General features: G+C 42.4%; 44 protein-coding genes, 1 tRNA gene and 1 pseudogene (1 of these 46 running past the window's edge). 12 read left to right on the top strand and 34 right to left on the bottom strand.

The window, feature by feature from the left end; translation table 11 throughout:
• Window positions 1-1,058 carry the 5' portion of a cytochrome-c peroxidase gene (locus ACQEXS_RS05915; protein WP_427013145.1) on the bottom strand. Its footprint begins 31 nt before the window's first position, so 1,058 of the gene's 1,089 nt are visible here — the first part of the coding sequence; it begins with the start codon at window positions 1,056-1,058; its stop codon lies beyond the left edge, outside the window.
• A gap of 361 nt (window positions 1,059-1,419) precedes the next feature.
• On the opposite strand from ACQEXS_RS05915, the gene ACQEXS_RS05910 reads away from it, so the two are divergent.
• From ACQEXS_RS05910 to ACQEXS_RS05890, 5 genes are all read left to right on the top strand, one after another.
• Window positions 1,420-3,705: a HEAT repeat domain-containing protein gene (locus tag ACQEXS_RS05910; RefSeq protein ID WP_427013144.1), complete on the top strand. Its 2,286-nt coding sequence runs from the start codon at window positions 1,420-1,422 to the stop codon at window positions 3,703-3,705.
• A gap of 140 nt (window positions 3,706-3,845) precedes the next feature.
• Window positions 3,846-6,344, top strand: a complete 2,499-nt coding sequence (locus ACQEXS_RS05905) for a PAS domain S-box protein (protein WP_427013143.1) — start codon at window positions 3,846-3,848, stop codon at window positions 6,342-6,344.
• An 18-nt stretch (window positions 6,345-6,362) separates the two neighbouring features.
• A complete protein-coding gene (locus ACQEXS_RS05900; RefSeq protein ID WP_427013142.1) occupies window positions 6,363-7,688 on the top strand; it encodes a sigma-54-dependent transcriptional regulator in 1,326 nt (441 codons plus the stop codon).
• Window positions 7,689-7,968: 280 nt separating this feature from the next.
• Window positions 7,969-8,841: a cation diffusion facilitator family transporter gene (locus ACQEXS_RS05895; RefSeq protein WP_427013141.1), complete on the top strand. Its 873-nt coding sequence runs from the start codon at window positions 7,969-7,971 to the stop codon at window positions 8,839-8,841.
• Between the two features lie 130 nt (window positions 8,842-8,971).
• The gene (locus ACQEXS_RS05890) at window positions 8,972-9,775 is read left to right on the top strand and encodes a substrate-binding periplasmic protein (RefSeq protein ID WP_427013140.1); all 804 of its coding nucleotides are present in this window, start codon (window positions 8,972-8,974) and stop codon (window positions 9,773-9,775) included.
• Window positions 9,776-9,908: 133 nt separating this feature from the next.
• Here the strand turns inward: ACQEXS_RS05890 and ACQEXS_RS05885 are convergent, their stop codons facing one another.
• The 3 genes from ACQEXS_RS05885 to ACQEXS_RS05875 all read right to left on the bottom strand — a co-directional run bounded on the left by ACQEXS_RS05885 (window position 9,909) and on the right by ACQEXS_RS05875 (window position 12,161).
• Window positions 9,909-10,496, bottom strand: a complete 588-nt coding sequence (locus ACQEXS_RS05885; RefSeq protein WP_367989573.1) for a LysE family translocator — start codon at window positions 10,494-10,496, stop codon at window positions 9,909-9,911.
• 2 nt (window positions 10,497-10,498) lie between these two features.
• On the bottom strand, window positions 10,499-11,272 hold the full coding sequence (locus ACQEXS_RS05880; protein ID WP_427013139.1) for a class I SAM-dependent methyltransferase: 774 nt from the start codon (window positions 11,270-11,272) through the stop codon (window positions 10,499-10,501).
• A gap of 61 nt (window positions 11,273-11,333) precedes the next feature.
• Entirely contained in the window at window positions 11,334-12,161 is an 828-nt protein-coding gene (locus ACQEXS_RS05875) for an AraC family ligand binding domain-containing protein (protein WP_427013138.1), read from the bottom strand.
• A 759-nt stretch (window positions 12,162-12,920) separates the two neighbouring features.
• Here ACQEXS_RS05875 and ACQEXS_RS05870 point away from each other — a divergent pair.
• From ACQEXS_RS05870 to ACQEXS_RS05860, 3 genes are all read left to right on the top strand, one after another.
• On the top strand, window positions 12,921-13,445 hold the full coding sequence (locus tag ACQEXS_RS05870) for a peptidase (protein WP_427013137.1): 525 nt from the start codon (window positions 12,921-12,923) through the stop codon (window positions 13,443-13,445).
• Window positions 13,446-13,459: 14 nt separating this feature from the next.
• A complete protein-coding gene (locus ACQEXS_RS05865) occupies window positions 13,460-14,098 on the top strand; it encodes a hypothetical protein (protein WP_427013136.1) in 639 nt (212 codons plus the stop codon).
• Window positions 14,099-14,249: 151 nt separating this feature from the next.
• Complete coding sequence (locus tag ACQEXS_RS05860; RefSeq protein WP_427013135.1) at window positions 14,250-16,184, top strand: UvrD-helicase domain-containing protein; 1,935 nt, start codon at window positions 14,250-14,252, stop codon at window positions 16,182-16,184.
• 133 nt (window positions 16,185-16,317) lie between these two features.
• On the opposite strand, the gene ACQEXS_RS05855 is transcribed toward ACQEXS_RS05860, so the two are convergent.
• Window positions 16,318-16,408, bottom strand: a tRNA-Ser gene (locus ACQEXS_RS05855).
• 303 nt (window positions 16,409-16,711) lie between these two features.
• On the opposite strand from ACQEXS_RS05855, the gene ACQEXS_RS05850 reads away from it, so the two are divergent.
• A complete protein-coding gene (locus ACQEXS_RS05850; RefSeq protein WP_427009778.1) occupies window positions 16,712-17,389 on the top strand; it encodes a MaoC family dehydratase in 678 nt (225 codons plus the stop codon).
• A gap of 43 nt (window positions 17,390-17,432) precedes the next feature.
• Here the strand turns inward: ACQEXS_RS05850 and ACQEXS_RS05845 are convergent, their stop codons facing one another.
• Window positions 17,433-18,248 (bottom strand): phosphate ABC transporter substrate-binding protein, encoded by an 816-nt coding sequence (locus ACQEXS_RS05845; protein ID WP_427013134.1) that lies wholly within the window; start codon window positions 18,246-18,248, stop codon window positions 17,433-17,435.
• 134 nt (window positions 18,249-18,382) lie between these two features.
• On the opposite strand from ACQEXS_RS05845, the gene ACQEXS_RS05840 reads away from it, so the two are divergent.
• On the top strand, window positions 18,383-18,724 hold the full coding sequence (locus tag ACQEXS_RS05840) for a DUF3024 domain-containing protein (RefSeq protein WP_367989569.1): 342 nt from the start codon (window positions 18,383-18,385) through the stop codon (window positions 18,722-18,724).
• Window positions 18,725-18,955: 231 nt separating this feature from the next.
• Here ACQEXS_RS05840 and ACQEXS_RS05835 read toward each other — a convergent pair whose 3' ends face one another.
• The 7 genes from ACQEXS_RS05835 to rnb form a co-directional block, all read right to left on the bottom strand.
• On the bottom strand, window positions 18,956-19,786 hold the full coding sequence (locus ACQEXS_RS05835; RefSeq protein ID WP_427013133.1) for a DUF6279 family lipoprotein: 831 nt from the start codon (window positions 19,784-19,786) through the stop codon (window positions 18,956-18,958).
• A gap of 112 nt (window positions 19,787-19,898) precedes the next feature.
• On the bottom strand, window positions 19,899-27,071 hold the full coding sequence (locus ACQEXS_RS05830) for a polysaccharide lyase family 8 super-sandwich domain-containing protein (RefSeq protein WP_427013132.1): 7,173 nt from the start codon (window positions 27,069-27,071) through the stop codon (window positions 19,899-19,901).
• A 259-nt stretch (window positions 27,072-27,330) separates the two neighbouring features.
• Window positions 27,331-28,464: a glycerate kinase gene (locus ACQEXS_RS05825; protein WP_427013131.1), complete on the bottom strand. Its 1,134-nt coding sequence runs from the start codon at window positions 28,462-28,464 to the stop codon at window positions 27,331-27,333.
• A 24-nt stretch (window positions 28,465-28,488) separates the two neighbouring features.
• Complete coding sequence (locus tag ACQEXS_RS05820) at window positions 28,489-29,841, bottom strand: GntP family permease (RefSeq protein ID WP_367989565.1); 1,353 nt, start codon at window positions 29,839-29,841, stop codon at window positions 28,489-28,491.
• Window positions 29,842-30,026: 185 nt separating this feature from the next.
• A complete protein-coding gene (locus ACQEXS_RS05815) occupies window positions 30,027-31,166 on the bottom strand; it encodes a sugar diacid recognition domain-containing protein (RefSeq protein WP_427013130.1) in 1,140 nt (379 codons plus the stop codon).
• A gap of 150 nt (window positions 31,167-31,316) precedes the next feature.
• Window positions 31,317-33,218, bottom strand: a complete 1,902-nt coding sequence (locus ACQEXS_RS05810; protein ID WP_427013129.1) for a hypothetical protein — start codon at window positions 33,216-33,218, stop codon at window positions 31,317-31,319.
• A 260-nt stretch (window positions 33,219-33,478) separates the two neighbouring features.
• Entirely contained in the window at window positions 33,479-35,482 is a 2,004-nt protein-coding gene (gene rnb / locus ACQEXS_RS05805) for an exoribonuclease II (protein ID WP_427013128.1), read from the bottom strand.
• A gap of 365 nt (window positions 35,483-35,847) precedes the next feature.
• On the opposite strand from rnb, the gene ACQEXS_RS05800 reads away from it, so the two are divergent.
• Window positions 35,848-37,758 carry a DEAD/DEAH box helicase gene (locus ACQEXS_RS05800; protein WP_427013127.1) on the top strand — a complete coding sequence of 637 codons (1,911 nt, stop codon included), beginning with the start codon at window positions 35,848-35,850 and terminating at the stop codon, window positions 37,756-37,758.
• 104 nt (window positions 37,759-37,862) lie between these two features.
• Here the strand turns inward: ACQEXS_RS05800 and ypfJ are convergent, their stop codons facing one another.
• The 11 genes from ypfJ to ACQEXS_RS05745 form a co-directional block, all read right to left on the bottom strand.
• Window positions 37,863-38,726: a KPN_02809 family neutral zinc metallopeptidase gene (ypfJ, locus tag ACQEXS_RS05795; protein WP_367989560.1), complete on the bottom strand. Its 864-nt coding sequence runs from the start codon at window positions 38,724-38,726 to the stop codon at window positions 37,863-37,865.
• Window positions 38,727-38,983: 257 nt separating this feature from the next.
• Window positions 38,984-39,178 (bottom strand): DUF6500 family protein, encoded by a 195-nt coding sequence (locus ACQEXS_RS05790; protein WP_374144853.1) that lies wholly within the window; start codon window positions 39,176-39,178, stop codon window positions 38,984-38,986.
• Window positions 39,179-39,329: 151 nt separating this feature from the next.
• Complete coding sequence (locus ACQEXS_RS05785) at window positions 39,330-39,758, bottom strand: hypothetical protein (protein ID WP_427013126.1); 429 nt, start codon at window positions 39,756-39,758, stop codon at window positions 39,330-39,332.
• A gap of 22 nt (window positions 39,759-39,780) precedes the next feature.
• Window positions 39,781-40,419, bottom strand: a complete 639-nt coding sequence (locus ACQEXS_RS05780; RefSeq protein WP_427013125.1) for a hypothetical protein — start codon at window positions 40,417-40,419, stop codon at window positions 39,781-39,783.
• A gap of 117 nt (window positions 40,420-40,536) precedes the next feature.
• Window positions 40,537-40,980, bottom strand: a complete 444-nt coding sequence (locus tag ACQEXS_RS05775; protein WP_427013124.1) for a GNAT family N-acetyltransferase — start codon at window positions 40,978-40,980, stop codon at window positions 40,537-40,539.
• Window positions 40,981-41,042: 62 nt separating this feature from the next.
• Window positions 41,043-41,372: a zinc ribbon domain-containing protein YjdM gene (locus ACQEXS_RS05770; protein ID WP_427009789.1), complete on the bottom strand. Its 330-nt coding sequence runs from the start codon at window positions 41,370-41,372 to the stop codon at window positions 41,043-41,045.
• 263 nt (window positions 41,373-41,635) lie between these two features.
• A complete protein-coding gene (locus tag ACQEXS_RS05765) occupies window positions 41,636-42,226 on the bottom strand; it encodes a GNAT family N-acetyltransferase (protein WP_427009790.1) in 591 nt (196 codons plus the stop codon).
• Between the two features lie 205 nt (window positions 42,227-42,431).
• Window positions 42,432-42,683: a DUF3297 family protein gene (locus ACQEXS_RS05760; protein WP_367989553.1), complete on the bottom strand. Its 252-nt coding sequence runs from the start codon at window positions 42,681-42,683 to the stop codon at window positions 42,432-42,434.
• A 111-nt stretch (window positions 42,684-42,794) separates the two neighbouring features.
• Complete coding sequence (locus ACQEXS_RS05755; RefSeq protein WP_427013123.1) at window positions 42,795-43,205, bottom strand: hypothetical protein; 411 nt, start codon at window positions 43,203-43,205, stop codon at window positions 42,795-42,797.
• Between the two features lie 93 nt (window positions 43,206-43,298).
• Window positions 43,299-44,087, bottom strand: coding sequence for a phosphotransferase (locus ACQEXS_RS05750; RefSeq protein ID WP_427013122.1), 789 nt, complete (start codon window positions 44,085-44,087; stop codon window positions 43,299-43,301).
• 157 nt (window positions 44,088-44,244) lie between these two features.
• A complete protein-coding gene (locus ACQEXS_RS05745; RefSeq protein WP_427013121.1) occupies window positions 44,245-44,688 on the bottom strand; it encodes a hypothetical protein in 444 nt (147 codons plus the stop codon).
• Window positions 44,689-45,255: 567 nt separating this feature from the next.
• Between ACQEXS_RS05745 and ACQEXS_RS05740 the strand changes: the two are divergent.
• Window positions 45,256-46,104 (top strand): annotated as a pseudogene (locus tag ACQEXS_RS05740) (IS5 family transposase).
• 167 nt (window positions 46,105-46,271) lie between these two features.
• On the opposite strand, the gene ACQEXS_RS05735 reads toward ACQEXS_RS05740, so the two are convergent.
• From ACQEXS_RS05735 to ACQEXS_RS05690, 10 genes are all read right to left on the bottom strand, one after another.
• Entirely contained in the window at window positions 46,272-46,670 is a 399-nt protein-coding gene (locus ACQEXS_RS05735; RefSeq protein WP_427013120.1) for a hypothetical protein, read from the bottom strand.
• 851 nt (window positions 46,671-47,521) lie between these two features.
• Window positions 47,522-47,866, bottom strand: a complete 345-nt coding sequence (locus tag ACQEXS_RS05730; RefSeq protein ID WP_427013119.1) for a hypothetical protein — start codon at window positions 47,864-47,866, stop codon at window positions 47,522-47,524.
• 146 nt (window positions 47,867-48,012) lie between these two features.
• Window positions 48,013-48,381, bottom strand: a complete 369-nt coding sequence (locus tag ACQEXS_RS05725) for a hypothetical protein (protein ID WP_427013118.1) — start codon at window positions 48,379-48,381, stop codon at window positions 48,013-48,015.
• A gap of 270 nt (window positions 48,382-48,651) precedes the next feature.
• A complete protein-coding gene (locus ACQEXS_RS05720) occupies window positions 48,652-48,867 on the bottom strand; it encodes a hypothetical protein (RefSeq protein WP_427013117.1) in 216 nt (71 codons plus the stop codon).
• Window positions 48,868-49,333: 466 nt separating this feature from the next.
• Window positions 49,334-49,888: a leucine-rich repeat domain-containing protein gene (locus tag ACQEXS_RS05715; RefSeq protein WP_427013116.1), complete on the bottom strand. Its 555-nt coding sequence runs from the start codon at window positions 49,886-49,888 to the stop codon at window positions 49,334-49,336.
• A gap of 107 nt (window positions 49,889-49,995) precedes the next feature.
• Window positions 49,996-50,640, bottom strand: coding sequence for a DUF2628 domain-containing protein (locus tag ACQEXS_RS05710; RefSeq protein WP_427013115.1), 645 nt, complete (start codon window positions 50,638-50,640; stop codon window positions 49,996-49,998).
• A gap of 802 nt (window positions 50,641-51,442) precedes the next feature.
• A complete protein-coding gene (locus ACQEXS_RS05705; protein ID WP_427013114.1) occupies window positions 51,443-51,844 on the bottom strand; it encodes a hypothetical protein in 402 nt (133 codons plus the stop codon).
• Between the two features lie 126 nt (window positions 51,845-51,970).
• Entirely contained in the window at window positions 51,971-55,177 is a 3,207-nt protein-coding gene (locus ACQEXS_RS05700; protein WP_427013113.1) for a T6SS effector BTH_I2691 family protein, read from the bottom strand.
• A gap of 45 nt (window positions 55,178-55,222) precedes the next feature.
• A complete protein-coding gene (locus ACQEXS_RS05695; RefSeq protein ID WP_427013112.1) occupies window positions 55,223-56,065 on the bottom strand; it encodes a DUF4123 domain-containing protein in 843 nt (280 codons plus the stop codon).
• A gap of 229 nt (window positions 56,066-56,294) precedes the next feature.
• Window positions 56,295-56,426 (bottom strand): helix-turn-helix domain-containing protein, encoded by a 132-nt coding sequence (locus tag ACQEXS_RS05690; RefSeq protein ID WP_427013111.1) that lies wholly within the window; start codon window positions 56,424-56,426, stop codon window positions 56,295-56,297.
• Window positions 56,427-57,671: the final 1,245 nt, after the last annotated feature.

Raw genomic sequence — 57,671 nt, 5'->3', positions numbered from 1 at the left:
AGCTTGTAGTCGTAATCGTTCGCCATCCAAACGTGTTTCTCGCTCGTCAGCGGTTCACTAGACAAAGATTTCAGGAAAGCCACCAACTGCGCTTGCTCTTTATCGCTGAGGTTCAATGGCTTAAGTCGAGCATCTTTATTACTATCTTGCCCACCACCAGCGCTATAAAATGCAACCACATCTTCAAGCGTCGCTAACATACCGTTGTGCATGTAAGGTGCTGTCTGGTTAAGCTCTCGCAATGTTGGCGTCATGAACTTACCCATGTCGGTTCCATCTGCCTTGTGCGTCTGAACGTGTGCACCGACGTCACGTTTAAGGTTCATGTAATTCTCATTTCCCATAAACATGTTGAAGGCAATGAAAGTTTGATGACGCATTGGGTCGCGGAAAATATCTAAGTTTTCAGGAACACCCGTGTTGTATGGCTTAGCATCAGTAAATAACGGGCCATTGTGACAAGAGGCACACCCCGCTTTGCCCTTGAATAAAGCAAAACCTTTTTTAGCCTCTGAACTGAGTTTGTTGTTATCAAAAGGTGTTGGGTTTGAAGTGAGTGTTTTCAGATACTCAGGAATGGCTTTGCGCACGGAACCATTTGATGGTTCACCATAACCGGCATCTTTGAACATTTTCACGTAGACTGGATCTTGCTTAAGACGCTCTTGCATCAATCGCATGTCCATATTCATCAACCAATCTTCCGTAATATTTTCACGCGTTACATCGTTAAGATTGGTCCCGATTCTTCCATCGTGGAACCACACTTTTTTGTAGGCTGTATTGATTAAAGTCGGTACGTTTCGAAAACCTTTGCTGCCCGTATAAGCAGGTGACAAGGCTTCCGGGTAAGAATATCCATTCTCGGGTTTATGACACGACGCGCAAGACAATGCGGTATTGCCAGAGAGTCGAGTATCAAAGAACAGGCGTTTTCCTAATTCTGCTTTTGCAGCATCGACTTTCAATTTCGGTAGAGGGCCAAACTTCGGCTCTCCCTGACTCCAAACTGAAAATGACACCGTTACGGTAGCAGCAAGGATCAGCATTTTTTTCATTGTTATGCTCCTTAGCTTCCAGCTAGTTGCTGCGCCATTCCAGTGTGTTATGTGCGCAGCGTTTTATATTCGCCACTACTGGTTGAGCATAAACCGTTCCAATTTCCCCCATTAAATTTTATTGTTTATAATCAAACAATTAAGAGCAATTTGAATCAGATCACATCGTATTTTTTTGAACGATTCGTTTAATTCACTCACATATAAGTGAACATATCGTTCAATCACTTCACGGCTTGCGTGCACCATCCATAAACCAAATTATGTAACCAACTGTTTTTAAGAGCTTTTTAACGGATAAACATTCAGGCATAAAACCTGCTAAACACCTTGTAAGCAAAAGAGAGAAAAGGATGTGGGCATGGACAAAACCATCACAAATCGAGGTGAGAATTTAGAAGCCGCTAAACAGTCAGCACAACAATTATTGATCGAGTTACTCCAACAAGGAGATGAAGCACAGCGCTGCTATGCGGCTGGCGTAGTAGCAGCAAACAAGATTAGCGCGACGGAGCCAGCTCTGAACGACTGTTTGTATCACCCCGACCCTGATGTCGTCATCGATGCGGCATCAGCACTTGCTCAGCTTCAAGGCGGTAACGTTGATTCACTGTGTGAAGTGGTGAAATATCACCCTGAAAGCGATGCTCGCATTGGCGCACTTCATGCTTTATCTCATCACTTAACGCTCAACCCTGTAGACAAATTGGTCCAGCAAATCGCTCAAGGACGGCTTGCGGATGATAAATGGGGGCTAAGCAGTGATTGGGACGATTGGTGGGATCTTCAGTTCGAAGCGGTCAGTATATTGGTTGAGCACCCAAGTCCTGCTTATCTCAAGCTGTTTCAGGAAGTGCTTGAACAAGACCCAGAGCCCGAACTAGAAAGCATATTATATCGGGGCATCGCTAAACTTGATGCCAGTTGGATTACTGATCGCCTACTCACAGCGCCGCTCACAGAAAGGCGCAAATTGCTTAAAGCCCTCAAATTTAGTGAAACTCAACTCGCAAAAGCATTTTTGTACAAACACCTCACGGATGACGACCCACTCTGTCGGCGCATTGCCATCGAGGCACTAACGAGCAAGCATGCTAGCGAATATTTTGGGGACATAGCCAAACGCCTTCAAGATACGGATGAGCAGGTGCAAAAAGCAGCAATAACCGGACTAGAACAACTGTCTCGGTATGACGAAATCGATAAAAGCCGATTATTAAGCTACTTGAAAACGGCGGCACCCGCCGCTCGAACACAACTGATTCAGTTGATGCACCAACAAAGTCTGGAAGAACAAGATTACCCGCTGATCATCGATATGCTTTGTGCCAATGAACCAAATGCTTTTGTGGCGTTTTTACAACAAGCTAATCCTGCTTTGCTCTCTTCCGCTCAGCAGCAACAACTTGTCTCCATTGCGGTTGAGTTACTTGAGAATGACCAGCTAGGAACCCACATACAAGCACCGCTTATACGTGCGTTAATTTCGTTAAACTCGCATATTGATGCTCTGTTGCCAGCACTTGAACAGCGGATTTTACGCTGCAAAGAGAACAGTGATGTACCTTTCTACGATACTTCAATTCGGCAAGCGTGCTTTGATCTAATAAGCCAGCTCTCACATCCAAACTGCCAGCACTTGATCAGAACCGCCATTTTTGGCCTGAGTGCTTACCCTGACACCATAGAAGTCAATGAAGCCGAAAAGGAAAACGAGCAAAACGAAGCGTTATTAGAAGCGTTGGCACAACACGATGTTCCCGCCCAATACCAAACTGAAAATACACCGTCTTCGACCATAGCGGCGATCACTCAAACCAACTTAGAAGCCAAATTAGATGTCCAACACCAACAAGACGATCAACAAACCAATATCGTTGAGATGGTGAATGAACTTGATGACGAACTGGCGTCCTTTGGTCAGGTGGTCAAAGAGCACTTTGACAGTGCAGACAACCTCAATTTAAATCGTAAGAAAATCGCCCGACTACCAGAATACGACAATAAAGTTCTCGCATTGCGTGCTTTAGGGCAAGCCTCTAACCCACAAGCGGTTGAGTGGTTAATTGAGGCCTTGTTAGGTGCCAATGACAGCGAGCTGCGTGAAATATTCCAATCCCTGACACATCAAAAGAAAGCACTTAACCCATCCAACCAAATTCATAATGCAATCGGCGCCGCAGCAACCACTATTTTCGGTGGTCACCCATTAACTCAGCAACATGCGTTGAAGTACCTCGCTTGTGTTCCAACATCCAAAGCCCTTCCGCTGCTACTCGAAGCGCTAAAAAGCTCAGATGAGCACGTTCGGCTTAGCGCTCTATTTACTGTGGAACAGCACCTTTCTAAATTGACGCTGCAATATAAGCCTGTGGTTAAAACCGCTATCTCAGTGCTACTAGATGACCCTGCGGGTGGCGTCCGTAAACAGGCGCTCAAACTCAGTTGTTTACTCAGGGAGCCAGATGAAAGCATTGAGTCGGTCATACTTCTTCCGATACACGATCAAGAATGTCACACCATCGCTTTTCAACACTTTAAAATGTTTCAGGCCCATGCCCTAAATTGGCTTACGCAACACTTGAATTCCCTATCGCCAGAGCAACAACCCAATGGCATTAAACTGATGGGTGCATTAATGACTTAGCTCAACGTAAGTGCTAGCTCCCATTCGTAACAAGGAATGCCCGTAAAAACGCGGGCATTCACACAAAAACATCAACCGTTAAAGACGCTTCAACACAACTTTTTTACCCTATAACTAACGCTCAATTTTTTAAGGTCTTCATGAGAAACATCCAACATAAGCCGACCAAGAAAGCCTTCTTCTCTGAATGGCTTCTCTGGGCAATTCCGGGGTACCTTGTTCTGGGAATCTGGATGAACCTACATTATCTGCTGAGCGTGGATAACGACAAACAGTATGCGCTTCACAACGAGCGGGTCATTGTTGGGCTAATTGAAGAGATGTTAGGGGAAACCTTAATTCGCATGTCTGCAGATGCAAAAAACCTTAGTTACGTTGCCAGCAATACTCTTTCTTCTCAAGTTGCCCCTTATGCCTCATTAAAAGCCTACTTTGTTCAGCTTAGCGTGAATAATCACAGTTATGATCAAATTCGCTTTCTCGATACTCAAGGTTTCGAACGGTTACGGGTCAACAATAACAATGGCGAAATCTCAGTCGTCCCAAGAGCTAAACTGCAAAATAAAGCTCACCGCTATTACTGGCAGTATTCAAACCGATTAAGTAAAGGAGAAGTTTATATCTCCCCCCTTGATCTCAACGTTGAAGAAGGTGAAATACAAAAACCAATTAAACCAACCATTCGAGTAGGAACTCCGGTTTTTGACGACCAAGGCAAACGACTCGGCGTGATCATTCTGAACTACAAAGGCAATCAGCTCATCAACAAACTTATTGCTGTCGCGCCAGAGTTCACTAACCACGTTTACCTCTACAACCCAGATGGTATCGCCGTCATTCATCCAACCGATGCCAAAGGCAGTAACTTTGCGGTTTCAAAAGACAAAAATATGCCCGAGGACGTGTTCGACTGGATAATTTCGCAAAAAGAAGGGCAACGCTTTTTAGGCATCAACTATTATACTTTTGCCCAAATTGAAGCGCCTAATAGCGGCAACTGGACCGTTGTTTCGGTGTTTCCTACCGAGCGCTTTAACCTTTCACGTATTGCGTTTCACAGCAACTACAGCTTGTTCTATTGTCTTCTATTTGTCTTAGTCAGTGTGGCGGCCTTTATTTTCAGCCGCTATCGCGTTCAAACTCGCTTTCTCCACCAGCAACAGCGTTATGAGCAGCAGTTTCGTCATACACTTGAGAATATCCAGTTAGCTGCGGTGAGCATCAACCGAGAAGGCATCATCACTTTCTGCAATGACTTTTTCCTGAGTATGGTGGGCTATCGCTCAGAGCAAGTTATTGGCCACCCTTGGGTCGAGCGGTTTATTCCCAAAGAATTACAAGTTCAAGCTCAAGAAGCCTTAGATGAAGCCATTCGCCAACAAACCCATCAGCCACATAGTGAAAGTGTAGTGCTAAGCCAAACAGGGGAAATCCACTTAGTTTCTTGGACATCCACCTTTACGGAATCAAACAACCAAGAAGTTTCCCTAACACTGCTTGGAGAAGATGTGACCGAACAGAAGATGGCACAAGATCAGCTTCAACGCTTAAGCCACGCCGTTGAACGAAGTCAGAACTCCGTGATGATCACTGACCTGACTGGACGCATTGTGTATGTTAATCCGGTGTTTTGTGAACTTACCGGATATCAACGTGAAGACGTTTTAGGGCAAACACCACGGTTTCTACAATCGGGAGAAATGGACAGTTCTGAGTACCAAAATTTGTGGCAAACCCTTGAGGAAGGGCAAGAGTGGCGTGGCGAGTTTCATAACCGCAAAAAGAACGGTGAACTCTTCTGGGAACGTGCACGTATTTCCCCGGTAAAAGACGTCGATGGTCGAACGCTGTATTACGTAGCGGTGAAACAGGATATCAGCGAAGAAAAGAGGCTCGCACAAGAAGTTGAAACACAAACGCGCGAACGTATTCATCATGAAAAACTGGCCGCCGTTGGTAAAGTCGTCAGTATGATTGCGCATGATCTGCGTAACCCACTCAGCTCGATAAAAATGGTGCTACAGCTCCAAGCCAGAACGCAAAAAAATGAGATGTTTGATATCTCCCTTGAGCAGGTGCGCTATATGGAAGCCATCTTAGAAGAGCTGCTGGCTTATTCTCGCCCTGATCAATGCAAACCAGAGTGGATAGATTTAAACAAGCTGCTTGAAACACTCGCCGCCAGTCAGCAAAAGCTTAGTAAACAAAACAACGTTAATATTACCTTGAGCCTACAACCTAATTTACCCACGCTTTACGCCGACCCAACTAAACTGCGTCAAGCGTTACAAAACCTGCTGCTCAATGCCATGCAAGCGGCACAACAAGAGACAACAGAGCCACCACAAGTGGTGATCTGTTCAAATATCATGATCACAGATTCCGAGACTCAACTGCTGATAGATATTGAAAATAACGGCCACTCCATTGATCCTTGTCTTGTAGACAAAGTATTCGAACCTTTCTTTACCACTAAAGCGAAAGGCACAGGATTAGGGCTGGCGATTGTGCAGCGTATCATTGATGCTCACAAAGGGCAGATTCAACTGATACCTTTACCTCAAGGGACACAGGCACGGATACGCATTCCCGCCTCCCCTTCAAATACAACACCCCTGCCGGCAACGGCTAATACGTAATACAGGAAGTCTTTGACCATGAGTAAGCTGTTAATTGTCGATGACGACACTGGAATTAGCCGAATGTTACAGCTGCACTATTCCGAGCAGCACGACGTTAAAACCGCCCACTGCGTTGATGATGGTGTATCCATTGCGCGAGATTTCTGCCCAGACGTGATCATCTTAGATATCCGCATGGAAGGAAAATCTGGCATCGAAGGAATTGCAGAGTTCAAAGCCATTTCATCGAGCGTTCGCATTATTATGATCACCGCCTTCCATGATATGGATAGCACCATTACGGCAATGCAAAAAGGTGCGGATGAGTACATCCACAAACCCATTGATATCGATGAATTGGATAAGGCCGTTGCTACCGCCATAGAGTATCGCGCTTCTACGCATCAAGACGCCCTGACAATTCCAGACACGTATGGCCATTCGATGGTAGGTTCTTCCCATACGATGAAAGAGATATACAAAACCATCGGCCGTGTTGCCCTTACGAATGCTTCCGTCATGATCACTGGTGAGTCTGGCACAGGTAAAGAAATGGTCGCTCGGGCTATTCATAACGCTGGACGTCCCTCAGGCTCCCCTTTCGTAGCACTTAACTGCGCTGCACTGGTAGAAAACCTACTGGAGTCTGAGATGTTCGGGCATAAAAAAGGCGCATTTACTGGAGCTATCTCCGAACAAGCAGGTAAATTTGAGCTGGCCAATCAAGGCACACTGTTTCTTGATGAAGTAGGTGAACTCTCGCCTCAAATCCAAGCCAAGTTGCTAAGGGTACTGCAAGAGAAAGAATTTACGCCACTTGGCGGCAAACAGCCCGTACGTACCTCTGCACGCATTATTTCCGCAACGAACATCGATTTTGAACAAGCCATCAATGATAAACAGTTCAGAGAAGACCTGTTTTATCGCTTACAAGTTGTCAAAATACATATCCCGCCATTGAGAGAACGCCCTGAAGACTTACATGATTTGATCCCCGCCCTGCTCGCTCGTGCGAACAAAGAACTTGGAACAAAAGTGACCAAAGTAGCGCTGGATGCAATGGATACCCTCTGTCGTTATCCTTGGCCCGGGAACGTACGTGAGTTGGAAAATACGCTGACAAAAGCCGTTGCATTGTGCCCGGGAGACATCCTCACAGCGGATCTATTTGAGGAACTCAAAACGGATTTAATCACTCAAGAAGACAGCAATACCTCAGCCAATCTAAGCTTGCAAGATATCGAGTACCACCATGTTCTCAAGGTATTAGAGTCCGTCAACGGTCATAAAGGAAAAGCTTGTGAAATCCTCAAGATCAGCCGCCCTCGACTGCAACGAATCCTTGAAAAAAGTGAACTTTAACTAGGGCCTGTTGATCTTTCGCGGTTAAATTTTGTTCGAACTCTATGCCTTTTAATCGCGACGCAAGGTGTGACGCCTGCTCATTCTAAGCAAATACCTTGCAACAAAGAGTAAAAGGCATAGAAACGAACCCCTTGGGCAGCATTTGGTAGACGTTGCGGCATTCCAATTTATTTACATCTTCTTACATACAAGCTATTTACCTTTGAGTTAACTCCAATGTTTATAATCCAGTTATGAAAACCGATTGGGTGATAACGAGTCCATAAGGAGCAATCTCATGAGCCACGTCCATGCACACAATGAAAATACGAGCACAACCAAGTTGATTGGTGCCGTGTTCATTAATGTTTTACTCACCATTGTTCAAGTGGTTGCGGGGGTTTTATCAGGTAGCCTATCTTTGCTGGCAGATGCCTTGCACAACTTAAGCGATGCAGGAGCCATCGTCGTCGCAATTATTGCCAAAGTGATCGGCAACAAACCTGCCAATAAGAAAATGCCTTACGGCTACAAACGAGCAGAAATGATCGGTGTATTAATCAACAGTTCCACGTTGATCATTGTTGGCATCTACCTTGTTGTTGAAGCTATAAATAAATACTTTAACCCAACCCCCATTAATGGGTGGATCGTATTTGGCGTCGCCGGATTTGCGTTAGTTATCGATATCATTACCGCTTACATCACCTACACCTCTGGGGCAAAAGAGAGCATGAACATCAAAGCGGCGTTCATTCATAATGTATCAGATGCTTTAGCATCGCTTGTCGTGATTGCCGCCGGGTTACTCATCGTTTTTTATCAGCTCTATATTGTTGATATTATTGCGACATTACTTATCTCGATTTACGTCATTTATCATGGTTTAGTCTTATTGCGTGACAGTGTTCGAGTGTTGATGCAAGCCGCACCAAAACACATCGATATTGATGACGTGATCAACACCATATCTGAGCAAAATGATGTTGAACGTGTAGACAGTGTGAGGGTGTGGCAATCAAACGAACACAATAACTACTTAGATGCGAAAATCGTCATCTCCAACCTTGAATTTGACCTTGTCCGAACTGAAGTCAAACAAGCACTTCACTACAAATACGGCATAGAAGATAGTGTTATTGAACTCATTCATGTGGATTCAACAAGCTAACCCAACCAATCTAAATAGCAATGTCTTACATGGCATTGCTGTTTTCATAAATTAAAAAGAATATTATATTTTGCTCATCATGGTTCTATGACAGCTAGACTTTATAAACACGCCATAGCTGGAGCTGATTTTGAATAAATCCATTTTATTTGTTGCAACCCTAACGTTACTCTTTGCATCGTCAGCATTTAGCTGCGAATTAAAAATGGGGTTTAGAACAACAGAACGCCTCCCCCTTATTGCCAAAGCGCCACTGAATGATGGGCTCTATTACGACCTTTATAGCCAAGCGGCTCAGCAGATTGGATGCCAACTGACGGTGGTAAGAAGCCCAAAGAAAAGACTCTTAAAGATGCTTCAAGATGGGGAAATCGATATTTACCCCGGCTTTATATTTAATATGGAACGAGCTGATTACGTTCTCTTTTTGGAAAGTGGTTTGCCCGGCGGGGAAATAGGCATATCTCGCAATGACCTTAAAGAAATCACAAACAAGCATCAACTCAGTGGCTTAACGTTAGTTCAGTCTCTCGGCGCACCAGACTTTGCTTCTGGCGTAGAAAACATTAGCTACTACACTAAAGCGGAGCTATCCATACCTGAAGCAATAGAACTTATTAGGAAAAAACGAGGGGATTTTTATATCTACCCTAGAGGGACACTGCTTTACTACCTAAAATTACATAACGCGAAAGACATCAAAGTACATCTCAATTGTTGTGGAGGTGCTACACCTCTTTATTTAGCATTTTCTAAGAAGTCGAAACATTTAAATGAAGGTATCAATCCACGCTTTGTTCCCGATGAACCATTAAGCGCTTCGAACTGGCCAACTCAACCTTTAAAAGGCACGGTTGCTTACCAGTTCCAACAACAGTTGCTATTAATGAAAGAAAGTGGCGAAACCATAGAACTGTATAATCAGTATTATTAACAACGGAATCACCAACTGATATTACGGAAACTAAAAAGACCGTTGACATCTAAAACGCTTTTAAACAAAACAGGTCTGGATCTTTTGAACACGCTGTAGACCCCGAATGGCTGTTTGAGGTCTACGAGTAAATTTAATGCACCAATAAACCAGCAAGGCCAAGCAGAATAAAGCATAATCCCGTTAAGCGATTTATGAGAATGATATGTTTCTTTAAGAGCAGCGACACTTTTTCTACAGACAATGAAAGTAAAACATGGATCATCAACGTAATAACTATCAATTCAAGCGTAAGAAGGCTAGCCTGAATAATAAAGCTATGATTGTTATCGATAAATATTGGAAATAATCCACCGAAGAAAATCAATGTCTTAGGGTTGAGCAACGATATTAACACGCCATTTTTGTATGTGTATGTACTATCTTCAATCATGGCTTCGCTACGAGAATAATAGATGGCCTTTCCACCCAAATACAAAATGTAGCTACTGCAAACCCAAGTCATTAGCCGATAGTAATGCTCATTAGTATTGATAATGGTAAACAACCATGAGTTCGACAAAATGGAGGCGATCATTAATCCCGTCGAAATACCCATAATCACAGGTATTGTGCGTTTTAAGTCTTGAATAATGCTATTACTCACCACAGCCAACATCCCCGGCCCGGGGGATGCTGCTGAAGCGATACAGATAGCAATAAATGCTATTTGAGTTTCCATATCTATGCTTTTGTTGTGGTCATTACTGTCATGGGCCAATTTAACGCCCAACCTGAAGGAGTTCGCTTGATACCTAAAAGTCTCTCAGCATCATCTAAGCTATGTTGTTGAGAAAATTCTGGCTTATTGGAATGAAGCAAGGAGAGAAACTTACCAATATCTTCCCTTTCTTGAAAATGCCACTGCAACGCAAGTTCGGAAAAACTTGGCTCTTTCCAACCTGTATTCAAACAAAGACTCTTCGCATAAGCTCGGCTTAAAAAGCTAACTTCGTGTCCTGTAGTACAAGAAATAGCCACATGCTCATCAAAATAATCTGACAATTTTGTACCACTAAAGATATCACAAATGACTAACCTAGTTTTGGCAGTCGAGTATTCAGCTAAATGGGACAAAACTGCTTCTTTACTTTTCACGTGGTGAAACGCTCCTCGAGACCAAATCGCATCAAGTTCAATATCACTGGGTAGATCTATATTTTCCGCTGGTTTCTGTATCACATGTATATTAGAAGCAGCCCGATCATAGATAGGTTGAAGCTGTTCAGGAGAAGGGTCTACAACAAACAAGCTGCCATCTGAACCAATCGCATCTGCGATATCAAATGAAAAAAAACCGCTACCAGCCCCAATTTCCAGTATAAATTCCCCTTTTTTAGGACAAAGAAAATCATACATCATAAGTTTGTCTTCATCCCAACAGCTTGGAAACTGGCTCAAAGCAAGCTTATAAGAGCGCGAACGCTCAGTTGAAAATTCAATGTCTTGTAATTCCATTTTTATGCTCCATTCACTGACGTTTTATATAACCCAGTCAATCTAGAGCGATATTTTTCATCTATCTTGTAAAAAATTGACGTTGATACATTGATGGAGTTACACCCATTGCGCTAACAAAAGCCTTATGGAAATGACTCTGGTCGTGAAAACCGCAACATAAAGCGACATCAATAGGTTTTATGCCCTGTTTTAGCATCATTTGAGAGTTACTTATTCGCTGTTGAATTTGGAATTGGTGAGGAGTCGAACCAAAATACCGTTTAAATTCATGTATCAAATGGTATTTATTAACTCCTGATAAAGCAGACAAATCATCCAACGATACTTTCTTTGTATAGTGGTCCGCTAAAAAATCTCTGACTCGTTGTATATTAGATTTCGCATCGGCTTCTTTTATTGGGGATAAGTTTACACTGCCATATCGCATAATCATTTTTACTAAAATCAACTCCAGATATATTTCAATTTCAAGCTGTTCTGTATGACTATTCATTTTTGAAAATAGCATCTGCATATAACTCTGAAAGCGAGAGTCTATGATCACACTATCTTTGAATGTAGGTAATCCATTTCGAGAGTAAATTTCGTAATAAATATTGCTAATATGTTCTTCTGTTGGATATATCGCTTTGTAGCGCCAACCTTGCCACTGACCTTTATTCCCTGTATGAATTTCATCAGGGCTAATCACTGAAATTGCCCCAACTCCAGCAGTATGTGTTTTTCCTTTGTGGAAAAACTGTTTAACTCCTTTTTCTACTAACGATATCACGTACTCACTGTGAGCATGTTTGCCAAATGATGTCTCTATGAATTGAGCATCAATTACATCGATACCATCAAAAGCAGTATGGTTTTTAATGTGGTAAAACTCGTTTTGAAGCACTGTAGAAACCTTTACATCCTTGTAAAAAATTGCCAATGTATTCTTTCAATACTTACCAAGTATGTGAAAAATATATAATATTTTCAAATATGGATTGTCAATTTTAGCTCTAAGGATTAACTCTTATATGCTTCTAAAGAGATTGAAGTTTTATTTCTACATCCAGTGCTTATTTGCGAGCTAAAATGGAGTTAGCTCCCCAAGGATCCTTCTTTCTCGTTGAGAATGATTTGATCACAAACCAGAGCAAACCGATAAAATTGGCTCTCATTCAGAATTCTTAACTAGATAGACAATAAGTAAAAGACGTATTAAAGATCCAAACCGACAAAAGCCCGCTGATTTCTCAGCGGGCTTTTCGAACGTGGCGGGAAGATAGGGATTTGAAAGCTATCTACACTAAAACCTATAAAAATTAAAGCCTTTGACTCAATGGAGATTTTTCCATCAAAACTAGAAAAATCTAAGTTACAATAATGCTTCACATTATATGATGCGCTATCAGGTATCATCTACAAATCTGATTGAAATGTTTGTGAAATTGCAACTTCCTCTTGGATATTGCAAGTGGTATCGAAAGTATTTCATTTTCATAGACCAAACCAGTTATTTTAGGTTGATGTAAGCATTTATTGACTTTTATCTTTACGACAAATAACTTCTATTAAGCACAATTATATTATTGATTTATATCAAAATTAATGTTCATTTAATCCATAGAATGCACTGAATTTTTTACAACTAAACTATTTGGTGCATATGAAAGCTAAATTACTAGCAACACTTTGTCTAATCCTTTCATTGTCTCTAACAGGATGTGCGAATATTCAGCATTATGAGAATATCAGCGTAAACCAAAACGTAAGTCTACAGACCTCTATCGGTGGTAGCGTGTTCCGCTTACAGAAGGCTAAAGATCTCCCTAACGCTTTCGGTGGTGCTGATATTTATGGCGGCAAAGTTAATACAGGTTATTCTGATTTAAGATTCATGGGTATGTCTGACAATAATGAAGTGGTTTTTCGATTCACAGATGTTGTCGTTGAAAGCAATGAGACAACGATGTCTCGCTATGGCTCGGATCGTACTTACATGACTGCTGACGCTTGGGGAAACGTATCAGCGACTACATACCGTAAGCAAGATGCTCAATCGACTCAACTACCACCAAATACAGTTGAGTTTAAAGTACCTATGACGACGAAGTCCTTCCCTATTGGTGGTTACAATATCGTGATTGAGCAAGCGACAAGTTACAGTCTGCAATACGTAGTAACTAAGTAAGGCTGATTGAATTAATGTTTAAGAAAATCATATTAGCGACTGCCTTACTTGTTATTTCCGGCTGTGCAAATGTTGGGCAGCCTGAAAAGATGCGTTCTAATGCGACTTTGGAGTGGGCAGACGGTCTCACTGAGCGTGCACTAGTCTCTGGCTCAAAGCGCTCTATTACTGTGCCATTTGGAGATCAAGTATTTGTTTTCCTCATCGATGAGCAAAGTATTGGTAAAGACTGCCTAGTTTACAGCTATAAACACGTTAGTGGTGGTGTAGCACAAGCAGATATCTGCTTTGGTAGTGAAATGACTCTATTTTTAAATGGTCAGGTGCTTAATAGTGGTAACATTTATCTAGATAACGGACAGACTTTTACTGAGGTTGCTCAGACTCGTGAATACGCTGCGAAATTAAAAGTTCAAGAACAGTTAAAACAAGAACAGGATGAGAAGCAAAAGGAACAAGCTGCGAAAGCTCTAGAGCAAGACTTAAAAGCTAAAGAGTTAGAGTTATTCATCATTGAGCAACAAAAAAAGCGTGTAATTGCTGAGACGAAGGCAATTGAAACTCATAGTGATAAAACTGACGAAAAAATTGATGCTACAAATGACCTAATCCGAAGTGTTGGAAAAGGTATTGAAAATCAAGGTGTTAAATAGTTAATAAAAGTTAACGAGTAGAGCCTCATCAAAAGATGAGGCTCAAAAATTTAAATCGAATTAATTTGTACGATTAGAATTTTATATTCTATTTCAATAGCACTAATCTAATGCATGTCCCATCTAACCAAGCATTAATGCGGAAATCTGTATGGCTAAGATCTATCCTTCCTGGAGTAATATTGAAAGACTAACTGTTAAACCAACTAAAGGTGAACTGTATCTCCTGAAAAAAATAGATGAAAGTCTTGATGAATCATATGAGGTGTTTTTTAACGCATTTCTTGATGGAGACAGACCTGACATAGTTATCGTAAAAAGAGATTATGGGGCTATTATTATAGAGGTTAAAGATTGGTCAATTAATAACTATATAGTAACAAAGGATAACAAGTGGTTAATCAAAGATAGCGTCATTCGCTCACCTCAAACACAAGTTTTCAGATACAAACAGAATATGTTTGAGCTGCACCTCCCTATTTTAGGTTTAAAAGAACTAGTAAATAGAAACTTTTATAATGTAATTGGTACGTATGTATATTTTAACTGCGCAAGCAAGTTAGAGATTAAGGAGCTATACCAAACTCCAGAAAATGAAGTAAGAATGGAGTTGAATTTATTAAATAATTCCATAAAGAATCGAGAGATAAAACATTTCGAGTATGATAAAAAACAAAAATATTTAAGTAATAAGATAAAACAAATCTCTCGTGATGCTTACATCTCTTATGGTAAAGATAATATTAATGATCTTGTATCTAAAATAAAGAGAATGAGGAAGAACAATCTTTTTACGAATGACATATATCTTGACTTCATCCGTAGGCTATCTCCTCCTACTCACATTTTAGATCAAGGTTTACCTATAGTATTTGATAGAAAGCAAGAATCTTTAATTAATAGCGTATCTGAAAAACGTAAGGTAAAAGGGGTGGCAGGTTGTGGAAAAACTTCAATTCTCGCAAAACGAGCGATAAGTGCCTTTGAACGGCATGGTAGTGAAGTTTTAATTCTCACATACAACATTACTTTGAGGCATTACATTCGCGATAAGATTTCGCAGATTCAATGCAAAGGAGCAGGTAATCAGTTTGAAATCATGCATTACCATGGTTTTATCAATAATAAACTAAATGAGTATGGTTTAGATGTAGCTCCGTTGTTAGAAAAATACCAAGGCACAGATAAAGAGAAGCTTGAAAAACTGTATAAGGATCGAAACTTATTTGAGTCTCTACCTATAACTGAAAAATATAAAACAATATTTATTGATGAGGTTCAAGATTATGAACCAGATTGGATAAAGATTATTCGAGATTGTTTCCTTGAACCTAATGGTGAAATGATTTTATTTGGTGATCAATCTCAAAATATTTATGAGCGTGATGATAATAAAAGAGAGTCAGCGTTAGTACAAGGCTTCGGACGTTGGTTTAAGTTGAGTAAATCGTATCGATCAGAAATTGATACACCTTTAATTCAGATGTTCAAAAGCTTTCAGGAGGAGTTTCTGGTAAGTAAATATAGTGATAGTGATGTATTTGAATCGAATTATATCCAAGGAAGTATGAACTTTGACTTACTAGCATATGAATCTTATGGTTCGAGTATTAATACAGAGGATGTTATTGACTTGATCAACTCCTATGTAAAAGAGAAGAGTATAAATCCAAATGATATAGCAATAATATGTTCTAAGATTGAACCTCTTATTGCCATCGAAAAGAAAATACGAGGTATTGAAAAAACTAAAATTATGTTTGAGGATGAAGATGATTTAAGGCAGATAGAACATATTACAGGAAAGGAACGAGTCAATAGAATAGAAAAAATCAGACGAAGGAAGAAATGCTTTTTCATGCAGAACTCTGGCGTTATAAAAATGTCTACTACCCATAGTTTCAAGGGGTTGGAGTCAGATACAGTATTTTGCATTTTGTTAAATGATGATCACGAAGAAATGGTATATACAGGTATAACTAGAGCAAGGAAAAATTTAGTTATTTTTGATTGCTCTGATAGTAGATACAAAGAGTTTTTCAGTAGTAATGTAATCAGGACAATAGGGTCAGGTCTTGTCTTTTGACCGCAACTAAACCCAAGTATCTCAAAAATTCAGTATTACGATGGAATAACTGAGAATCTTTCAATCCCTTTTCAAATTTTAGAGTGTCCGTACACGAAAAAGCCCGCTGATTTATCAGCGGGCTTTTCGAATGTGGCGGAGAGATAGGGATTTGAACCCTAGATACGCTATTAACGTATGCCGGTTTTCAAGACCGGTGCTTTCAACCACTCAGCCATCTCTCCGTTGCGGGGCGCATATTAGATTCTGGCACGACTCTTGTAAAGTACTAATTTGCTATCTAATGTTTAAGTGGTGACAAACTAAGCGAACGCCTTTTTAAGGCCAATTGGCTCGAATAGAAAGCGTTGAAGTAAAGACTCTATTAATAGAGGTTCTAATAAAATAGTGTTTTATTGCTAACTTGCTGTTTTAAAATGAAAAAGTAAAGTTGAGGAAACAAGTGTACGCCCGAAAGTCGTTGCACACTAGTGTGAAGTACTTCAAAATTACTAAGTTACCGCATCAATAGTTATTCTGAGGTGGAGATGAAAGTCGCGGATCTTTTTAAGCATAGAAGTGAATCATTGTCTAAACATCACTCTGAGTTTATGCAGTGGATGTCCCCTACAGTACGTGAGTACTGGGGTGAGCTCGTGAACAAAACTCACAGCCGTCAGCTATTAACTAAGCTTCGAGATTTTCAGCAACCTGCGGTTAACGATGAAGCAGCTGCACCTGCTCCTATTGTGATGAAGCCAGAAGCGCAACGACTTCATAGCCAACTGGTGCACCAGCTGGGTGACGTTATTCATGTCGGTGAATGGCTTGATGTATCACAAGAGCGTATCGATCAATTCGCACGTGTGACGGAAGACATGCAGTGGATCCATACCGATCCAGAACGTGCAGCGACTGAATCCCCTTTTAAAACCACAATCGCGCATGGTTTTTTAACGCTGGCTCTTCTGCCGAAACTGACAGACAGCGTTGATCCAGACAACAACATGTTCCCGACGGCTAAAATGGTCGTTAATATTGGCTTAAACCAAGTACGTTTCCCGTACCCAGTAAAAGCAGGAAATCGTGTTCGTGCTGTAAGTACGCTTTCTAAAGTTACGCCAATCAAAAAAGGTTTGGAAATAGAGCGCGAAATTAAAGTTGAGATCGAAGGCGTAAGACGCCCAGGGGCTGTCGTGGTTTCAGTGATTCAACTGCACTTTTAATCCCATATTGAAAAAGGAGCCTATTGGCTCCTTTTTTGTATTACTATTTCACCGCAATATACCCGTATTCCTCAATCAACGCTTTTGCCTTTTCACTCCCTAGAAAACTCACAAACATTTTTGTGTTCTTATCTAGTGTTCCATCTAAATAGAACACGAGGAAAGGACGAGAAAGCTGATAGCTGCCATTGGCTATCGTCTTCGCGTTAGCATCCACACCTTCAAATTGAATCGCTTTGACTGAATGGTCCACTGAGCCTGTCGAGATGAAACCAATTGCTTGCTTATTATGGTTGATTAACGTTTTCATCATGCTATTGCTATTCACCACAAGGTTATTCGGGCTGATCGCCGACACTTGTCTGTCTTTCACGACTTTCACCAGCCCTAGCAAACTCTCAAAGCTGTATCGGGTACCGGAAGAGGCTTCTCGCGTGACCACGGCAATTTTTTGGTCCGTTCCACCAAGTTGTTTCCAATTGGTGATCTTTCCTCGATAAATATCGTAAAGCTGCTCTCTCGTTAGATTCTGAATTGGGTTAAGCGGGTTTACCACGACAGCCAAACCATCGTATGCCAATGGCTGTACTTTTAGCGTTTCTTCTTGCTCTCTTTCTGTGAGCACTCTGGAGCTCATCCCCAACTCTGCAACACCCTTTTTCACCATGGCTATGCCTGCCGTAGAGCCAATTCCTTGCACGGCAATGTATGTTTCAGGATGGGAAAGATTAAATTGTTCAGCTAAAACATCCATGACACGTGCAACTGATGTAGAGCCGGTGATATTTATCTCATTGGCCCATGCCGTTACTGGCATCAATACAAATGAAAACAGCACCATCAACGTGGCTCGAAACATAATTTTCTCCATAACCAGATATTTGATTGCGCTCATCATATGTCTATCAGATGACAATTTTGTGAAATGCTATACAGACTTGCATATTTCTAATACATAATAATAGTAATGCGTGTTGATAAGATGGATGAATTATGAGCCTTGTGAGTTTGTTACAAAAGCAAGTAGAAAGCCGAGCGCAACTGGTTTGCCAAACTCGTAATCGCAGCCTGCCTGTTGAGTTGGGTAAATCCAGCTATGAAATCATCGAAGAAGGTGTCGTGTTCATCAAGCAGCACTACCTACTTGACTCATCGCATTGTGATTATATGAGCCCCGTCGCCAAAGTGGTGTGGGATCAACACTCTAACTTGTGGCAACTCTATGTTACCGATGACGGGGAAAAATGGCGCCCCTACCCTTACCTCTCTCAAAGCAACGACCTGACTGCAATCATGCGTGAGATCGATAAAGACCCTAAAGCGCTATTTTGGTGATTTGTCGTTATTTATGAGCCTAACCACCAGAAAAAAGACACAACCATTAGAGATGCAAACAAAATTGTTTGTGTAATGATGTAGATATATTCCAATAAGCCTTCTTTTTTATTTCCCATGTTTTGTACTCCTAAATAAAGCTTATTACGTAGCTTAAATACTGCGAAAGGATGTACGTAGTTAAAACTTATTATTATGTTTTAATTTCATGTATACAAAATTTATATATCTTTAATTTAGACTTTTGGCTCTCTCTTTCCATTTTTGTAACTCGGAACGGAAGTGGTCAATTTGTGCATCCGTCATATGATTGATTATCGTGACAGCGTAACGATGATTCATCATGCGGTTGTGCATTATTTTTGCTTCCAGCGGTTGTGAATACAATATTTCAGGCGTCAAAAGGAGTTGATTGAAGGACGGCATAAAGGTATCTGGCTGATAACGAGTGGCAAATAAGCGCTTTAATTCAACGCGAATTAAAGTCTGGTGCGCTATCCAGTCGAATGTTGTGATATTTAACTCAGTGACCCATTCTTTGGCAATTCGTTTTTGCTCTGAGCGAAGATCACCAATCCAGTTTTCAAATGACTCCGACACTCGCTCAAAATAACGGTCGCGAATTTCATCTTCACTCGAATTTTGGTATTTCTTTTTAAACTTACTATGTCGAACACGGATGCCGTTCATCAGCTCTTCTACTTGCTCATCATCTAACTGGGTTAACAATGTATGAATCTCTGGTATTAGCCTTTCCACCAATCGATCAATGTGTTGTTGGATTTGAGCTTCTTGCTGCTTAAACTCTTCAACCGTTAGTGTTCGTGGATCCATTTCGATGAGCGCATCCAGTTGCTGAATATAACGAGGTATCTCTTCACTTCGATGCCAAGCGGTCAAAACGTCAACTCTTTCAGAAACCCAATGTTCTTGCTCTTTGGTCAAGTCAACATAGTCTTCGATATAATCAATCACAACCCAGTCGATATGGTTGTATAGAAACCTCGAACTGCATCCAACCGCTGTTAACAACACCAGCGTTATGACTCCCCAAATCCTCATGTTGCAACTCCTTGCCACACTGCCGCTAAAGAAAGGATAGCAAGTTCAATGCCACAAAAAAATAAGCCGGATAAACCGGCTTATTTAACGTACGCATACTGCGTTTTAATCATTACTGAGATATTACGAAGTGATAGGTACTGCCTCCAAGTTGCTCAGTCGAAACCACAAAGAAACCATCTTGCCATTTGACTCGACTCTGCTCATCGCTACTGATGGTTGCACCAGAGAATTGAGGGAATTTCACCGCAACTGACCCGGCATCTCGTGTAGGTTGAGAAATCCAAACATGAAGTTTTCCATTTTGCTCCCGAGTAAGCAGCGACACTTTGCCTCGGCTTACTACCTCTGGAGTTGTCACTTCTTCACTCACCCACACATTCGCAGCATACAAACCTAGTGTCGATTCTTTTACCGCGTGGATTTGCGCATTCTGGTGCAATATCGTCACATCAGAATCATTGGCGTAAGCTTGCGTTTGAGCGGCACTGCTTTGTGGTAATAGCACGTAAGCGTAATGGTTGTTTTCCACGCTATGTTGAATGGTACTGAGCAACCGCCAGCCTGTCACTTGGGTATCATCCATCTTGTTGCTATTGACGATAAATGGGTCTGCCCAATCTCCAGTTTGCTGGCTTCGCTCCACACTCACCGACTGAACATACGGAAGAACAATACCCAGTTGACTCCCCTCGGTATTACCTTCGATGTGAATAGTACGCTCAGGAGCAACACCATCTTGCAAAGATACACCATCGACAGTCACCACGTTGTTACCTTGCGGGTTTAGTTTTCGACCATCAATACCCGTGACGGTTTGATTGACACGCTCCCCTTGAATATCAGACCCAATGGCAATTATTTCATCATCAAACATAAACCAAGATTTCTTCGCTTTTAAGCTGTTATCCCAGTTATAGAAGTCCATGCCAAAGGTGCCAAACTCTTGGTTTGATGTGCCACCGACCCAACGCAATGCGGTTTTTCGACCACCCTTATACGCTGCACGACGCCCATCACTACCGGTTAATACTCGCGTATCGGATGTGGTACCAGCTAAGCGTGTCATGTCCATCAAAGGCCAGTGATTATAGTGCTGAGCTAAATCGGCATCATACAGGTAGGTCATTCCGTCACCGGTATACCAACCACGTGCATTCTCGCCACGACTGCCTGTTTCATAGTTACCTGTTCGGTAAGAGTGTCCTGCAATACCAAACACATAGTTACCTTTACGGTGAATCACACGATCCATGTTATAGAACAAGAAGTTACCTTCCAGCTCACCACGAGGCGTTAAGGCATCATCTGCCAATATCTCATTGATAATCGGCAAGTACACCAAGTCTGTTGCAATCGCGTAAGCACTCTGCATTCGATTGTGTTGTAGGTGCTGCTTTAACATCGCGCCAAGACGCTGCTTTTCTGCCCCTTCAATTGCTGGATACAACCTTAATAGTGAACGTAAGATGCCCGCACCTTCACCGCTTGCCTGTGCCCATCCACGAGCAATGGCACGGCCATTCATCATGTCTAGCATTTGCCCTTTAAATAACAAAGGCTCATAGGCTTTATTAACTAAGGTTGAAATTTTCAACAGCTCCGTCGGAAGTAGATCTGAGCCTTGCAATGCAAAAAGCACTTTGCTCACACCAGACAACAACACACCGCCATACGTTCCAGTATAAGGAATGTCGATATGCTGTAAAAAGCTTCCGTCACGGTAGAAACCATCACCACGTGTGACTTCTTTCAAGACAACTGGCAATGATGCCAGTGCAAGATTGACTTCATCTTCACGATAATCCAATAACCCACGAATAAGGTTGATCAGTACCGTATCAGCTCGGTTGCCGCCCGTATTACTAAACTGTCTTCCTCTGCTGCCTTCACTGCCATATTGATAACGAGGATCAGGCAACATATAGCGAGAGACTTCAATGGCTTGTTGCATCAAAGACGCAGGTAACTGTTCACGCATCAAAACGAGGATATCGTTTAAGAACGCTGGCGCACCAATTTCCCACTCATGCCAGTTGCCAAGATGTGTCATTCCAATCGTGAAATGCTTAGTTAGCATCACGTCTAACGCATCATTTAACGCTTGCTTAAGCTCTACATTGTCTTTCAACTCACCCGGCATATGGTAAGCGATCGCCATGTATTTTAACCTACGGAAGGTTTCTTTGATCTTACGTCCATCACGTGCACCAGCAAGCGGTTGGTCACTCCATATTGCCTCATTCCATTCGCTTTTCGGCGCCATGGATTCAAATGCCTTTTTGCCGGCAAGCACATGTTTATCAATGATCGCCTGAGCATTAGGATCACTTGCTAGCGTATCACTACCGACTAGATGGGTTTGCCAGTTTTGTAAGGCATTGTCATAGGTAGCTAGAGTTGTTGCATCCATAAAGCCAGATGCTTTGTTCGTCATCACCAAATGTGCAGCATTCGCACCACCAGCAGCCTCTTTGGTTGCAAAGCTGAAGTAGGCAATTTGATCACTGCTGTTTGGATTTCGAAGTAATAGATCAAGTGTTTGCTTGCCGGTATTCGCATTCACTAAGTCTGTCACATCAAGATCTAACCAACGTTCAACACCTGTCGTATCTTTGTTGATCGTATGCGTTACAACAGCCGTTCCTGACGTACTTGCGCCTGTCATATCTGGAAGGCTATTCCAGTTCAGAGCATTCTCATCCCAGTCAAAACCTTGTAGTTCGACGGCTTGTACACCAGCAGAGTCCAACGTTTTGAGGTCAGCGACATTGGCATATACCCTGAGTTTGGCGGCGGTAACCGTTGCTCCCGCAAGCTGAGAGATATCAAAGCGTAGTACAGAACGTCGGTCAAACTTGCCCGGGCCATTCTTTACTGTCATATATCCCGATGAACCAAAGTTCGTGCTCGCATTTTCGCCACCTTCGACACGTGCATCTTGCATCACCGTCAACTGTAACTGTGAAGCAAGCGCTTTCTCGGCTTCAGCTTTTGCTGTTGAGTCAACGGCACCATCATTGCCTGAGTTGCCAGTATCGGTGCTACCATTTGTTGTATCACCATTGTCAGATACTGAATCCGAACCTGAACTGCTGTCAGTATCGGTATTGCTGCTACCTGAATCTCCAGTATTTGACGCATCACCTTGTACCCCTTGCAAAACAAGTTGCGGGCCTTTGTCACCATACTCTTTGGTTGCAAAACTAATGAAGTTTGCGCCTTGATTTGCCCCTAAATCGGCTAACTCAATCACGATATTGTCTGGTGTAGTGGCTGCGTTAATCACATCTGCGATATCCAGCTCAATCCATGTGCTCTTATCTGTATCAGAAACAACGGTTGCACTGGATTGCGCCAACATCGAAAGTTGCGGATACGTGTTGTATGTGAGATCGGCTTCTGACCACGCTTCACCTTCAACTAAGCGAGCGACAATTAAACGGTCAACACCTTCTGTTTTCACACCACGAACATATAAACGTAATTTGGCGTTTTCGACTTTGTTGCGGCCAATTTCACTAAGATCAAATCGAAGTAGAATACGACGGTCATAAACACCACTGCCGTTCTTGAGCTGCATGTAACCGCTGCCACCATACGTAGATGACGCTGAGCTCCCCCCTTGAACAAAAACATCTTCTTGTGGCGCAAGCGTTAAGCCTGCTTTTAGTTTTTCCGCACCTTGAGCTGTGTTTTGATCAACAATTGTTGCACCGTTAAAGATAGCAACCGCTGCTTCATCGTTTAATGCTGTGACATCTTGACCCTGACTAAAGATAAACTGAACGCTATTACCCATTTGGTCGGCCGTTCCCGGAGTGATCATGCGTTGTGTCGCTGTTTGACCATCACGAGTCACCGTGAGGTTGACCACACTATACGCATCTCCTGGCGTCGACGCCGTCACAACCAGATCAGAACCTGAGTTATCAAGCAATATTACGCTTGGTTTATCAACGGTCACACTGTATTGCGGTGAAACTTCCAACGTACCCGCTTGATAGAACACGGCACTCACCATGTTTAAGCCACTATGCTCAACCGCTTGAATGGTATTGGTGTTTTGAACCACACGTACAGGTAAGTTTTGTTGATATTGCGCGGTTTGCTCTGCTGTTCTTCCCGGAGCAATAATGTACTCATAAGAGGCATTTTGTGGCTTAACTCCGTGAGGAATCGACAGCGTAAATACCTCTTTGCTAATCACCTCATCGGAGGTACCACGTTTGATGACAGACCAACTACCTTGTTGTGCTTTGTTCGACAGCTGACGCTCGCCAGAACCTAAAAAGACATAGCCCACTCCATCATGGTGAACCCAATTGCTGCTGTTTACATCATGATCACCCGCACTCAGAATTTGCTGGCCATCACCAACGGTCACTTCACCATTCAGTAACGTTTGGTTTAGCGTGGTATTCACCGTTTCACTGTGCGTCGAACTGATACCAGCGCCTAATGCAACGATTTCGTCATTGAAACTAAACCATGCTTTTTTCGCTTTGGTATTACCGCCCCCTTCTGTGAGTGGTGTGCGCTTACCTCGTTCAAGTTTCCAATCAGATTCAATGCGCTCTAAGTGGGTCACATCCATGTCCATGTCCATGGTTGTAATACCGACCTTACCGTTACTTAAGCCACCAACAAAGCTGACAGATTGCATGATTTCTCCCCAGTAAGCAGGTGCTGCAATATACTCAGGTGACGTCACTCCCGGGATTTTACCCCAATCCCATACTGGGAAGATGTTGTAATACTCTTTACCACTTTGCATCAAAAACGTGGAGCCAAAACCAAGCCAATAACCGAGTAAGTTCTCTCCGTTACCATTTTCAGTTGGCTTCAAACGCTTGGAGTTCATTTTAATGCCGAAGGTAAAATCTTCAGTCGCTTTAACCGAGTAATCACTGCGCCAAAAATGCTTAAAGCCGTCAATTCCTGCTGCTCCGCCATCATAAACATGGGCTTTGTACGCCATTGCTTCTTCAGCGCGGTCTGGACTGAGCATTGCGACCATATCCATGTTAGTGAGCGATTTAGGTGTATTGACTGCACCACTTAACTCAGACAGCTCTGCTTTCGGACGCGTGATTCCACGACCAGAAACGTTATAGTCCAATTGACCGAATCGGCCCATCCAACGCATACCATCCAAAAGTAAACCCGCTAGCATATCGACTTTGTGCTGTTCAAACTTCCATTGCAGATCATGAACATGATACGCCCAACGCAGCACTGGATTTAGAAAGACTTCACCATAACCTCCGGTATACAGTTGAGTACCATGTTGTTGGAACGACCAGTCGTGCTGTATCCCCTCTTCTACCGTGATCTCAATGGTGTTCTCAATGTCTTTCAGTGCAAGCCCAACCATCGAGGCATCTTCACTCAATAAACCTCGGTACAACACCCCAAGAGCAATGTCTGTACGGTTTGCGCCTGTTAGTGCAAAAGATGGCTGAGAGCCAATGTCTTGCGGCAGGATTTGAATAACTTCTTGTTGAATATTACTTGGTAGCGCATCACCCAACTGAAGAGCTACAGGGCCTAAGAACTTCGGTTTCCCGATGTGTTCCCACCACCAATGCGCGCTTGGCTTCACAGCAAACCAGTGCTCTAATGCTTTGACCGTCGCACTTTCATAGACTGCTAACCCTGTTTTCGCGTATGCAGCCGCAACAGTTCTCAGCTTCTTAAGGTGAATTTCTGCTGGCCATCCACTTCGGCTGGTTGAAGCATAATCAATACCCGGCCAGCTACCATCCTCTTGTTGAGTGGCAACAAACTCATTGGCGCGAGCTTCAATCGTCGAGCCGGACTTACCCACTCGTTTCTCTTCTTGCGCAACAAAATCCGGCACGATTCTCTGCTGTAATTTTTCAAAATCCGTTAGCGGTACTGAGACATCAGGTTTGCTTGGTTTATCGATAACAACTGGTGGCAATTCTACATTATGCTGTTGTTGAATCGCTTGATGCTGCTCTTTAACCTGATCCGTTGTCTTATCCGCAACCGAGATTAGTTTTTCCGCTTTCTCAAGCTTTGCGTTTAGCGGAGCCACCGTCGCATTAAATTCTTGATTTAATGCACTCATTGATACTTTTACTGCTTCAATCTGTTGGGTTATTTGTTGCTTTTCTTCCTCACTGGCAGCATCGGATAGTTGCTGCTCTAAATGGCTTAGTTCATTTTCCGATTTAAGTAGCGTGATTTGATGTTCCGTTTCCAGGATCTGTTTTTCTTGGCGAGCAGCTTCTTGCTTTTCTTCTGCTTTTTGCTTTAGCAGTTGAGCACCTTTTATTTGGGTGTCCAACTCCTCTGTCAGTAGGTCAAGCACAATCTGGTTTTGATTGCTTGCATCATGTGGCTGTTGATCGGCTTTATCACCAATGCCATCACCATCCGAATCTTGAGTTTCTGAAGCATCTAATGGCAACGCGTCTTCTGTATCAACAACGCCATCACCGTCATCATCATCATCGAATCCATCACTAATGCCATCGCCATCCGTGTCTCGTAATGTAATCAGCTCAGTTAACAGTTCCGTGTCTGTCAGTACCTCTTCATTCGATGCGACGGAATTCAACTCAATCGCATTGTAATCCACAGCAATACCCGCATTTTCCTGCTGCTCAACGAAACTATTCATCGCATTTGCAACCGAAGTTAACGCTTGATTCGCTTTGGTTAACTCTTGATGAGTAGGAGCTTGTTCTAGATCAGACAACACAACGGCAAAACTGCGAGCAAAAGCGTGGAGTTGTATTTGCTCATCTTCTACATAATCTTGCAGCAAAGCATCAACATTTGGCATGTTGACCATTTCTGCAACCGCTGTTTGGGCTTCTGCTAGAGAAAGGTTTTCAGCACGTTGTTTACTATGAATGAGATGAGTAAGCGGCGTGATGTTCTTTACGCCTGCCGGCGCTGTCATTAAGTAAGATTTACGAACAACCTCCCCATGGTCTTCGTCCACCGTTTGATGTTTGATCACACGAGTAATGAGTGGATACTCTTCTGGGTCTCCTGCAATATCACTCACATCAAGCAGTGCAACCCCTCCTTCACCTGAGGTCGCATGAGGTTCACCTTCATTAAGCTGGAAATCTTGATTAAGATCCAACCATACTGTGGCCCCTCTAAGATAACCATCAATGGCTTTTGCCTGATAAGTTCTTGTTTCTACAGGGTCTTGCTCTGTTGTGCCAGTTGTATGGTCATCATGACACCCAACGGCGACAATGACAGAAGCCGCTAACAGAGATAATTTTGTTCTATTCAAAACAAACCGCCTTATATTGAAATTTATATTTAATATTTTTAAAACTTCGTTTCACAATAAGGCAAATTAAGACTACTCAATTTGTATGTAAAGTAGCCTCGTTTTATAAATTTATAAATGTCTCACTATCTATACACGACAATGATGAAAGTAAGATTTATTTCACAATTATGTTGAGCCCAAAAAAGCAAACCTAAGATACAGCCATAAAAAAAGCCAGCGACAACGCTGGCAATAAACAGGAAAGAAAACGATAAATTTAATGTGTTAGCGACCAAAGCCGTGCAACATTCTCCGCTAAATCAGCAAGATTAAAATCGGACTCTTTCATGGCATCTTGCAAAGACATCGCTCTTGGTACTGCGGCGAACACGGCGTCAATGCCACATTGATAAACCGCTTGATAGCCATGCCCTGTACACCCTGCAAGTGCGATCACCGGGATGTCATACAGCTTTGCGACCTGAGCAACTCCCATTGGGGTTTTACCATGAACAGTCTGTGAATCGATGCGCCCTTCACCGGTGAATACAATATCTGCATCCTTAACAATCTCTTTAAGGTTGACCGTCTCAAGCACAATCTCGATACCTGGCTTCAAAATAGCATTGGTATATCCAAGTAGAGCAGCCCCCATGCCACCAGCAGCACCAGCTCCGCGTCTAGAAAGCACATCTTGCCCCGTCACTTGCTCAGTTAACATACCAAAATTGTGTAATGCTTGGTCCAGCAACGCGATATCTTGCTCAGACGCACCTTTTTGTGGGCCAAAGATTGCTGAAGCGCCTTTCTCACCGCACAACGGGTTGTCTACATCACAAGCCACCAAGATTTCACATTGCGTTAAACGTGCGTCTAATCGAGATACATCGATCTGTGTTAATTCAGTGAGTCCACCGCCGGTGGGCATGATCGGCTGACCATCTGCCTTAAGAAATTGAGCACCTAATGCAGAAAGCATCCCCACGCCTGCGTCGTTTGTTGCACTGCCACCTAAACCGATAATGAATCGGCTAATGCCTTGTTCAAGAGCATGTAGGATGAGTTCACCCGTGCCATAACTGGTGGTTAACTTTGGGTCACGCTGCTCTGCTGGAACATGGTGTAACCCACTGGCTGCTGCCATTTCAATAACCGCAGTGCGGTCATCGCCCAAAATACCGTAAAATGCCTCAACTACGTTGTGTTGTGGTCCCGTCACTTTGACCTCAACAATACGACCATTGGTTGCATCAACCAACGACTGCACCGTACCTTCACCGCCATCTGCAACGGGAACAGAGACAAATTTTGCCTCAGTCCACTCTCTGGCAAGGCCTGCCTGAATGGCATCACATACTTGTTTCGCTGTCAGGCTTTCTTTAAATGAATCTGGGGCGATAACCACTTTCATATCACACTCCTGCTGTTATGGTTGTTATAGAAGTACTAGGCTAAGAATATATACCAGTGTCATTGCCGTGACACCCTGCACTAACGTTGCCATGGTTTGAGCACGGTACGCCAAACCCACTTTCATGCGGCTAAATTGAGACACTACCCAGAAGAAGCTATCGTTCGCATGAGAGACCGTCATTGCACCAGCACCAATTGCCATCACGGTCAGTACTCGTCCCATCTCTGAGTCCAAGCCTAGTTGACCGAGCAATGGAGCCACTAATGCCGAAGTAGTCACCAGCGCAACCGTTGACGATCCTTGAGCTGATTTCAAAGCAGCAGCAACAATGAATGGCATAAAGATACCGACACCGAGCGCCGACAATGTTGTACCTAAATACTCACCAAGTGGTGTTGCTTTGAGTACTGCACCGAATGCGCCACCGGCACCAGTGATCAATAGAATTGGCGCCGCAGCAGTAATACCTTGGCTAATGCGTTCGCCGAACTCTTCAATCTTCTTCTCTGATTTCAATAAACGAACTGACAAGAACAGGCCGATAACCAAGGCGGTCAGCGGTTGGCCTAAGAACGTCAGAACATCAAATACAAAGCCCTCACCTAGTGGGTGACTTGGGAACTTAGCAATCGAACCAAAACAGATCAAAATGATTGGCACAAAGATTGGGGCAAATGCTTGGCTTGCTGTTGGCAGCTCACCGTATGAAGCTTTGAGCGCTTTCCAATCTTGTTTCACTTCATCGAGCTCTTCATCACCATCAGGCTCAACATCTTTAAAACGGTTTGCCCACAGCATACCGGCAATCGCGGCCACACCAGCAACAAAGATACCGACACCAATCACTAAACCTAGATTTGACTCCAGCCCTAAGTTACCTGCTGCGGCAATTGGACCCGGCGTTGGCGGCACAAAAGTGTGAGTGGCGTATAGACCGGTCGCTAAGGCAACACTCATCGCTACGCTAGAAGTTTTAAGACGTTTCGCCAACGACTCTTTTAAAGAGTTAAGAATAACAAAGCCCGAATCACAGAACACAGGAACGGAAACAATGTAACCAATAATACTCATGGTCAACGTTGGAAAACGGTCACCAAGTACTTTAATCACGGTATCTGCCATGGTAATGGCTGCGCCGCTTTTCTCAAGTATCACCCCAATGATGGTACCTAAGACAATGACCAGACCAATGTAACCGAGAATGCCACCAAAGCCAGATGCTATGGTTTTGGCAATGCTATCGGCGGGCAAGCCATACGCAAATGCAGCCAAAAATGCCGCCATGATCAACGCGAGGAAGGGATGTAATTTAAATTTGGTGGTAGCGAGTACGATAAACGCAATCACCGCCAATAGGATTAGTATAAGACTCATAAAAACTCCATTTAGTCACTATGCCTTTTCGTTGTATTTACCCTCTTTCCAACATGGCTGGATAGAGAAGATAAAGAGGCTTTGTAGGGTAGAGTCTATTATCCGCATCAAGCTGGTTTATTCCTTTGGGCAATACAACAAATATTTTTATCAATTAGATAACATTTTTGTGCACTCGCACAATTCTAATTCAATTTTGAGATCTGTGACGCAATATAGAGTTCGGCTAAACCTATAAATTCCGTGGTTGACAACCCGGTAATTTCAGTGATTTTGTCCAAACGGTATCTCAACGTATTCCTATGAATAAACAAAGAGTTAGAACATTCAGATAAGTTCCCATTGCATTGAAAGAACACATCAAGGGTTTTCATTAATTGTCCAGAGCGGTCGTTTTCTCGTAACTTACGGATAGACAAACACATTTGTTCACCTTGCCAATAGTCATTGAGTGGAGCAAGCAATACTGGCAACCGCAGCTCTTCGTATAAATGCTTAACTTGTTCAGGGTTTCGCTGTCTGCCAATAAGTAGTACTTGCTTTGCGCTTTGATAGGAACGATATAACTCCGTGGGTGAGGTAAAGAGTTGGCCAAGGGCAATATCAAACCCATCAATATTGTGTTCTGATAAACGAGAAAGCAGCTTATCAATACGCACACTTTCTTGTTCGCTTTGCCACGCTTCCCCTTGGCGACAAGGTTTTAGGACTACGATTTCTGTCATGGATGAAATCGCCACTAAGTTGTCACGCTGAGGGTATTCAAGCAAATCGACCACTTTGCGAATACTTTGTAGGCTTTTGGGTGTCTGACCTTCCCTGAATTGGATCACGACAGCAACGCGAGGCTGAGAAAGATCGATAGACAATTTAGCGGCCCAGTGACTTAACTCTTGTGCTGACAGCTCATTATTGATCCACGCAGTGATGAATTCTTCTCTGTGCCGCCGATCCCACTGCAACTGTTCAACCAATGCTGCTTGGTCAATGATCATTTCCGCAGACATTTTAACTAAGTTGGCAAAGTCTCGGATCTCATCAGGCTCACCTGTGATGCCTACGATACCCACCACTTGTTGGTTGCTGTGCAGTAGCATATTAATGCCCGGCTTGACCCCTTTTAAGCTCTCGCAGCTCTGTTTGGTCAGTTCAATGGAATCTCCATGCTTTAGTGCGAGGATCGCGCCATCATGCACTTGCCCTAAGCGAGCGGGTTCTCCTGTCCCTATGATGATCCCAGCGTGGTTCATTACATTGATATTGTAGCCAATGATTGCCATCGTACGATCGACAATTTGCTGCGCCAATTGATTGTCCAGTATCACGTTTACTCTCCTGCGTTCCATCTGCGTTATAGGCGCAGTCACGCACAGAGTCGAGCGCGCTGTGTTGTTATTAGCTTCCAGTCACAAAAAAGCCCTTCCAGTAGGAAGGGCAAAGAATCATCCGCTCGCTATTCGATGATTCAAAACCGATTAATAGGCCTCTACATTCAGTAACGCACCATCGTCGGTGGCAGTTTCAAACGTCACTTTCAATCCAATGTCTGGAAGAACGAAATACTCCCCAACAGAAAGAGGCGCATCTTGAATGGTTGTTGTGAGTGGTTTGGTGTCAACGATGTAACTCGTTATCGTTGACCCACTAGATTTAGCCATTCGAACAATCAACCCATTGATGTATGGATCGTCTTCACTCCACTGTTCAAACTGGTTTTGAAGCTTTCTATATTCGACAAAAATCGAGCTGCCATCCTTGCGTAACAGCCGATACCCTTGTACCAAACCATCTCCCCACAGCGACGATAAATAGTATCGCCCGGGCTTAGTAATCCGTGGAAGCTCTGTTGAAAGATCTAACCACCCGGTATGCGCATGGTAAGTGATAGGAAATAAATGCACTCCTCCCCCATTCAGTGTATTGGAGGGATCTTTCTGATTTTTTTCCTCACATTGCTCATCAAGAATGATACCGCCCGCATCTCGTGAGCAAGATTCTAGAGAGCGAGCATGAAATCCCCCTAGGTTATGACCAAACTCGTGGTTCCAGAGCTGCATCTTGTGACCAGACGCATTAGCAATGGTCCATTTTCCGGGCGTTGCAGCTAATCCACTCCATGAACACTTTACTTTCTGAGTATTCACGAAGTAATAATCAAAGTCGTTTAGATCAACAAGGTTCTTCACCGCATCTTTTGCCAGCCCAACAACACTGCTGGTACACACATCAGGCTTTGGCCCCACATCAATGTTAGGAATGAACGTGCCAACAAGGTTTAAGCGGCCGTGAGACGCAATAGTGACACCTCTTGCAAGTGAATTGGCATCAGGCTCCTGACTTAACACCGTTTCCTTAACGCTTGCGGCATATGCTTCACTACTTGGCCCATTTTCAGAATAGTAGGTATCAATAAGCAGTATTTTCTTTGTGCCTAACACGCGTCTTTGTCGAAAATCAGCAAACTCGATATTAGGAATCAACCACGTTGTTCTGTCTGACGCATCGAGGACGTTTTTCACTACGATGTTGTCATTTTCAAGCATCAACCGGTTATATTTATTATCCCCACCTAAACGAGACGTGTAGTAGTGAGACAGCTCAGTGGTATTATCAAACTGATTCAACGATGGAGTTTGCCATAAACGGAAGCCAGTTAAGTCGCCACTTCCGCTGGCAATACAGTTAAGGAAAAACGGAGGGCCGTTTTTGCCTTTCTTCGCTAAACACGTTTTGTCCGCACCAGACTCAAGCAAAAACACATTCTCAATGTAGTACTTTGATGAACTGTCTTTAAACCGCCATTGCTGTTTGGGATTACTGATATCACACACCTCAACACGCACTTGATCTAAAGATTCGCTAAGTGTTAAACAGCGCTCATCGTTTTCACCTAGCTTAATTAAAGACACACCCTCATTGAGCATTGATTTTTCGATAACATTGAGCTGTTTACTTACAACAAGTTCGCCATAGGAAAATTCAATTGTCTGAGCCCCCACTTTTTCCCAAGGGATGACAAGCACGTCTCCTGATGGAATACCTTGGACAGGGATACCATCAATTTTAATTTTCAGATTCTGATAATCGATACTTTTTGAGGAATGACTAGCACGTGCCGATACAAGAGATGCTCGCACTTCAATGACTTCCCCTTGTAACAACGAAACATCGAGGATTTCTATCTGCAGCGCTTCTTTTGGGGGTTCTGAAGTGCCAGCCTCAGTTTCTTCTGTATCGTCGTTATCTTTTATGTCATCTGATATCTTTGGTGGCGAAGAAGTATCACTCAAAACTAGGCCTTGAGGCTTACATCCAGCAATAACAATGAGTAATACAGCCACTGAAAGCACGAAAGTCTTGGGCTTATCTATGTTCATAAATGGGTAGTCACCTGTTTACTGATGACAAACCAATCTATATAAATCTCTGTTTTTTAGTAGTTAATTTTACTTAAATTACCTTAGCTAAAATTAGCCATTGAAAAATTCCCCTAGCAAATAAACAGCATTAGGCATTAGTAATGTCTACAAGATGACTTAAGCGGGTCATATTTCGCTTTCACAATGCATTGAACAATAGGGATAAAAAAAGCCAGTAATGCTTTCATTACTGGCTTTGTTTTTAAACTATGGCTTATTTATGCTGCCGCGTTTTCTTTAGAGTCCGTAGGTTGAGGCTCAGAGAAAACCTGTGTTGGCTTAGCCACCAAACTCCGAGTTTCTTGGTTCACTTCAATAAGAACCACCTCTAGCGTGTCGCCCAATCGATAAACCAACTCTTTATCAATCGAAATCGTTCCGCTTTCACCATTCGATTCGATACGTTCTTTGTTATCAACAATCACAGAACTTGGAATAAACGCTGCCGCGCCGTTCTCCACTAAACGAACACGAGCCCCCGCGCGTGAAATATCGAAAATCTCACCTGTAAACTTCGTTTCTTTCGCTGGCGCATCCGCTAACGTGCGCGCATACAACCAATCGCCTATATTACGTTCGGCAATTTTGTGATGTTTACGGTGGATAGCGAGCTCTTCACCCACCGACTCATCAGCAGTCTGAACAGGCTCTTTACCTAAGATATGTGCCTTCAGCATACGGTGGTTGATCATGTCGCCGTATTTACGAATTGGTGATGTCCATGTCGCGTATAACTCTAAGCCCATAGCGTAATGCGGCAGCGGCTGATTACCAATTTCGCTGTATGCTTGCGCTTTACGAATACGGTTATCTAAATAAGATGTTTCTTGACTCGCTAACCAACGACGAAGCGCAGCAAAGCCGTCAAGAGTCGCAACGGATTCAGCAGTGAATGGCAAATCACCTTCTGGGTTCACAAGTGCTACTACATCTTCAATCTTTTCAGGTTTGAACCCTGCATGGGTATTAAACACACCAGAGTTAAAGCTCGCTTGAAGTGTTTTACCCGCACAAATATTGGCGGTGATCATCGACTCTTCCACCAAACGGTTTGCACTGCGGCGCATGTCTGCATGAATCGCAACCACATCATTGTCTTCACTAAGTTCGAATCGATAATCAGGACGATCTGGGAATACCACGGCATGTGTTTCACGCCAGTTTGCTCGAGCTAGGGAAAATTCATACAAGTCACGAACAATTTCGCCAATCGCTTCACTTGGTTCCCAGTTTTCTGATTTGCCATTTTCTAACCAATCAGAAACGTGATCATATACCAAGCGCGCATGAGATTTGATTTTCGCAGCGAAGAATTTTATGTCATCACCAATCACACCATCTTTATCGACGTTCACTGTGCAACATAGCGCAGGACGGACTTCGTTCTCCATCAACGAACATAACTCATCAGCAAGATCGCGCGGCAGCATTGGAATGTTGCGTCCAGGAAGGTAAATGGTAAAACCACGTTCTCTCGCAACCTTATCCATATCACTGTCCGGAGTGATGTATGCCGTTGGGTCAGCGATAGCAATCGTCAGGTCAAAACTACCGTCATCTAGCTTCTTCGCATACAGCGCATCATCCATATCTTTGGTCGATTCGCCATCGATAGTGACAAAAGGAACGTGCGTCATATCAACGCGCTCTAGCTCCACATCATCTATTAGCGCCCAGTTATCGATGCCAGCAGGCTCACTGTTTGGCAAGTCGTTCTCAGCTAACGTTACCCACCAAGGTGCAATTTTGTCGTCTGCATCGGTAATTTTTTCCGAGATCTCAACAAAGAAACCATTGTCACCTTTCAATGGATGACGAGTTAAATTGGCAACGACCCAATCACCTTCAGCAAAGTCATCCGTTTTAAGCCCTTTCGTTACTTTGGCTTTTAGCGATAACTTTTTCAGTAGCGGATGATCTGGCACAACATTCAACTTGCCTTTAAATAATTTGATGCGACCAATAAAACGCGTCATGCTTTGCTCTAAAAGCTCTTGAGGTTCCGCCACTTCACGTTCATTTTCGGTTCTGATGATCGCCACGACTTTATCGCCATGAATGCATTTTTTCATGTACGGTGGCGGAATGAAGAAACTGGTTTTATTGTCGACTTCTAAGAAACCAAAGCCTTTTTCAGTCGCTTTGATTGTCCCTTCTTTTTTAGGAAGGTTTTCTTGAATCTGTTGCTTTAGCTGAGCGAGTAACGGGTTATCTTGAAACATCTTTAATCGTCTAACATCAATAATTGGCCACACTATAACACCACGACTCGGATTTGCTAATTAAAACGGCACTCCAAACGAGCAATTTTTGGCCTTTCCGGACAGGGCTTTTTCCTTTGTAAAACGCTTCATGGCGGGAATTTCGCCACTTTTACCAGTTATGAGAAAAATATGTGATGAATTTCAATTTTTTCTGGCTTTTTTTATGCTTTTAGGGAATAATCCGCCCCCTTATTTACGTCCCTAGCGGCTTGATGCGATTTACGACTTATCCGCATCTGAACGGAATCAGCTCTTTTCTGGATTGGTATTGGAATTGGTAGAGCTCGTGGGACCTTTGTTGACATATATATAGTAGGATCCCAATGACAGATTCTGTAATTCAGTTTAGCGATTTAGCGCTGAACGACTCTATCCTTTCTGCTCTTGACGGAATGGGTTTTGTTTCCCCAACTCCGATCCAAGCAGCAGCAATCCCACACCTAATGGAAGGTTCTGATGCGTTAGGTAAAGCGCAAACGGGTACTGGTAAAACTGCCGCATTCTCTTTGCCTTTGCTCAACAAGCTTGACCTGGCACAACGTAAACCACAAGCAATTGTTCTAGCACCAACTCGTGAGCTTGCTATTCAGGTAGCAGCAGAAATGAAGAACCTAGGTCAAAACATCTCTGGCCTGAAAGTGCTTGAGATTTACGGTGGTACATCAATCGTTGATCAAATGCGTGCACTTAAAAATGGTGCTCACATTGTGGTAGGTACACCAGGCCGTGTTCAAGACCTTATCAACCGTGATCGTCTACACCTAGACGAAGTACACACATTCGTTTTAGATGAAGCGGATGAAATGTTGAACATGGGCTTCGTTGATGACGTAACGGCGATCATGGAGCACGCTCCTTCTTCTGCGCAACGTGTACTATTCTCTGCAACAATGCCTCCAATGTTGAAAAACATTGTTGAGCGCTTCTTGCGTGATCCAATTACGGTAGACGTAGCTGGTAAAAACCATACTGTAGATAAAGTAGAGCAACAGTTCTGGGTTGTTAAAGGCGTAGAAAAAGACGAAGCAATGTCTCGTCTACTTGAAACGGAAGAGACAGACGCATCAATCGTATTCGTACGTACTCGTCAAGACACTGAGCGTCTAGCTGACTGGCTATGTGCACGCGGCTTCAAAGCGTCTGCACTACACGGTGACATTCCTCAGTCACTACGTGAGCGTACGGTTGATCACATCAAACAAGGTGTTATCGATATTCTAGTAGCAACTGACGTTGTTGCTCGTGGTCTTGATGTGCCACGTATCACGCACGTATTCAACTACGACATCCCATTCGATGTCGAATCTTACATCCACCGTATCGGTCGTACTGGCCGTGCTGGACGTAAAGGTAAAGCGATCCTTCTTGTTCGTACTAACCAGCTTCGTATGCTTCGCACTATCGAGCGTGTTACTAAGTCTTCAATGGAAGAGATCCAACTTCCACATCGTGACAAAGTCGCTGAAGCTCGCCTAGCGAAATTAGGTACAGAGCTAGAAACGGAAAAAGAACATAAAGCACTAGATAAATTCTCTGAGCTTGTTGAAAAGCTTCAAGAGTCTTTAGAGCTAGACGCAGCAACACTTGCTGCTATCTTGCTTAAACGCCAGCAAGGTAAACGCCCACTATTCTACATTGGCGAAGACCCAATGATTGAAGCAATCGAGCGTGACAAGCAGCGTCGTAAAGAGCGCCGTGAGGGTGGTCGTGACGGTCGCGGTCGTGACCGTAACTTTAGCAATCAAGATTGGGATACTTACCAATTACAAGTTGGTCGCGAACAAGGCGTACAAGTTAAAGACATCGTTGGTGCACTTGCAAACGAACTTGGTCTAACAAAAGGTTCTATCGGTGCAATCAAACTTGCACAAGGCGAAACGTACGTTCAGCTACCAAAAGCTATGTCTTCTGAAACGGCAGGTAAACTACGCAAACTGCGTATCCGCCAAAAGCAAGTTGACGCTGTAGTATGTGACTTCAACGACTTCCGTGAGCCACGCCGCGGTGGTGGTCGTGACGGCGGTCGCGGTAATCGCGATGGTGGTGGCCGTCGTGAAGGTGGTTATCGTGGTAACCGCGAAGGCAACCGTGAAGGTGGCTACCGTGGTAACCGTGAAGGCGGCCGAGGTGGTCGCGATGGTGAACGTCGTTTTGATCGTAACCGTGGTGGTGATAACCGTGGTAACTATCGTGGTGAGCGTGGTCATGGCCGTGGACGCCGCACAGAAGCGTAATCTTCTATAAAGAACAGCAAAGGCCACCATACGGTGGCCTTTTTTATGCGCTGGAAACTTTAAATCTAAAAAAACGCGATGCTACCATCGCGTTTTTATTCGTCTTAACTTAGGCTATTGAACGTATCACAAACCTTCATATCGCCTGACTCAAATCCTCGTTTAAACCATTCGATTCGTTGAGCCGAGGTACCATGAGTAAAAGCATCAGGTTGAACAGCACGTCCAGCCATTTTCTGCAGATGATCATCTCCAACAGAATTTGCAGCACGGAGACCTTCTTCTAGATCACCAATGTCTAACATGTCCATTTTCTGATCAACTTCATGTCCCCATACTCCTGCATAGCAATCCGCCTGCAGCTCTAACATCACGCTCAGTTTATTCGCTTCCACTCGATTTGAGCGTTGCTGCAATTGATGGACTTCAGAGCTCGTACCAACCTGATTTTGCACATGGTGACCAACTTCATGTGCTATCACGTAAGCAAACGCAAAGTCCCCCGGAGCACCAAGCTTTTTAAGCTCATCCATGAAGCTGAGATCTAGATAAACCTTGCTGTCTGCAGGACAATAAAAAGGTCCTGTTTGCGCTTTACCTAACCCACACCCTGTTTGTGTCATGCCGTTGTATAACACAAGAGTTGGCTCTTGGTAGTTTGGGCCTAATTTCGATTTCCAAACCTGTTCTGTCGTCGCCAAGATAGCAGACACGAATTGTTTATTCTCATCATTTTCAACAATTGTCGACTCATTTGCTAGTGGAGACATGCCCGGCAATGCTCCTCCAGTAAGATGTTGGTACGCCATTAATGCGCCACCAGCAAGCAAAACGATTCGCCCAACTTTACTTCTCATTAAAAACGGCAGTAGCCGAATTAAGCCAGCAGCAGGTACACCTGCACTTACCGGACTTTGCCCTCTACGGTCGTCAATATTGTTACTTTGTTCAGAATTACGCCAACGCATTGGGGTGTTACCTCATTATCAATTCTAACGTAACAATAAGGCAAACGAGCTCTACAAAGTAGCAACAGAAATGCGAATATATGCATATCGATAAAAATTGACACTACTCAGACAAAACAGAAAAAAGTGTTATTTCCTATGATAAGGACAGCATAGAATACTGTTTTGGTTTATAAGAACAGCAAATATCTATGCGCAGTTTAAAAATAACAAATCGGCAAGGCACTGTGTGGCACCCATTTATCATATGCAAACGATTAACATTCGCTGTTAATTAATTCGAGAATTTTTGTTGCTGGTTCGAAATGATCTAACCTGTGAGTTTGAATCCACCATGTGGCAGCCTCCATGAGTAGCTCAGGAGTATCATTCTTGTTGCGAAAAAAAGCATAGAAGGAAACACCTACATTTTGTCCTTTCTTCGCGATCTTAGCCTCACAGACTTCAATCATTTTCTCTCTTAAAATCAAACGCACTTCTTTATCCCATCCAAGTTAGATTCAACTTTTTATACTTGATATAAGTGACAGAATTTGTCAGTAGCATCCACTCATTCGATGCAAAACTGTCATAAAGCTTGTTAAACCATGCCAGCCGAGAGTTCTAGATTTTTTTAATAAACCATGTACCGCGACACGGCCCATTGGTGAGGTGCCATTTCCCTTCTAATTTGTTCGGGGTTCCATTCGCTGAGAAGCGATAATCCCATTGACGATGATTCGCATATAAGACGAGCTCTCCAGACTCCGATACCCATCCTTGAAGTGCTGTTCCGTTATAGGTCAATAGAAGTGATGCTTTGCCCTGCTCAATCTTGCCAGTAATCGTGGTACGCTCACACATATTGTTATTAGTGACATTTATACGTCTTCCTTCCCATTGGCCGTCGTACTTCTTCGAGATAACAAAATCAGGGTGTGCTGGAAGCTTGGGGAAAGATTGAGGATCGCTACTACCAAACCAATTCTGTTTACTTCCTATGACAACAAATAAACCAAATGCGATAAATACCAATGTCCCTTTGTACTTCATCCTTGCTCCTTAATTGATGTGCCTAGTAATAAATGGTTTGATTTATTGTTGGTAATAACAACTCATTCTCTCCTGGATAGAAGTTGTCCATTAACATCGTAGAATTAAAATGAACATTAAGATCGTGAGTTTCTTTCGATTTTTGTTCTCCCTCATAACATGCATTATTAATCGTTTGATAGATGGCTTTCCCGGTCGAAACGTTAACATCAAAGCGAGTGTAATCGCACTCAATGAGGCCATACTCGACCGTTGCACCGATCAGCTGCCAATCACTCAGCTTATTCGAATAACGGAAACGGTGCACATAGCTCCATTTTTGGTTGCTGCCACCAAAATGACGGATGACTAATGCCCCTCTTTCTACATCAATTCCAATAAATGGGTCTCCCATCATTCCACCATGCAAGCTCGGTAGTACAGCAGAATCATTTGTATGCCACAGTTTCCAACCCTGTTGCATCTGTTTGTAGATCAAGATGCTCCTAGCCGTCCCCATGTCTGTCGGTAACCCGTTATCAATCACAATGACTTTTTCTTCTTTACCATCTTTATCAAGGTCACCAAATGCTTCAGCGAGCACTTTTGCGCTTTCTTGCCCAGGCTCAGCCAAACAGGTACCGCTAAGCAATGTAAAAGCCAATACTAAATAACGCGTCATTAAACACTCCTTTTCATAAAGCTTTGTTGGATAGGCGAATAGAGAGGCTAGGTTACCCATCTATTTATGGGTTAGGGATAAATGCGTTGTATATCCATATCATGAACTGAGGAATGATCATAATGTTAAGAAATAACTATAGAATTCAGAATCTCTTACAAAGCCCTGTGACTCATAAAGCCCTTGAGCATTATAGTTATCATGAGCTGTCTCTAATGAAAGCCCTTTCGCACCTGTGCCTCGCGCAAAATCCGTCGCTGCTTGTATCAGCATTCTACCAACGCCGTTACCACGTTCACTTTCTAGCACATATAAGTCGTTCAAGATCCATGTTCGTTGTAGAGAAATTGAAGAGAAGCTCGGATAAAGCTGGGTAAAACCAATCACTTCCTCTTGGCTATTTTTTGCCATGAATATAATTGATTCATTGTTGGTTAACCTTTCTTCAATATACTTTCTTGCCGATGCCAGATCACTTTCCTGTTCATAGAACACTCTATACGCGTCAAAAAGAGGCGCTAGTAACTCCACATCCAGAGAGGTTACTTTTTTAATTTCCATATACAAATTCCTATTCGATTAATACGCGGTCGTTTTATTAAGAGGGATTAAAGCATTGAGGCTTATGCTTTCTTGACAAACTTTGCAGTGACCATCATCTCTCCTGCACCATCCACTTTGCAATCCAATTGATGATCTTTGCCATCAACAATCCGTCTTACGATAGCTTTGGTACCAATTTTTAAAACAAGAGAACTGCCTTTCACTTTAAGGTCTTTCGCCAAAGTGACTTTGTCACCTTCAGCGAGCGCAGTGCCATTTGCATCTTTGACACTAATTTGTTCTTCAATAACGGAAGGATCCCACTCATAAGCACATTCAGGACATACGAGGTGATTTTGATCTTGATATACGTACTCAGATTGACAGTGTGGACAAGGAGGGAAAGACATAAGCTACCATTTATATGTTGAGATTTAATGCTAGCTTCATAGTAATAGTTCACGCACGCACAATCGAGCAGATTGTCCCATTCGTCTCATATTTTAACAAGTTTACTGGCAGGCTTTAATGCTCATATTGAAACAACATAATGACCATACCCAAAAATGCGAGGGCTCATCTTTAAGTTGTTTCGAAGCAATAGCCAAAGCGGTCCATTTTCAACCGAAACATTAAGGTGTTTTATCTCAGAGGAATTTCTACTTTATGTCAGTTAACCATATTTCCTAAGCTTATATTCTAGGTTTGTTTTAACAGACAACCACTCAGTATTGATAATCGAAAAAACAACGGTATCTCGATATCCTCCATTGGGAAGCTTTTGATGATTTCTTAATACGCCATCTTGTTTAGCGCCTAATCGACTAATTGCTGTTCTTGATGGGTGGTTATGCCAATTCGTACGGAGTTCTACCGCAATCGCGCATAGAGTTTCAAAAGCATGGGTCAAGAGCAGATATTTACACTCACTATTGCACGATGTTTTCTGGTACCTTTTGCTGTACCACGTATAACCAATTTCTACGCGATGGTGCACTGGGTCCGCGTTGCAAAAACGTGTTGAGCCAATGATGTCTCCGCTCATTTTATCTACCACAACGAATGGTAGAGACAAGCCAAGAGATTGTTGTTCAAGCGCAGCTAAAATGTACTTTTCAACATTCTCTGCATTTGGAACCGATGTATACCATAGGTTCCATAGTTCTCCGTCTGATGCGGCTTTAACTAACGCTGACGCATGTTCAGCACGCATCGGTATCAACCTTATTGTCTCAGATTCAAGCTCAACTTCTTGTAACCACATCGTACTGTCCTTGTATTCGCATTTTAGTAAGGTAGCTTGTACAGCGTGTAAAATTGACAGCGCTATAAACAAGAAACCCAACGCGAAGGCAAATTGCCATCCGTTGGGTATTCAGCTTCCCTTGACTTGCTCATAGGGTTGTATAAGCAAGGCAGAGTGGAGAGTCAGCACCGCAGACCCTCCATTTAAGATATCAGGTTCAAACTTACTTATAGAAAGCTTCCACTTCACCTTTAAGCTTAATCAGCATTGGTTGACCCCAACGGTCTTTTGCTTTTGGTGAAGCGATTTTCACCCAACCTTCACTAATGCAGTATTCTTCTACGTCTGTACGTTCTTTACCGTTTAAACGAATACCAATTGGGTGCGCAAAACACTCTTCTACGTAATGTGGACTACGTGGGTTACCAGCTAGGTGATCTGGCAGTTCTGGTTTTGACATATTATTGTCGCTCATTTTTATGACCTAACATTTGATTTTGAACGCCTATTTTAGGCTACTGAAAACGCTAGCTCAACTATCAAATCAGATAATACGTCATTCCAAACCTAACTGCAGGTGATAAAGTTAATCGATGTCCCTTACAATACTTTCGACTAATACCCCAGAAGCAAAATGCAAAGTGACCGCTTTTGTATATTTAAGCTGAAAACCTAACTCTATATTGCAGTCAACCAAGTCTCCTTGGGGTAATTCAAAGTCTCCTGTAAACCAGTTCGCCACAATAGGCTCCCCATTAACTAGACGATACTTTCCTTCAATTTGGACTAGAAACAGTTGGTTATCTCGAATCTCCCATGTTGCTACATAGTTGCGCCAGCAAGCCGTTGAAAGATAGACTCCTTGAGTATCATAATCTGCAAGCTCTGCATTGCTTAACTCTTCAATCTTGACGCCATCAACAGGAAAGCTCAAACAAACAGGCATTGGATATTCACTGCCTAGGTACTTGCAGCTGTCTTTTATTTGGTCCGTCATATGTCCTCCAATTTAGTTGCAGCTTAAGCCCACATTAAAACTTGCTTACTTCCTTTCCTATTCAAGTCATGCCCCTAAATGGACAATATCAGGCTAGATGCACGTTTCAGCCATCAAAATTTCTGTAATGTATTGAGCGTTACTCTCTAAATATTCAATATCTGCCATATATGCTAAATGGTGTTCATCTTCAATATTCTGGATAAAAGCTTCATGACCTAACTTTGCTTGATTGTGCATATGATCAATCAAGGCTTGCACTCTTTCTATCATCTCCATCACCAGAGGTTTACGAGCACCAAGACTTAAACCATACGCATCGCAAAACTGTTTTGCTCTCAAGGACTGCGATGCTATATCACCCATAGCATCATGTTCATGTGTTTTAAAAGGAGCCCAACAATATAGAGCATAAGCGATATCCCAAGTTCTTGGTGCAGGGTGAGCGGTATCAAAGTCAATGATCCCTACTACCTGAGAACCAACCAATGAGACATTATAAGGCCCATAATCACCATGACATATCACCTCCGCCGGTTCTTTACGCGGCAGCATCCACTCCAGTTTTTCGAACGTGTGTTTTGAAAGAAATGAACTAGATGCATCATGATATCGGCGTAAAAGTTTAGCCGCAGTAATTAGAGCTTCTGTGGTAGCAATATTGCCCTTCAGTGGATAATTGACAACATCACCGCAAACATACGAAAGAATTTCATTGTTATTATCATCAAAACCATACGGCTTAGGCGCTGAAGTAAAACCCTCCGCCGCAATATGTAACAGTAAGCGATGCACCGTTTCAGACCATTTTCCACGAGGTCTGTAGACCTTATTTTCAGAACGAAAAATTGAATTGTCCCGACCACCTTGAAGTATTTCCATTAACTTCCTTATTCATATTTTTGGGATTATGGTACCTATTAAAATAAACCGTACGCAGCTTTAGGAGGTTGATACCTCTCGCCTAACACACGATTAACAAGCTTAAACTGAAACCGCTAAGTGTTTTGACTCTTTTCTAAATGCTTTGTGAGCTATACTACTCTCTGGGTAATCTAACGTCATACAAAGCCTCATACAATGAATCCTTACGACAATATATCTTTGTAATAAGCGTATCCTTTGACCAAACTCCAATACCACTCTCAAACTTACCTTTGGGAGTTCTTTCACGTGAAATAAATACTTTGTAAAAAATACTGTTATTAGGAATTGTGACGTCGTAATATTCACTCACCCCTGCACCTAACCACTGAAATGTATAAGTTTCTTCTCTTGGTATTACTAGTTCCATCTCTGGCTTATAAAGCTTATCACCAAAACGATATTGAACTAAATCACCCACTATCTGTACTTCTACTTGCTTCCCATTCATGGTTTCACAATAAAAAATAGTTTCTGCGTGAACTTGCGATGGAAAAAATTTGACTAATAAAAAGTACGCTATAAATAACACTCTATTTTTTTTTACTAGAAAAAGCATTTTGTTACACCTATTGTATCCTATACCACAGTTTCTATGGATTATCCTTCCCATGCATTTTTATCCTAACCCCGAACTAGAAAACTAACGCATTGCTCTCCTTTTGGAGTTATTTTTAATGATTATTACAATGTAGAATCACAAACTTAGCATTATTCAGAAACCCAGATCGTTGAGTTAGAATAACTCCTATCAACATAAAGTTCTTTACAGAACACACTATTAAGTGTGTCTATGATAACTACTCTCAGATTCACATTACGACCTACTAATACTGAGATTACAACTGTTCTCTAATCTCTAAGCTGAATTAATTTTTTAACGTCCAAAGTCTCAAAGTCTCAAAGTCTCAAAGTCACTAATTTGACTAAGTTTAAATCGCTCATCAATAATGAAACTCTTCCAAGTTTCCCTAACCCCCTCTTCTCCGGAGCGGCTTTGTTGCGTAATTAGAGGGAACTAAATCAGATACTTACGTTCTGTTCGGCTAAGTAAGTTAATTACGCTAGTCCCATGCCGAAACCTCGCTACAAAACAACGAACTGGAAATAGTACAACAAAGCCCTAATCAACCGTGGTTCACTCACTTTCTGGATTGATGAAAAAACCATTCGCAAATGGAAACGTAGTAGACCTCGTCAGTTCAGTGACTTAGCCATTACTACTGCGCTTATGGTGAAACGAGCTTTCTCAATGCCGTTGAGAGCATTGCAAGGGTTTATCGATTCTGTTTTTTCATTGGCTAACGTCTCAATAGTCTGTCCACAATACAGTTGTATCAGTCAAAAAGCTAAGCAAGTCGAGGTTTCATTTAAACCAAAGATTAGAGGTGCAATACAGCATCTAGCCATCGATGCGACGGGTCTCAAGGTTTATGGCGAAGGTGAATGGGAGGTCATGAAATATGGCACTGATGGGAAGCGTAGGGTCTGGAGAAAGTTGCATTTAGCGGTAGACACCAACACTCACGAAATCGTCGCGGCAGAACTGAGTTTATCTAATGTTACCGATGCAGAAGTTCTTCCTAACTTGCTCAAGCAAACGCGCCGAAGAACTATCGAAATATTTGGTGATGGCGCTTATGACATAAGGGATTGCCACGATGCCATACGGTTCAAGCGAGCGGTTCCACTCATCCCACCAAGAGAAGGGGCTGCGTTCTGAGAGAATGGTCACCCTAGGAATTTAGTGGTAGGTTGCCAGAAGCTCTGCGGCTCCAATAATAAGTGGAAAAAGCGGTACGGCTATCATAAACGCTCACTATCAGAGACAGCAATGTGTCGAATGAAGCAGTTGTTAGGTGGGCGGTTAAGCCTGAGAAACTACAATGCTCAGGTTGGTGAAACTTACGCCATGATTAAAGCACTGAACAAACTTACAGGGCTTGGTATACCTGAAACTCAGTATACTGTATAAGAATCGCTCAATTGCAGGCAGCTTGGTTCTCTGACCGAATTACGCAACAAAGCCTTCTAAAACATGAACTGTACCAAATACGCCCCCATAAGTGAATATAATTCAAGAACTGAAACCACATCACCAAGTATTAAGCGTTATCCTAAATATCCTTGTTGAAAGAAATGTTAACGTCGATGTTTTTCATATAAAGACTCAAGTGAATATTCAAAGAGTTCTTTCGTTTTTTCTTTTAGCTCAGATATTGATACTATATCAAAGCTTTTTGAAACAGATTTTCGTCCAAATAAACTTAATACCCCTGGACTCAGCACTAAATCAAAGTCCAATATTCCACTACTTAGGTCAATTGGTACAAACTGATAGCATGCATAAACTTTATTATCTCCGAGCAAAAAATGGAAACCGCCACCAACACCATACTTATCACATAACTCAATTTCTGATTTCCAAGGATACGAGTCAATAATTTCACAGAGATCTTTGTGTAGGTAAACTTCCTTTTCATGAGTTATCAACTCTTCACCACCAACTCTATGATCATATATAATTTTAACTAAGCTCATAATAACTTCCACAATTCTATTATTGCCACATTGAAGTACGAATAACACTTAATACTTTATCTAACCACTGTACTTTAAATTTCTAAAGCTAGTTTAAACTGAAATCATTAAATGCGAAAGTCACTCTTAAGTAGTTTTCCTAACTATATGTATTCAAATACAAAATACTGCTCTTCTAAAGATTAAACACGAAGACGCGATAATCATAACTGTTTATAACAAGAATAAAGTAATATTAAATCAAAAAAGGGAGAGTTACTCACTTTAATTGAAGGAGTTTGACCACTAAACAAAGAGAAGTAAGAGACAACTCTCACGCTTCATAAGAGCATGGACGTATTAAGAGGTATATTCTCTTGTCAGCAACGTGAAAAGAGGTTGGGCTTATCTATAAACAAACGTTGTAGATACCTATAGTAAAATCACTTTCGCTAGACTCTCCCCTATCACCACGATCGATATATTGAATGACAGGGTTCTAGCTTTCTTTGGAACAAATAAAGCTATAACCTTGACCGACTGAGGAAAACAACACCACAGTCAAGTCAAACAGCATAGCAGTTACCTCTACTTATCAGCCTATGACGTCGACCCGAGTACTCATAGGTATAGTTTTCAATGAACTCGTACTTCACTCTTGCTGCTTCGCGAAGTACGCCGAGACCTTTTTTAGGAATTCCATTTCATCTTTGAGTCGTTTGTTCTCGCGCCTTAGCGTTCGAAGCTCTTCAGACTCTTTCTTCGAATAATCGACACCGTCCAAATTGTTAAACTGTTTATCAGATATACTTGTGAACTGACGCTTCCAGTTCCGGAACTGTCTTTAATGCTTTTTTATGTGTTTATTTCGGCTAGTCCCACTTTCCATGCTCACTAACTAAGACCTTTTCATCTTGGGTTACAGTCAGAGCGCCAAAATCTGTAACCATGTAAACAACATTACCATTAATAAACTTATAACCTAAGAATCTTGCTGGGGTGCCATCTGATAAATGAGTATGTAGTGTGCGCCCCTTAATAATGATCTCGCTACCTGATTTCTTTGACTTACCATGATATGTTACATCATCACAAGTCACTTCACCTTCCACACAGTTTGATGTTATTGATACGACATAGTTTTTTGTCACTAAGGTTGCTGAATAACTAGAGAAACTAGCGATAAGCAACATAAACAAAATTCCATACTTAACCATTATTATCTCCAACACCTAACGTCCAATTAAGTAATGAGCAACGTTGCCACTAACCTGAACCATTGTGCCGTAAACACTAAAGCAGACTCAAACTAAAAATGCCAAACGTTGCAAATCTGCTTGAATTGCTTTGTAATGTACCTTGGTCAAAATGTACAGACTTTATCGACGATTGATTTCGTAATGTCAGTAGTGAAATAATCTTGGGCTTCTTCCTCAGATAAAGTCGTAGAACCATAGACCAAGGCTGTACCCTGAATTGTTATCGTTTGTAATTTGCAGTCAACCTCAATAGTAACCTCCAACGAACCTGACTTACCTTCACGATATACTTTAATACTGTTCAGTTGGCCCATATCTCCACTAACATACCACTCGTCAAAATATGGACCACCGACCATATCCTTATAAACAAACTCCCCATCTAAACCAAAAGAACCTTCTTCGGAAAATACTGAAGATTGAAAGCAATTGAATACAAATACTGCCACACCCAACTTGATTACTTTGTTCATATTTTATCTCGACTTTTGATGACACATAACGCCACATTAAGGCGATAGTATAAATCAACTTAAATATTAATTATCAATCAATTAGATAACAAATCTCACCTGTCTATATATTTCATGTGACAAATCTGTAGTTTATAACTCCTACAGATTCACTCCTCCTAACAAGGAGCTCAAACTCATTGTTGGACAGAAATCGTTTAGTGAGCTTGATCTAAACGACTCGAGACAAATTAACTAAAGTACCGTAAAGCCTTAAATACTTGCATAACTTTATTTCCATAGTTCTGCTTCTATGAACGACTTGAGTTCCAATGCCAATTTATCCAGTTGTTCGTAGTTAGTTAAATCAATAAAACCTTCAGATGTATGTATAGAAAGACTTGACACCTGACCAGATTTCAGATTTTGTGCCACCTGAGTAAGGTTACTCCAGAGCAGAACACTATATATATCTGCATCTTTAATCTTCAATCCTTCGCCTGTCACAAATATTTCATGCTTTGATGCATACTTAATAAAGTGCTTTGACCCGACTAGATTTGCGCCTATGGCAATAACACTCGTTAAACCAAAAATAAGGGAAAACCGATCCAGTCGAAATCTTCCCCATATGTTGGTAAAGAAAACACAGCAGCAAAACCTTGTCAATTTATCAACAGAATTCCAAATTCGCTTTTTGTTATAAGAGCTATCGTAATGGCTGACTAAACAGTTTGAAATATTATAACAACCTTGTACTCATTATAATCCTTACCTCAAGATTAAACTGACGTACGGTTCAATCTTTTAACACGTTAGAAAATAGCTAAAAATAATTAATCTGAACCCCTTCATCAAATATGTCCTCATTAGTTAATAATATTGACTCTGGAATAGTCGCATTGATTAGGCGATTACCAACAAACGCACCTTTTCCGATATGAGCGATTGACTGTGAAATAGCGACAGTTTCTTACGCGTTATCCATAAATGCCCCCTCATCGATAAAAGTTACAGAGTCGGGAATAGTGATAGCCTTTAAATAGTTACCTTCAAAAGCGAAGTCTCCTATATGTTCCATTGAATTTGGAATATCTACATGTGTTAGATCATTAATAGCAAATGCTGCACCATGGATTTTTGTTATAAAATTAGGCAAAACAACATTAGTCAACATATTGTTTGCAAAAGCAAATTCACCAATAAAAGATACAGTATTTGGGAAGGTCACCGTGGTTAGATTGTTATAAGAGAATGCACTTTCTCCTATGGCAATGACTGAGTCAGGGATTATTACGTTCGTTATTTTTTTAGAGACAAAAGCTTTACTCCCTATCGCGTTAACTGGAAATTCCCCGAAACATTCAGGAATTATTATATTTTGATAGCCAGATGTATAAGCGCTAATTTCTCCTAATTGTTTATCATATTTCACATCACTTAAGGTAAGTGTATGCACAGTATTGGTAATATTGGAAAACCAACAATGAATAGCAGACCTTACGGAGTTTATAATTTTTAGAAACATAACAACTCGCATATCAAAAAAACATTGGGTGAACAGTTTCACGTTAATACTGTGGTCAAAAAGGGAGACTGTACGGTTCAATCTTCCCCCCTACTCAACAAAACTCCTTAAAGAATCCCTTCAAGTTCTAATTGATGGCAGATCACCTCTCGACCATAATTGTCCACCTCTTCTTGAGTCGCATACATAGCGAAAGAACCACACGGCACACTTACTGCTTTGGGGTCATCATAGGCAGCATACGTCGAGTAAGTATGAGTCATCGCATAGTAAATTGAGCCCCCCCAAACAGTGACACTTAGTGCTAGGAACCACATAACACTGGATTTATTACGCCACCTTACTGGTACCCAACCCCACAGCACCTCATCATGAAATGTTTTTCGATATAGGTCATAGTTAGCCCACTGAGAACATAGGCAAGCGGATAATGCCCAAAAGACCGCATCAGGAATAACAACACCACTAAAAAACTCAATATTCGATAAAGCTGTTACCCAAAGCATCGAAAAAGAGAGGATAACAAAGCCTTTCAAGTGCATACTCTTGTAGAAGTAGTATAAAAATCCTCCAAAAAACGCAGGAAAGTTGGACATCATAGAGAAAGACAGTCGTTCTTTAAAAGATGATTGCCTATAGGCCTCGCTTTTTAAAATCATCGCGTGACTAAGCTCGTCGGCTCCAAACTTTTTTAATAAATGAAAACGACGCTTCCATTTATCGCTAATCTCCAAGCTATCGATCTCACACATATTACTTTCCAAACTATTTTCCTTTTAGATTACTATTAATACCATTACTTAAATTGAAACGACTTAACTGCGTGGGCAGTCCTCTTTTTATCACCCAGTTTGACTACTACCATTGCTGTGTAAGAGGCTCTCTGCATATCAGTAAGCAATGTTTACTGACATGCAGAATAAGCTGTCACCAGACAAAAAACTTAAAATAGCTAAGAATCAAAAGTGTAGTCGTCAATCCAGCCCAGCCTATGGTTTTAGTGACAACTTCAGGAGCGCTCTTGTTGAAATGCGGAAACAATATGGCTCCAAACGATAGCGCTGGCAAGAAGCCATAGAGTTGCCCCATATACTTAGACGTAGCCGCTGGAAAAGGCTCTATCAACAGGTAAACAACCAGATATATTCCATACAGTCCGATAGCAACGCTCGCTTCCTTGAGGGATGTGTCACTACCTTCAACACAAAAGTAAAACGAAACTAAAACAATCAGCGTTATTATCTCAATCAAATTGCCCCCTTACTTCTTCGTTGTTCGCAACACAACTCGATTGTGACAGCGATGCCGTCTAACAGAAACACCTCAAAAACGGGCTCCTTATTGAACTACTCCGTAGCCGTCTCTTCATCTTGCTGGTAAATCGGGTGCTTGTATTTATCATTCATTTTTTTGATTTCGACAATTTCAATTTCAGGGAAAGCCGACTGTAGATGAGAAAGTAACACTGTTTTTTGAACAAGCGTCGAAGTAAAAACAGTGCCTATATAGTCAAGTGTTTCTCGCTTAAGGCTTCCAAATGAAAGCACCGAGTCATTAGTAATGATTAAACACCACACTACATTCATCAACCCGTACATAAGACTTATTAACTGTTGGCTGAAAATTGGTCATCCCAAATGACATCAACGCAAACGCCCCCGCACCGACAAGCGCCAACGGACCAAGTAAGAAAACAGCAATAAAACACACCACAATTCCCACCCACGCAAAACCACGCACGATTTTATAAGCCATCTCTGGGATCATATCTTGTTCTGTGTAACGAATACCCTGTGCAGTTAGGTGATAACAGCGATGTTTATCAGGTAAATATAGATACCTTGTCATCAACATCATCATCGTCATCAAAACAAAAGCCACCCAAAACATGGGGGTGTCTACAGTAAAATCTTCAAGAACAAACAAAAAAAAAGCCAAATATTGAATAGTTGACAAAGAACGCCACTCCCCACCTCCACAAGTGTTCGTATTTGCCACCCAATCCTTTGTGCTCCCAAGAGTAGGCTACATCAGCGTTATAAAGTTGTTCCTTGAGAGACTCTAGGCTTTGTTCATTATTCATTAGTCGATTCTCACTTCAATAATACGAGTAGCAAATTCTTTCGGTGCAGGCTCTACGGTTAAGTCACCTTGGCTACTACCAGTTGTTACATAGCCAAGTCGTTGCTCCTCATCCGCTTGCCAGTTAAACGGCATGCGGACGAGGACAGTAATGGTATCGTCCGTGCTACCGCCCAAGTCTAAACGATAGATGACAGGGCTACCGTCTTTTTTATCTTGACTCCACGTACCGTTCTGTTCATTAATCATGACTGCGGGCTTCGCTTCAGTAGGGGCATAACTGTAGGCTCTATCTTTAGGCTTACGCGTAATTTGTAAGCCAATTGATTGACCTTTGGTAAATGCTGGGAGCGTTAATTCTAACTGCCATTGGTTCGTGCCAGAGTCCATCCATTGGGAAGGTTTTCGGTTAGGTACTGAGTTAAGTTGAACTTGAGGTTGATGAATAATGTGCTCTAAAAGTGTTAATTCCTCGATAGGCTTCCATTGCTTTGATTCGTTACCCCATGTGGAATGAAGCAGCCATTTCTCAAGCTCAGAGCGTTTAAAGACATTGATAATGATGACAGCAATCAAATACACAATACCTGCAACCATTAACGTAGTTAGCATCCAAGAGGCTATTATGCTACTTATACTGATTTTTAATAGGCTAGTACAACTTAATAAATTTAATACACCTTGGACTCCAAATACAGCAATTTGAGCCAAGGTTGCTCCCCACTTTAAGCCATAGCCGAACCGTTCCATTGGCGCATGACTTGAATCAGTGAATTTATCGTAACTTTCCCATGTCTCCAGTCCTGTAGCAATTAGACCAAACAAGGATACCGTCGCCGTGGTTTTCGCAAAAGTTTTGAGTGTTGCCGCTTTTGAAGCATTACTGTTTTTTATTGCTTCATTTAAGGTTTCACCAAGTAACTTCGAATCCTTAGCAAGAATTTCCCATTTCGCATCTCGCCACACAGCGGTAACGGCGGAGACCGCATAACTAGTCGCATAGGTCGCTTCTCTAATTGCAGGGTTAGTCCACAAGCTAGTATTCGGGTGTTGCGCGACTTTATGGCGGATGTCTTGCAGAACAACCGAAACATTCCAAAGGTTGAGCATCGCCACGCCCCCCCCCATTTTGCCCAATTTGTCCCATGAAGCTTGGGTGAACTGCTTACCTTGTTGCCAACTCCGTTCTACCGCATCGTTAAGCATTTGCTTGGCGGTGTTATTGACCGCTTCATGCTTAAGCATTACCATCATTGGCAACTCACTACTCAGAAGTTTCTGTATTTTCTTCTGAGCGCTTTGCATGTTCTTTAACTGGTTGTTTGCTGGCGTTACCTCACCCGAATCCAGCAGGCTAACACGACGAACAATTTCTGATTCTGTACGGAGTTTTTGTTGCCATGCCGCAATTTGTGCTGGATAGTCAGGATTATGAATCACGATAGCTTCTGGGTTCACGATGGCCTCTAAGATAACCAGCCGCAAGTTACTGACTAAGCCTTTCGGTGTTGCGGTGGTATTCATCTGGCTAGGGAACAGAAAATTAGAGACGGCACGCCAACTGTTATGGGCTTGCCCTGAGGCGACATTTTGTAGCGCAGTGAAGCTTAACTGAACAGGCTCTGCTAACACTTTAAACCATGCTTTATCATGCATACGTACGTCACTGGTGAACCCACCCCAGTTCGCAATCGCACCCGATACAGTGACCATGTCACTGGGGTTCTCCATTGAGAGCAGACTGTTACCAAGTTCATCGACGTAAGCGTTCAGTGCTTGCCAGTTTTCCAACTTAGAACCTAGAGAAGCTAGTGCGAAAAGCGTTTTAGGTGAATCCAGTGAAAGCGCCTGCTTCAACTGCTCATTCGCTTGTTCAGTATTTACCGCTTGTTTAACCACCGCTAGATACTGGCTGGTTAAGCTAAGTAGATAAGCTAGGTGAGCCTCGTCTTGATTATCTAAACCAAGGACTAGCGGGTCAGTACCCAGTTGCTCAAATGCAGTCATAAAGTCTTGATAAAGCACGTCGATACGCTCATCTAGACCTTTAACCTGAGTGTAATACTGAGTAAGGAAAGCATCGAGTTCATCCCAGTTCACTTCGTCACTAAAAACAGTATTACGTTGCCAAGTTTCTTGCTGCTTATCAGTAGGAGTAAAGCGATAAGTCTTTTCTAGCTCAGAAAGCTTCTCAAGCGCTTCTTCTTGAAGCTGAGTAAATGGGGCGTTGCCGACATTAGGGTTAGCTTCTAGGGCTGTACGCTCTTTATCTGCCAGATATTGAGTGGCGACATATTCAGTCAGTTGACGTTCAAACTCCATGACCTTGATGGGGTCATCTTTCACTTGCTCTGGTAACTCATTATGCTCGACTTTTACTCGCCCCAGTGTGCGAGTCAGTTCGGCCATTTGCAGCTTGTGAAGGTTGTCTTCATCTTGGTAGGCAGTGCTGCGGGCCGCAACCTGTTCGGAGAGAGGTAAGAACAAGTCGCTCACATCCGCTAGAGGGTCATCGAGCGCAATAAACATCCCGCAGTCTTGAGCCGGCAAATCAGCTCGATAATCTAAGTCCCAACACCCAGCCTTGTCTGCCACATGTTTGAAGTCATCAACTCCGTCTTCAATTGGTGTTAATGGTGTACAAGTCGCGTCAAACACACCTGTCGGCGCACCATCGGTGCCAACATCCGCCACATACTTGCCAAGTTGGGAAGAAAGACCAGCATGAGGATGATTCAGTGTTGACTGGAATTGTTGTAAGTTGACCTTACGCATCCATACCGAACGATTAGGGGCGTGAGAGCGCATGTGTTCACACAGTCGCCATGTCCAGCGCTGATGGGCAAACGTCATATAGAGTGTATTTTTCGCCGGGTAGACCAAGCAACTTTTCGTTTCACCTTTGCTGCCACGCTCATTCGCAGGTTTATCCGCTTCATCGCCTGACCAATCAATTTTAGTAAATTCGTACCCTTCCACTTGATACTCATGAAAGGTCTTATCCGTCTCGTCATACACATACAACCAACCATCACGTAATTGCCTTAACGTATACTGACGCTGCTTTGGGGCAAATCGACCTTGCCACTGCGTATCGGTCGTAGGCAGTGGGTGGAGTGGTTGACCTTGTTCATTCATATCATCCAAGGCATAACGCACAGGGATAATCCCTACGTCATTACGTCGAAAAGGGCATAACTTTTGCATCGTGGGTGGATGCGCATTTCGCGGCTTTATTGGGGGTACTCATGCTTAGCTCTCCCTTGATTGGTTAGCAATTTGTTCGGCTAAACTCGCCGCTTGTGCAATACGTTGCGATGGAGTGTGTAATGACGGTTGCTCAATGAGTTGAGTCAGGCTTGGGTAGGTATTATTAAGCAAAGCCTCTTCGCCGACATACCCAAGGATATTGAAGTAATAGAGTAAGTCTTGCTCGGTCTCAAAACCTTTGACGTGAGCCGCCTCCATATGAGTACAAACCCAGTCCCTTAAATCGTGAACCTGATGGCTGCGCTCGGGATACCAGCGCTGCATGTGAGCAACTAATGTATTGGGCAGTGCGTTCTGCCATGGAATAAGCGAGAGCCTTCGCCACTGCTCATCGGTAATTTTCAGAGTTTGATTGTGTGTTTCCGGCGGTATCATAAAAGGATTATCAAGTGTTTGCCATTCACCCGCTTGATGAAGCCAAACTCTGCTCATTGGCTGCCATAGCATGGCGCATTGAGTATCCAATAAAACAAAAGCAACATGGCTATCTGCAAAACGCAAAAAGCCCGTATTGCCCTCTGGCATCTCTGCCATGATCAGTCGCCTTAGAGATTCAGCAACGTCACTTAACGAGCCGCTTGAAGAGAAAAAATACCCACGCTGATATTGGTTAAGCTCTAAAAACCAGTGTTGAACTTCTGGGGTTGCTTTCACCAATCTCGGAGAAACGCTCATTAACTCATCATAAGGGGGATACAAAAATAGCGGTTCTTGTTCAATTTCCCCTGATAGCTGATAGAGCTGTTGCGCTAGATCAGGAATGCTGGCTCCTTCAACCAAAAGGAACAGTTGCTCTGATTTTGACAATTCAAATGACGGTTTCATAACGTATTACTCTAGCCTGACGTAAGTACTTTTTTCTTTTGTACCGAGAATAGCGAACTCAACCAAAGTGAGCAATACCACAACAATGAATCCCTAAGCTTTTGACTTAAAAAGAAAAGCCAGGCAAAAACCTGCCTGAAGGAAGATCACATTTTTCTTTATCTATAGCTAGCAAAAGAAGATTAGAGTGTGACGTTGGAAGCCTCAAGTTGGATCGAGAGCACCACTATCACTTATGGCGTTGGTTGTAAATTTTCCGTAATGTACAGCGGCTAATCCCAAGCATCCTTGCTGCATGAGCTTGGTTGCCTCGGGTATGAAGTAAAAGTGTTTCCACAAGTGCAAATCTCAATTCAGGCATTAAATAGCTCAGATCGGGTTTAGCATGTTTTTTATCTGCAATCCCCGTCAGTTCAAGCTCTTACTTAATACATCGGATCACTTCAGCACGTGTCATTAAGGCTGTCATTTGTTTTTGTCCTCTTAATTTTATTTCAACCAAGCAACGGTACTTCGGCTAAACACTACGTTCTATTTGGCTCTGAATCTTCTCAAAGCACAGTTCGACACTAACAAATGTCCCGAAGTGGCCTGGCTTATATGGAAATGCAACTTTCCCGTGTAAACACGACTGTCTCAACATGAACTGTATTTGTGTAAATTACAGCTGTACAAACGCAAATTTATTTGACGAAACCAATAATGGAGCAAATCTAAGTTATATCCCTACAATAAAGCCAGTGAACTAATCATCATATCTCAAAGAGAAATGCCTAACACCTTGTTTATATAAGTAAAAAACCACAATTATCCAACTCCACATTCCTAAGGCATTGACCTACATAAATACGTAAAACTTTCTAGAATCTGTAGTTGTACGTTTTCGAATGAATGGGGACATAAGCCAATAATCAAAACAACGACAGCTAATCGCCCAAAACATTTGATATTTTCGGACGCATAACGCCCTGTTAAGGTGCGAACAACGCTAAACACCCAGCCCAAACTATTGCACCTTAAGCTTAAACTGAAATTGCCAAGCGTTGTGAGTCACTCTTAAATGCTTTGTTAGGCTACGATTAAGGAGCATTACTTTGCATTATTTCAAGTTGCTCAATACACACCGACCGACTTTTAAAAAAGATATACTTCTCGAATTCAGAGATCATACAAGAATAGGAGGTTACGTCTCCGGTATAACCATTACCCCTAATCCACTCACAGTAAACTAGCTTACTCTCAGACTCTTTAGTGGAAATACACATAGTTGACTCTGGTAGCATATAGTTAAAGCCAAACATAACCTCTCGAACTTCATGAGTAGCTTGAGCATATAATGGAAATGATAGGGCGAGCAAAAAGAAAACTAATTTCATATCACTATATCCTCTTTAATTAACCTAACTCCGCATTAACGTGCGAACAACGCTAAGCATCTAACCCAAACCATTGCATCTTAGACATTAAAACCAAGTTTAAACTGAGATCGCTAAGCGTTGTGAATCACTCTTGAACAGTTTGTTATAACTCTTGGATTCAAGTACGAAGTGCGACACCCCTGAAATTTAAAACAGTGAGATGTGCTATTCATAAATTTTACTCCCGC

This window comes from Vibrio sp. TRT 17S01 (assembly GCF_050113695.1).
Lineage (GTDB): Bacteria > Pseudomonadota > Gammaproteobacteria > Enterobacterales > Vibrionaceae > Vibrio.
The sequence above is the reverse complement of the archived record's forward strand: the minus strand, read 5'-3'. Positions and strand labels throughout refer to the sequence as shown.

Coding starts and splice junctions, on each gene's coding strand:
- ACQEXS_RS05910 (WP_427013144.1), top strand. CDS start 1,420: ATGGACAAAACCATCACAAATCGAGGTGAGAATTTAGAAGCCGCTAAA.
- ACQEXS_RS05905 (WP_427013143.1), top strand. CDS start 3,846: ATGAGAAACATCCAACATAAGCCGACCAAGAAAGCCTTCTTCTCTGAA.
- ACQEXS_RS05900 (WP_427013142.1), top strand. CDS start 6,363: ATGAGTAAGCTGTTAATTGTCGATGACGACACTGGAATTAGCCGAATG.
- ACQEXS_RS05895 (WP_427013141.1), top strand. CDS start 7,969: ATGAGCCACGTCCATGCACACAATGAAAATACGAGCACAACCAAGTTG.
- ACQEXS_RS05885 (WP_367989573.1), bottom strand. CDS start 10,496: ATGGAAACTCAAATAGCATTTATTGCTATCTGTATCGCTTCAGCAGCA.
- ACQEXS_RS05880 (WP_427013139.1), bottom strand. CDS start 11,272: ATGGAATTACAAGACATTGAATTTTCAACTGAGCGTTCGCGCTCTTAT.
- ACQEXS_RS05870 (WP_427013137.1), top strand. CDS start 12,921: ATGAAAGCTAAATTACTAGCAACACTTTGTCTAATCCTTTCATTGTCT.
- ACQEXS_RS05865 (WP_427013136.1), top strand. CDS start 13,460: ATGTTTAAGAAAATCATATTAGCGACTGCCTTACTTGTTATTTCCGGC.
- ACQEXS_RS05860 (WP_427013135.1), top strand. CDS start 14,250: ATGGCTAAGATCTATCCTTCCTGGAGTAATATTGAAAGACTAACTGTT.
- ACQEXS_RS05850 (WP_427009778.1), top strand. CDS start 16,712: ATGAAAGTCGCGGATCTTTTTAAGCATAGAAGTGAATCATTGTCTAAA.
- ACQEXS_RS05845 (WP_427013134.1), bottom strand. CDS start 18,248: ATGTTTCGAGCCACGTTGATGGTGCTGTTTTCATTTGTATTGATGCCA.
- ACQEXS_RS05840 (WP_367989569.1), top strand. CDS start 18,383: ATGAGCCTTGTGAGTTTGTTACAAAAGCAAGTAGAAAGCCGAGCGCAA.
- ACQEXS_RS05835 (WP_427013133.1), bottom strand. CDS start 19,786: ATGAGGATTTGGGGAGTCATAACGCTGGTGTTGTTAACAGCGGTTGGA.
- ACQEXS_RS05825 (WP_427013131.1), bottom strand. CDS start 28,464: ATGAAAGTGGTTATCGCCCCAGATTCATTTAAAGAAAGCCTGACAGCG.
- ACQEXS_RS05820 (WP_367989565.1), bottom strand. CDS start 29,841: ATGAGTCTTATACTAATCCTATTGGCGGTGATTGCGTTTATCGTACTC.
- ACQEXS_RS05810 (WP_427013129.1), bottom strand. CDS start 33,218: ATGAACATAGATAAGCCCAAGACTTTCGTGCTTTCAGTGGCTGTATTA.
- rnb (WP_427013128.1), bottom strand. CDS start 35,482: ATGTTTCAAGATAACCCGTTACTCGCTCAGCTAAAGCAACAGATTCAA.
- ACQEXS_RS05800 (WP_427013127.1), top strand. CDS start 35,848: ATGACAGATTCTGTAATTCAGTTTAGCGATTTAGCGCTGAACGACTCT.
- ypfJ (WP_367989560.1), bottom strand. CDS start 38,726: ATGCGTTGGCGTAATTCTGAACAAAGTAACAATATTGACGACCGTAGA.
- ACQEXS_RS05790 (WP_374144853.1), bottom strand. CDS start 39,178: ATGATTGAAGTCTGTGAGGCTAAGATCGCGAAGAAAGGACAAAATGTA.
- ACQEXS_RS05785 (WP_427013126.1), bottom strand. CDS start 39,758: ATGAAGTACAAAGGGACATTGGTATTTATCGCATTTGGTTTATTTGTT.
- ACQEXS_RS05780 (WP_427013125.1), bottom strand. CDS start 40,419: ATGACGCGTTATTTAGTATTGGCTTTTACATTGCTTAGCGGTACCTGT.
- ACQEXS_RS05775 (WP_427013124.1), bottom strand. CDS start 40,980: ATGGAAATTAAAAAAGTAACCTCTCTGGATGTGGAGTTACTAGCGCCT.
- ACQEXS_RS05770 (WP_427009789.1), bottom strand. CDS start 41,372: ATGTCTTTCCCTCCTTGTCCACACTGTCAATCTGAGTACGTATATCAA.
- ACQEXS_RS05765 (WP_427009790.1), bottom strand. CDS start 42,226: ATGTGGTTACAAGAAGTTGAGCTTGAATCTGAGACAATAAGGTTGATA.
- ACQEXS_RS05760 (WP_367989553.1), bottom strand. CDS start 42,683: ATGAGCGACAATAATATGTCAAAACCAGAACTGCCAGATCACCTAGCT.
- ACQEXS_RS05755 (WP_427013123.1), bottom strand. CDS start 43,205: ATGACGGACCAAATAAAAGACAGCTGCAAGTACCTAGGCAGTGAATAT.
- ACQEXS_RS05750 (WP_427013122.1), bottom strand. CDS start 44,087: ATGGAAATACTTCAAGGTGGTCGGGACAATTCAATTTTTCGTTCTGAA.
- ACQEXS_RS05745 (WP_427013121.1), bottom strand. CDS start 44,688: ATGCTTTTTCTAGTAAAAAAAAATAGAGTGTTATTTATAGCGTACTTT.
- ACQEXS_RS05735 (WP_427013120.1), bottom strand. CDS start 46,670: ATGAGCTTAGTTAAAATTATATATGATCATAGAGTTGGTGGTGAAGAG.
- ACQEXS_RS05730 (WP_427013119.1), bottom strand. CDS start 47,866: ATGGTTAAGTATGGAATTTTGTTTATGTTGCTTATCGCTAGTTTCTCT.
- ACQEXS_RS05725 (WP_427013118.1), bottom strand. CDS start 48,381: ATGAACAAAGTAATCAAGTTGGGTGTGGCAGTATTTGTATTCAATTGC.
- ACQEXS_RS05715 (WP_427013116.1), bottom strand. CDS start 49,888: ATGTTTCTAAAAATTATAAACTCCGTAAGGTCTGCTATTCATTGTTGG.
- ACQEXS_RS05710 (WP_427013115.1), bottom strand. CDS start 50,640: ATGTGTGAGATCGATAGCTTGGAGATTAGCGATAAATGGAAGCGTCGT.
- ACQEXS_RS05700 (WP_427013113.1), bottom strand. CDS start 55,177: ATGCAAAAGTTATGCCCTTTTCGACGTAATGACGTAGGGATTATCCCT.
- ACQEXS_RS05695 (WP_427013112.1), bottom strand. CDS start 56,065: ATGAAACCGTCATTTGAATTGTCAAAATCAGAGCAACTGTTCCTTTTG.
- ACQEXS_RS05690 (WP_427013111.1), bottom strand. CDS start 56,426: ATGCCTGAATTGAGATTTGCACTTGTGGAAACACTTTTACTTCATACC.